Origin of the sequence: Flavobacterium sp. MFBS3-15, from assembly GCF_026107645.2 — a bacterium.
Lineage (GTDB): Bacteria > Bacteroidota > Bacteroidia > Flavobacteriales > Flavobacteriaceae > Flavobacterium.
Map to the genome: position 1 here is coordinate 284,129 of NZ_JAPCHV010000001.1, position 56,906 is coordinate 341,034.

Consider the following 56,906-nt stretch of genomic DNA (forward strand, 5'->3'; position numbering starts at 1 on the left):
CAAAGCCTGTGACCTTACAGTGCCTGAATGCATCATTGATGAATTCCCTGACATTGGCATTCTTTTCGAGTGCAGCTATGTCAGTTGCAGAAGGCACATATACTGCATCGAACAATACTGAAGACGAAGAGAAAAAGGCAAAGTCTACTTTAATGCTGTTACCCATATCACCCTTAATTTCCCCGGCATGAGGACCGATTATTTTGGCTGCCGCGCCTTTGGCTTCCAGTGCTTTCTTGAGTGCGTTGACCGATTTTTCACTTACTCCCTCACCACATATAAAGGCTACCTGCCGGGTTTCAATGCTGTCGGTCACCGTAGGGTTATTGACCATACTAAGAGCTTCGCTAGGTTTGTAGCTTTTATCCAGAGGTTTTGGTTCGTGTTTTTGAGGATCTGCATCTGCACCTACCCCTTTATTCATGGGCCTTTCCGGTTGTTGCGGTACTGATATCCCCAGGCCTTCTGCCACCTTTTCTGCAAGCATTTTGTCAACCTGTCCCAGCAGCCCCAGCATCCGTTGGCGTATCTCTACCGTCTCTACCTTGCTGAGTTCGAAACGCAGGGCGCTTATGATATGATTTTTTTCCACATCGGTCTGGCTGTTAAAAAAAAGTGCTGCCTGGCTGAAATGGTCGGAAAAGCTTTCGCTGCGTGTGCGTACTTTATGCGCATCAATACGTTCATTATAGCTGACAAATCCGCCCTCAGCCTCTTTTGCCTGCTCGGGATAACCTCCTCCAAGAGAATTTGGGCTGTAACTGACGCGGCCAACATTGATTTCCTGGCGCATATGGCCGTCGCGCTGGTTATTGTGCATAGGCACTATCGGACGGTTGATAGGAATCTCGTGAAAGTTAGGGCTCCCAAGCCTTGAAAGCTGGGTGTCGGTATAAGAGAAGAGCCTGCCCTGAAGCAACGGATCGTTGGTAAAGTCAATGCCGGGCACTACATGGCCGGGGTGGAATGCTACCTGCTCGGTCTCTGCAAAAAAGTTGTCAGGGTTCCTGTTCAATACCAGCCTGCCGATAGGGGTTACCGGTACTACTTCTTCCGGTATGATCTTCGTTGGGTCCAAAAGGTCAAAGTTAAACTTATGCTCATCTTCTTCCGGCACCAGCTGTACGCCGAATTCCCATTCGGGAAAATTGCCCATGTCGATGTTTTCCCACAGGTCGCGGCGGTGGAAGTCAGGGTCATTTCCCGATATCTTCAGCGCCTCGTCCCATACTACGGCATGCGTGCCCAGTTTAGGCTTGAGGTGGAATTTGACAAAAGTGGATTTGCCTTCAGCATTGATGAAACGGAAGGTATGGATGCCGAAGCCTTCCATCATGCGGTAGCTGCGCGGTATGGCACGGTCGCTCATGGCCCACATGACCATGTGCATGGATTCCGGCATAAGGGAAATGAAATCCCAAAAAGTATCGTGTGCCGACGCAGCCTGGGGCATCTCATTGTGAGGTTCAGGCTTTACAGCGTGGATCAGGTCAGGAAACTTCATGGCATCCTGGATAAAGAATACCGGGATGTTATTGCCCACCATATCGAAGTTACCTTCCTGTGTGTAGAATTTGATGGCAAAGCCGCGAACGTCGCGGGCAAGGTCTGTCGAACCCCTAAAACCGGCCACTGTTGAAAATCGTACAAACACCGGCGTCCGCTGGGTAGTATCGTTCAGAAAGGCTGCTTTGGTATATTCGTTGACATTTCCAAAGGCTTCAAAGTACCCATGCGCACCCGAACCCCTTGCATGCACTATCCGTTCCGGTATGCGCTCGTGGTCAAAGTGGGTAATCTTTTCGCGCATTATAAAGTCCTCAAGCAGCGATGGCCCGCGTTCACCGGCTTTTAAAGAGTTATGGTCGTTATTGATCCTGACGCCCTGGTCAGTGGTAATGAATTCACCCTGACCGTTTTCACGGTTTCGATCCAGGTCACGGAGCTTGGCATCCTGGTTGGGAGGTGTGTTGTTTTTTTTCATTGTAAGTTGGATTTTGAAAAGTTAGGTAAGGTAGCTATTGGTCGTTTCGACTGATAATTCTGTATGTATTCTGCCGCAGGCATGTTATTTTGTTGGAGGGCCAGGTCAAGGGCGGTAAAGCCCCGCGCGTCTTTAATATCTGTTGCGGCGCCATGGGCTAATAAAAGCTCCACAAGCTCGTTACGCCCAAACATCGAAGCAAACATCAGCGCAGTGCCTCCATTGCCATGCTGGGCATCGAGACTGGCGCCGTGGCCGATTAATATGCGTGCAACATCTGCATGGCCTTTAAAGCTCGCTCCCATCAGTGCTGTATTCGCACCCTTATCGGCAAGGTCAGGATGAGCACCCGCCTTAAGCAATGCTGCCACGGCTTCAGGCTGGTTATTGTATGCTGCGATGATGAGTGGCGTAAATCCCCTATCATCACGTCTATCGACATTGTCTATTAAAGGAAATATTTCCTCAAGTACAGGCACGTTGCCCTGCCGTGCTGCCAAAAATAATGCCTGGGTAATTTCATCCATAGTAAATAATTTTTAATCAGGAACAAGGTACAAAATGCTGTCATTGAGCCTCCTTAATGTTTTCCCAAATCTTCCCCCTTATCTGAAATCAATAATTATTCTATATCATACAAAACCCGCATTGCTTTCACTATATAAACTTACCCAGTGCCATATTGGCGTTGCACGTCCAGGATTGATCTCTGATTAATCCCTTCAAGGCAGGGCAGCAACTTTGAAATCTTGTTGAGATGATGCTGTGTGGATTGGAAATTCATCAGCACATAAAAAAGGCCGGAATTATACCCAATCATTGTGACGAATAAAAATAGCAAGCCAAAAAACCTGAGATTTAAAGGTTTACAGATTTCCAGGGAATTGTTTTAGGTTTAGAGTTTTAAACTTTTTAAGTTGTATAGTAAAAAAAGGAATCGAACCTAAAAACCTCAGTAAGCAATAACGTTTTTAGGTTCGATTTCCAAACGGCACCTGCACGGACAATTTTCGAACATTTTTATTAAAGATTTGTCAGTAATGGCGCGGCTTCCAGCGTAAAGTATTTTGAATTAAAAGACGATTTTATGGTGTGCTAAGTAATGGCCTCATATTGAAGATCATTATGTTCGGAGTAGATAATTCTAATGTAAATAAAATAAATAGCTGATATCGGTCTTTTATCTAGTATGAAGTAGCATACCTCCGTCTATGACAAAATCGGAGCGGGTTATAAAGGATGCTGTATCACCTGAAAGGTACATAACCATTTGTGCAACATCCTCAGGGGTACCGATTTTTTTAAGTGGTATCCTTTCGGCAACGCTATCCCAGATTCCCTAGGCTGTCACAGTATCGTACGATTTGTCAAATACATTAGTCCTGTGGGGCTCGGGCTGACAATGTTTACCCTTATTCGTCGTGGTGCCAGCTCGGCAGCTGCGGTACGGGCAAAGGAATTAACCGCCGATTTACTGGCCTGATAAATGGAGCTCTGCTGATAGTTGGTTGTTGCTACATTAGAAGATAGCAAAACTATTGAAGCCACGTAGTTTATAAGAGGGGGTTAATCTGCTGAGCGTAAAATATGCACCTTTAAGGTTCACATTCATTACATTGTCAAAATTTATCTCTGTGGCTTCTTCAATTAGCGTATTATCTCCGGTGATACCAGCGTTAATGAACAGTATATCTATTTTGCCGGCAGTTTCACCAATATGATGTGCCAGCTCCTCGATATACAAAACACTGGACTGGTCGGCAAGACAGGGCCTCGCCCCTATTGCCACCGGTTACCACTGCGATTTTATCTTTAAATCGTTTCATTTTACTCTTTTTAAATTAATACAGTAAAGGTATAATTGATTTGATATACTTTTGCAACCAGTATCACAGAGTATACCAGACAGAACAATGGAAAGAGATCAAAAAGAAGAACTACTGGCCTTACAGGATACTCTTTATTTCATAGGGTAGTGGCGGATACCTGTTATTAATTCATTATGTAATGGCATCGCCGCTTTAGGGAAATTGAACGCAGTATATTTGGAATTACAAGCCGTATGCTATTCCGCGAACTGAAGGAGATGGAGATGAATAAGCTTGTTGCGAAAGGTTTATCCCGAAATCCCGGTGCTTATCGAATATGAACCCACCGAATATTGCCGCACTTTCGGTAAGATTATTATGGAGATGATCAATTGGGGCCGCCAACATAGGGCGAAAATTAAAGAAGAATAAAGATAGGAATACATTGTGACTAGTCCTAAAATAGCGATACAGGATTAATAACAGTAAAAATACATTTTTTAGACAGAAGTAGCTTTCGGGTTGCTTCTGTTTTTTGTTTTATATGTTCTCATTTCAATCTGCGCCTGCTGATGCATTTGTACAGGAGTGAGCATATAGTTCGACCAATGTGGTCTCAATGTATTATATATGTTTATTGATTCTTTTACCACTGATTTGATAATATTAATATCATAATCCTTATACCGATCGACCATGAATTCCTGTTTTAATATCCCATTCACTCTTTCTGCAACAGCATTTTGATAAGGGTCATACGATTCGGTCATACTACAGAACAGTTTTTTAGTTTTATTTATAACCGTCTGATATTCATCACAACAGTATTGGATACCCCTGTCATAATGATGTATTAGGCCCAAGTCTTTATCTTTCCTTTTCTTTAAAGCCATTTTTAAGGCCTTTAGGCTGCTTTCGGCATTCAGGCTCGGTGCTACATTATATCCCATTATTTGTTTAGAGTAGGCATCTGTGATAAGGCTTAAATAGCAAGGCTTGCTCCTTTTTCCTATATAGGTTATATCTGACACCCATACTTGTTCAGGACGTGTGATGTTCATATTTTCAATCAGGTTCTTGTGCTTTTTAAAACGATGGTAAGAATCAGTTGTGACATGATAATTCCTTTTAGGTATTATCAATAGGTAATTTGCTTTTAAGATGGCAAAGAACTTATCTCTACCTATTTTTAATGTTCTAAGGTCTTTATATAGCAGATAGTATAGCTTCTTGCCTCCAAGACGAGGCATTGTTAACCTGATTTTATTTACCATAGCAACAACCTGTTCCGATAAGCAACGTCTTAAACTTTTCCTTTTTATTCTTCGATAATAAACCTGTCGATCCATCCCGAACAAACTACAGGTAAAACTTAGTGTTTGTTTCTCTTGTTCTTTAAATTGGCTAATTGTTCGGGTGACGAGTTTTTTCGGATATCGATATTATACTCTTTCTCAGCAATATCGATAAGCATATCAAAGATAATTGCCTTCTTGTCGGTAAAATTGACCTGTTGCTCTAATAAAGCTTTCTGCTTTTCGAGAAGCTTTACCTGGGCCTGAAGTTCCATTATCTGTTGTTCCGGGGTTTAAGATACTAAAATAAACATTTAATAAATCACCGCTATCAATTCAGAATTGTGTAGTTCTCTGATACCCATGCCCTGTAAACGTAGTTTACAGGGCATGGGTAATCTGTAACTAACTCTTCAGCGCCGCCGTCGCTGAAGCAAAGGTACGTAATTTTGTAGACATAGCCTTATGTTGGAAAATATTTTAGCGTTTACAATCTATAATGGAAAATATTTTATTTAACTAGCAAAATTGGCGTTTATAATTGAAAATATTTTAAAACTCAAACTATAATGGAAAACATTTTACGAAAACGAGTTTATAATGGAAAATATTTTATAAATTTACATGATAATGCTTTTATAATGGAAAATATTTCACAAAGCCGCTTACCCGAACTGTTGTATTCATCAAGTGACTCCGCCAGGAGCCAACAGATATCAAAATTAGAAAAGTCCGGAATTATCCGGAAAATAGCGCCAAGAATTTATACCTCGAATCTGGACGAGGAACCGGAAATGATTATCAGGCGTAACATTTTCGCTATACTTGGTAACCAATATCCAGGTGCTGTTCTAAGTCATCGTTCGGCATTTGATTTTAAGCCCACTTCTGCAGGGCACTTATTTATAACCTATACATATACAAGGAAGATAGAATTGCCGGGCGTAATTCTGCGGTTTATGGAAGGCTCCGGGCCAATCGCTAATGACAACAAATTTAACGGTGAATTATACGTTTCCCAAAAGGAAAGGGCGTTCCTGGAAAACCTGCAGGTGTCCCGACAGCCGGGTCCGGAATCCAAAACCCTGACATTACCTGAAATTGAGGAAAAGCTGGAAAATATCATTAAGGTTAACGGAGAAGAGGAGTTGAATAAAGTTCGTGACCGTGCCAGAGCTATATCAGAAGAACTGGGCATGCAAGCGGAATACGAAAAGCTTAACAAAATGATTGGCGCTTTGCTAACCACAAAGCCGTCAAAAATATTAAGCTCACCTGTCGCCATAGCCAGGGCCTATGGAAATCCTTTTGATAAGCATCGCATCGAATTGTTTGAAAAGTTATTTATGGCGCTCAAGCAAAGTGAGTTCCCCAACCGGCCTGACCAAAATACAGCGACAGTCAAATTCCGGAATTTTGCATTCTTTGAGGCTTATTTTTCCAACTACATTGAGGGAACGAAATTTGAAATAGATGAAGCAAAACAAATTGTGGAATCACAAACTCCCATGCCGGACCGCGATGAAGATTCCCATGATATTCTTGGTACCTACAATATAGTGAGGGATAAAAAGGAAATGAGCATAATTCCTGCTGATGCGGATGATTTACTGAAAATCATCCAGTACCGCCATGCGACCCTGTTGTCGGCCAGAACTTCCAAAAAGCCAGGACAATTCAAGGATTTAAATAACCGTGCCGGTGAGACGCATTTTGTAGATTTCAAGCTGGTCCGCGGTACCCTGATGGAGGCATTCAATTTTTACCAGGCCCTGGACAATCCCTTTTCAAGGGCAGCCTATATTATGTTTATCATTAGTGAGATACACCCGTTCCTTGATGGAAACGGCAGGATTGCACGGGTCATGATGAATGCCGAACTTGTTGCAGCAGGACAAACCCGTATCATCATCCCTACAGTTTACCGTGATGATTATTTGGGCGCACTCAGGAGATTGACCCGGAACAATGACCCGGAAGTATATATAAGAATGCTTCAACGCGCACAGGAATTTTGCGCAACATTAGATGCAGCTGATATGGATAAACTTGAAGCGAAACTTGAAGCCAGCAACGCCTTTAAAGAACATGACGAATCAAGATTAAAGTTCTAGCCCTGGAGGCTTACTGGTTCAATAGTGGAAATAAAGCATGGCTGCACCTATGCACTTATAGTTTTCTGACGATTGCAATAACGGAAGGGAAACGATATAATCCGCACCTCATTGACCTTTCCTTCGGCTACAAGCGTCCTGTTTTGGCGCTCTACGGTTTTGCGGAATAGTGAAAGACCAAAGCCGATGCCATCATAGGCAATCTTGGAGTGAAGTCTTTCAAAGAGATGGAGACCTTGTCCGTGTATTATTTCTTCAAATCCGATGCCATTATAGGACACGGGTCATTACAACATTTTTTTTCTTTAATTTAGAATCCGTGACCTGATGCTTAGTTTTGGAGGCTGATTGGCCTTCGAGAACTTTAGGGAGTTGTCTACATGCTGTCAGCCGTATTATTAGCTTTAATATTGTCGCAAATTTAGTAAACATTTGCGACAATAATTTAGGGTGCAGCGCTTGAGGTTTCTCGTTTATTGGTTGCAACTATAAGCTGTTTGGTAAGAAATAAAAGGTAAACTATAATTATTTTCCAAAGAAATCTGGGAAGCTTATCCATGATTTTTGCTTAGAGTAGAAGGTATGGGGGCTTTTGGGAATATCAGCCGGTATTATTCCCATTGAGCACAGTTCCCTGTAATGTTTTACCGAAGTGATCTTTAGGAGTCTTAAAAATGCCATTGCTTCCTCATAACTCCTGAATTTCTTATTCTGGTTGGCAACACTGTTAGTTCCTAAAAATGTGCCCCAACCTTCAAATTCAAAATAAACTTCTCCGGGTCGGGAGATATCGTTTCTGGGCGCCGGATCCGTTTTTCTCCAAGCAAGAAAATCAGCCAAAACACCCTTTGATGTAGCCAAAACGGGATAAGATTGTTGATCGTGAATTTTCTGTTGGGTTGAAATTTTAGTAGTCTGCGTAAACCGTTTTCTATAGAAGCTGATGCGTTTGGTATAGTATCCGAAAAGGCAGTAATCTTAAAGTATAGCTTAGCTGTAAAATTGTTAATGTTTTTAAGTCCTTATCACATGAACAACCTATTCCGGTGTTTTATACTAATCTCCCTAATAACGATATACTCGGTTTATTCGCTGGAGAAGACTGTCTTTTCAAGAGATATTGTACAGCATTACCTGATGTACATGAAGAGGCTCAGTTGAATCCAGTATCCTGAAAAAGGGGTACGGACCTCTGTATTGGATATGGTATCAGTAAGCTGTATTGCTGGCTGCTAAAAATATAATCCTACATCCTGCTCATAGCTGTGGATTTAACGATAGCCAGCGATTTCTGTACCCATTTTTCTTAACACCATAATTTTTTCAGGGCTTGGATCAACCCAGAATTCCACTATTAAGCAGCGATAATTTACATAATATGAAGTTTAGAATTAAAGTATTAAAGGTTTGACAATAGCGCTACCTATATTGGCCTGTTTCTGTGTCAATGCTCAGGAAAGCGCTGCGTATACAAGATTTACCGGCAGCAACAAAGGCAAATTTTTCATATCCTGGGGAGGGAATCGCGAACATTATACAAGGTCGGATATCCGGTTTACCGGCAGCAATTATGATTTTACATTACATAACACCAAAGCGCATGATGTGCCCAAGGGTATGCATGTGGATTATATCAATCCGGCGAGGATGACCATCCCGCAAACTAATTTTAAAATAGGGTATTATTTCAGTGACCATTATTCGGTTGCGATAGGGGTAGATCATATGAAGTATGTGGTATCCCAGCAGCAGTGTGTGCCTATAAGCGGCACTATCAGCATACCGGGCTCGCAATTTTATGGCAGCTATCACGGGGAGTCCATTACCATTATCCCGGAATTTTTAGCATTTGAGCATACTGATGGGCTCAATTACGTTAATGTTGAGCTGGCCCGGACTGATGATGTGGGGCAGTACCTGTTTTCCGTAAATGGGGATATTGTTCAGATCAACTTTATGTCCGGCGTTTCAGGAGGCTTTCTCTATCCCCGGACAGATGCTACACTGCTGGGCAAGCAGCGTAACAATGAATTCCATGTTGCGGGTTATGGTGCTGCGGCAAAAGGAGGCGCTAATCTAACATTCTTCAAATACTTCTTTATCCAGGCAGAGCTGAAAGCAGGGTATATCAACCTTACGGATATACGTACTACCAATAGCAGGGCCGATAAAGCAATACAGCAATTCGGGTTCCTGCAGACAAATATTTCGGTTGGCGCACTATTCAGGCTTTATTGAGTAGAAGTACATACGTTTTTATTGCCATCCTTTGCCCCAAATGGGCAACAAAAAAGCCCGGGCAGTAATGCCCAGGCCTTAACAAAAATAACCAGTGCTTTTATAAAGACGACAAGGTAGCTTTCAAATTCCTGACGGCTTCATCGGTAGTCGCCTCCGTCTCAAATATGGTTTGCGGAGTGATGCCCTTGACATAAAAATTAGCATTTGACGATTTGTCTATACCCAGGTTGGACCCGCTGATACTGATGCCGGCGAATGCGCCCCTGCTGCGTGAATAGGAATAGATTTCTGCTTCCAGATTATGGTCAGTGCTCGCGCTAGAATTGCGCCCTACCGGTCCAGCGGTGACCGAAGCATCGCCACCAATGGTAAAGTCCCCATTATTTACTTTGGCAAGTACCCCTTTGTTTTTGAATACCAAGACCAGGTCAACAGACTGTACACCGGCCTGGAAACCAATGCTTCCCCCTGTCATCGTGATAAAAACAGGATTGCTCCATTTCCCGTCTGCAAGCTTCACCATAGCGACGCCCTTGCCCCGTTTACCACCGATACCCAGGCCGGCATTAAGCAATTTTGGTATGATGACCACACCTTCACATTTGTCTAATAATTCTCGTGGGATGCTTTCCTTCATTTTGCTGAAATCTACAAGCACCTCTGCAGATTCGTTGATGCGTTCGGTTTCCTTGTCCGGGCCAACTGCGGCTGTAAGTAAGAAAACGGCGCTCATTACAAGGGGCAATTTCCAGAATTTCATTGTTCTCATAGTTTTTTATTTAGTTATTATCAGATTATTGGCATCGCTGCAAACCGTGTTGCCGATGAACAATATAAAGGTCTGCTTAAATAAGGGCAGGATGAAATTTTTGAGATGAAGTGCGTTGGTATTGCGAAGAAAGGAATGTAAAATGTTAATGATTCCGCCAACGATCAATAATCGGGATTGCTACAAGGAGTAGCGGCCAAAGAAGTCCTCCACGAATGTTTTTCCAAGGGGGAATTTTCGCCCACAACCAAAGATAACAGTTCCCTTTACTGCCTCAATCCTCTTAAAAGGCAGGATAAAACTCCGATGCACACGGATGAATTCATCCGGGTCCAGCTTTTCCATCATTTCTTTCATTGCCATCCTGGCCACGATCGTCCTGCGGTTTTCGATGTAAATTTTGAGGTAATCGGCTAAGCCTTCAATGTAGAGGATATCAGCGAGAGGAACCTGCATAAGGCTAAAGTCGGCACGTATAAAGATGCTTTTGCCCGAACTTTGGTCTCTTCTCCCGATATGATTAAAATGCTCCAGTGCTTTGTGGAGGGCCTGTGAGAACCGTCTCTCATCAATGGGTTTCAACAGGTAATCGATCGTTCCCAATTCATAACTGAGGGCTGCATAGTCGCTGAACGCGGTTGTGAAGATCACCATTGCCGGGTAGGGCAGGGACCTCACCAGGCTGATCCCGTCCATTACCGGCATCTGTATGTCGCAAAATATGAGGTCAGCAGGGTATTTCCGCAAATATTTCAATGCTTTTACGGGGCTGGTGAATGTCTTTTGCAGATTGATGGTTTCGGTGGCACTGCATAACGTTGCAATGGCGTTAAGTGCCAGGGGCTCATCATCTATGGCAATCGCATTAATCATTTTTTTTACCCGGGTTTAGGCATTTTTTCCAAAAACAAATGAACGATGCGATCTTATTTGCAAAGGGCTGCCTGTCCGGTTTTTCCAGCCAAGCTTCCCCAAGGTCTTTTTCAAGGTCTTCTGTATCCATAACCTAAATGGTTTTTTTTTGTTTTGCAAAGCTGATGAGGTTGTCAACGATCATATAAACGCACGGGACGACAAACAAAGTCAGGAGCATTGAACTGGTGAGCCCACCGATAATGACCCATGCCATGCCGTTTTTCATCTCTGAGGCGGCTCCCCCTGCCAGTGCGATGGGAAGCATCCCGAAGATCATGGAAAGCGTAGTCATCAAAATTGGGCGAAGCCTTTCCCTGCAGGCCTCAAGCAGCGCTTTCTCCGCTGAGTTGCCCTCGGCCTTCAGCTTATTGGCAAAGTCGACGATCAGTATCGCATTTTTTGACACAAGGCCCAGTAGCATGATCATGCCGATAATGGTAAAAATGTTGATGGATTCCATCGTAAGGGCAAGTGCGAGCAAGGCGCCCACAAGGGCTACTGGTATCGAAAATAGCACCACAAACGGGTATACCGCATTTTCATACAGCGCTACCATGATCAGGTAGACCAGTACAAAAGCCGTTATCAGGGCAAGGATGAGGTTGCCGAAGGCATCTCCCTGGTTTTTGGTCTCTCCAAGGTATTCGACACTGATCCCCGGTGGTAATTTAATAGCCTTTGCCTGTGCCTTTATCTCATCGCTGACCGTGCCGGTGGGGCGGCCCGTAACGCCAGCCTGCACCGTAATGGCTGAGAGGCGGTCAATACGCTGTAAGGTGGTTTCCCCGAGTGTTTCGCTTACTTGTGCAAACTGGCTCAGGAGGATGGTGTTTCCGTCTGAATTTACAAAAGGGAGGTTACGGACATCTTTAATGTCCGCGCGATTATAGCCCGACTGGCGGACCATGATATCGAATTCATTACCTTCTTCTTTAAAAAGGCTTTCATCATTCCCGCTGAACGAATTTTGGAGGATAGCACCTACCTGGGTAGCATCAAGCCCTAACAGGCTCATCTTACCGCGATCGAGCTTTACCTCGATCTCAGGGGCCTGGTCCTTGACGGAAAGCTTTACGAATTGCGTACCGGGCACCCGGGTAACCCCTTTAAGATAATCTTGCGCCACCGCCCGCACCTTTTTCATATCAACGCCTTTAATTGCGATCTCTATAGGTGCGCTGTCAGCCTCCCCGGTAGGCGATATCGACCCTGTGCTGAATTTCACCCCGGGTATGGCCGTGCTGAGCTGTTGCTGGATGGCATTGCCTAATTCTTCGGCAGACCGTTCCCGTTCCTCCTTATCCACAAGGGTTACGGTCAGTTCCGCAATATTGGCATTGCTATCGCTTCCCGAGACGTTGCCGGAGGCAAACCCGACGCTGGAGAATACCTTTTGCACCTCCGGCTGCTGCAGGATTATTTTCTCTGCTTCCTGTACGCTCATATTTGTCCTGTAGAGGGTCGAGGTGGCTTCCAGTTCCATGGTAAGGATAAAATCGCCCTGGTCGGTCTCCGGCATAAAATCTGCCCCGATGAACCCGGCAGGGACCAGCGCGACAGAACCCCCGATGAGCAACGTGGTGAGAAGCAGCAGCCATCTCTTCTTGTGCAGCACCTTTTCCAAAAGCCTTCCGTACTCGTTCTTCAGGCTTTCGAGGAATCGTTCGAAGCGCAGCCTGGCGCTGCCCCAAAGGGTATTGCTGCGCAGGTGTTCAAGCCTCCCGAAGCGGCTGGCCAGCAACGGCGTGATCGTAAAGGAAACAAAGAGGCTCATTAGGGTCGAGAACACGACCACAAGCGAAAATTCCTGTAGCAGCCCGCCGATCATCCCGCCACTCAAGGCAAGGGGGAGGAACACCACTACATCAACCAATGTGATGGAGAGAGCGGTAAAGCCGATCTCATCACGCCCCACCAGGGAGGCAGTACGCTTATCGATTCCCTTTTCCATATGGCGGTATATATTCTCAAGCACCACGATGGAATCGTCGACAAGTATGCCTACCACCAGCGAGAGGGCCATGAGCGTCATAAGGTTCAGCGAAAATCCCAATAGGTATATTGCAATAAATGTAGGTATGATAGAGGCGGGGAGAGCCACCAGTACGAAAAGGGAACTCCTGAGGCTGTGCAGGAATGCCAGCATTACGATGCCTACAATAATAACGGCAAGCATCAGGTCGTACATAACGGCATCCGCCGCACTGAGGGTGTACACACTGACATCCGAAGATAAGTCAAACTTCACGCCATTTTCCCGGTACTGGCTTTCCATATCGGAAAATACCTCCTTAACCATTTTACTTACACTGACCGCATTGGCATCGCTTTGCTTGATGACCTGCAGGCCGACTGACGGGATCCCGTTGCTGTGGTTGATGGTCAGTATGTCGGAGGACAGGTCCGCCACTTCAGCCACGTCCATTAGGTATACCGCGCCCTGTGCCGGATGCTGGAATACCACCAGTTCCCGCAACTGGTCGAGCGAGCGGATATTGGCATCAAACCGGATGGAGAGCTGTTGGTCACGCGTTTCGATGCTCCCCGCAGGGAACGAAAGGTTGGCATTGGCTATGGCGCTGGTCACCTGCCCGATGCTCAGGCCATAGGCCATAAGCCTGTCCTGGTTGACATTTATCCGGATCTCCCGTTCTTCCCCGCCGATGATATCCACCTGCCCCACGCCGGTAACATTTCGCAGGATGGGCCTTAGCTGCTTATCCATCAGATTGTACAGGTCCCTGGGCGCCATATCCGCGGTTACAGCAGCCTTTATGACAGGGGCTTCCTGCATATTAATCTTGTTTACCTGAGGCCTTCCGGCAGCTTCCGGCAAATCATCCATTACCTGGTCCGCTTTCCGCTGTACATCCCTTTCGGCCTTGTCGATATCCGTGCCGCTCTTGAAGATGAGCTTTATACCGGCATCACCTTCCCGGGAAGTCGAGTGGAGCGATTCGAGCCCTTCGATGGATGAGAAAGCATCTTCGAGTTTCTTTGTGACACTTGTCTCCACTTCTGCCGCCGAGGCGCCGGGGTACAGGATGCTTACGGAAACCTCCGGTATAGAAAAACCGGGTAGCAGGTTGTAGTTCAGGCTCAGGTAGGACGTTACACCAAAGTAAATGAGTATGGTAAAGAGCACGATCAGCAGCAGGGGCCTTTTTATGGCTATAGCGGTTATTGACATGGTTACTGTTTTTTTGAATGCTTGATTACTGTACCGTCTTTCAGGTTGATCTGCCCTGATGTGATAACCTGTTCCCCTGCCAGGAGCCCGGCTGTCACTTCCACCTTGCTGCCGTATTGCAGTCCAACGGTTATCGCGCGCAGGACGGCCTTATCGTCTTTTGCTACATAGACAGCAGCCTCCTGTGTCCCCTGATTTAGCGCAGCTCTTGGGATTAGCAGGACTTTCCGCTGCGTCTTCGTTGAGAAATCCGCAGAAACGAACGTGCCGGAGCGCAGGGGATATTGCCCATCATTGGCGGCAGTTACCTCTACCTGGTAGTTATTGGCCTGGTTGGCCCTTGGGCTTATGAAACTAATGGTGCCGGCAAAGGCCTTCCCGGGATAAATCGACGTGGTAAGCGTAATCGCCTGACCCTGCCGTACCTGGTAAACCTCGGACTCGGTAAGGTTGACCTGGACTTTTAATCCGGAGAGGTCTACAATCGTAGCGATCTCCGTGCCGATACCTGCAAAAGTCCCTTCCTCTATCGGCCTGGAGGCGATGATGCCGCCCACCGGTGCCCTTACCGTAGCATCAGCAATCTGCCTGCGCAGCTGCATGGCCTGATTCAGTGCGTCGCTGTAGCCCTGCCTGACCTCGTCCACCTTTTGTTCTGTTGCGGCCTGGCCCTGGTAGAGTTCGGTATAGGTCTGTAGATCCCTCTTTAATTTTATAGCGTTGGACTCGGCTTTTTGGAGTTCGAGCTCCAGCACCCGGGTGTCAATCACAGCAAGGGGCTGTCCCTCGGTAACCCGGTCACCGAGCTGGAACATCAGCCGTAGGACCGTCCCATTGCTTGCCGACAGGGCAGTGCCTTCCCTGGCCGCTGCCAGTTTGCCCGTCTTGACCAGCCTTATCTCCTGCATTTCTTCCGAGGCGGTGGCAATGGTGACGGGAATACGGATATCATATGCAGCTGCGGCCGTAGCGCTTTCGCTGATCTTATTGCGGTTGGACACCAGCCTGTAGGCAATGGCGCTGACAATGCCTGCGCCAATCAGGATCAAGAGGAGTTTTTTCTTCATCGGTCGAGGGAGTTATAGAAGTTTTTGAGTGTGCCGGCGGCCTTTTCGAAATCGGCACGCGCCTGGTAATGCAGGTAAAGGGAGCCCAGGTAATTGTTTTGGGCTTCCTTAAGGGCATATTGGGTATTGAGCCAGTCCGTAAGGTCGGTAGTGCCCTTGCGGAATTGCAGGTCGGTTATGCTAAGTACTGATTCGGCAAGGATGACGTTCCTTTTATCATTTTCAATGCTTATCTCCGCCTGCAGGAGCCTGGTCCGCGCGTTTTCATATTCCATGATGTATTTGCGCCCGGCCAGCGTAAGGCTTTCCCCGGCATTGGCCGTATTGATGCTCGCCTGCCGATACTGTGCGCCGCGCCTGAAGAAATCAAATACGGGGATGCTGAGTTTCAGGCCCACGGTAGAATAGGGCAGCATATCATCATAGGAATCTTTGAAATGGTCCGAAAAGCTCACGGCCCCATAGCGGAAGTAGGCGGAAAGCTTCGGCAGGGCTTCTGCCCTGATGCGCGACTGCTCTGTTTCGAGTACTTTGATATTGAGTTCCGAGATCCTGTAATCCGTCCTGGCGGACGGGGAAAATGTATCTTCCGCGCCCTGCGGCAAAGGCGGTAGCGCTATTTCATCGGCAATATGCAGCAAGATGGGCTCGTTAATAGGATATCCCATCTCGTACTTGAGCTGGTTCTCTGCGAGCCGGAGATTGCTTTGTGCTACCCTTATCTGCGAGGCGGTGTTGTTGAAGTCGACCGTAACCTTATCCAGGTCCTTCTGCAATGCGACCCCTTTCTCCACCTGCAGCCGGTAAATGTCCTGCTGCCTGGCGTAGGTTTCATTGTTGTACCCCAGCAGCCTGAGCTGCTGCGTATAGACCAGTATCTGGAAATAGGCGATGCTGATATTATAAATAATCGCCTCCTGGGCCTGCTCGAGGGTAAGGTCAGCCTGCTGGCCGAGATACCTGTTGGCTTTCAGTCCGGTAAGGATGGACTGATCGTAAAGGACCTGGTTCACTTCTATGACCGCATCCGTCCCATAGCGCTGTCCAAGTGACCCCCTGATCGCCTCGGGGCCGAAGACATTTGCGGGGATTACCGTCTGCTGCAGGCGAATGTTGTTATCGAACGAAGCGGTGATGCCGATATTGGGGAGGTAGGCCGCCAGCGCCTCCCTCGCCATGGCATCGGCAGCCAGTTTCTCGTTGGCATATATCGTATTGTTGCGGTGGTGCTGCAAGCCGTATGCTATGCATTGCTTTAATGACCAGGCCTCCTGTGCGCCCATCTTAAGGCAAAGGAGCAGGACGGCCAGCATAATTTTATTGCCCATATACTATCGGTTAGCATCTCCTTACAAAAAAGGGATGTGTTATATGGGGCCAAAGTAGGGGAAAGGGCAGCCGGTATTTTTTTAACTATACCAAACCGTGTCATTTCTATACGAAATGAAAAGAATGATGCTTTTAGGCACACACCAAAACGTCCGGAGGTGGGAAATATTGCGGAATAGCCGGATCATGCGACCAAACCATCCCCTTAGGTCATCAACAAAGCAATGGAGGGCTGGGATTTATTTGCTCAGGATCTTCCGGGTAACGAACTCATTAAAGAAGAAATCCCTGTAGATGTTGCCGATGGGGATTTCGCTCTTGCGGATGTACACGGTGTTGTTGTCCACCGAATCAATCTGCTTAATGTTGATGATATAGGATTTGCTCACGCGCACAAACATACTTTTTGGCAGGCGGTCGTGTATGGTCTTTATATTCATCAGGGTCATCACCTTCTGGTTTTCCGTATGTATCACCACATAGTCTTTCAGGCCTTCGATGAAAAGGATGTTATTGAAGTACACCTTGAACATCTTGCGGTCCGCCTTAACAAAGATGTAGTCGTCGGCAATGGTCTCGATGTTAGTGTTGGCATAATCGGCCTGCAGCAGCTTCAGGTAGGCCTGTGCCTTTTCCACACCTTTCTGGAAGCGTTCCAGCTTTACGGGCTTGATCAGGTAATCTATCGCCTCGACTTCATAGCTGTCAGTGGCGAATTCATGGAACGCGGTGGTAAAGATCACAAAGGTTTCCTTAGGGATTGTCCTGGCAAACTCAATCCCGTTCACCCCCGGCATCTGTATGTCAAGAAAGACCAGGTCGACCTCATTTTTAGACATAAATTCCGTGGCAGCCTCGGCCCCGTTGAAAGCGCCTATGGATTCCAGGTTATCTGTCTGGTCAATCAGGTGCTGGATCGCTTTTCGCGCCAGGGGCTCGTCATCGACTATGATGCAATTCATACCTATAATTTTAAAGTTAATGAAACGCTGTAGGTTTCAGGATTATCCTCTATGTGCAGCAAGTGCGCTGAGGGAAAGAGCAATTCAAGCCTGCGCCTGATATTCGCCAGCCCCAGCCCCCCGGATTTACTAACGGCCTTCAGGACGGGCTTTGAGTTGACGCATTTAAAGAAAACCTCGTTGTCCCTGACCTTGAAAAACAGGTTGACATAGGATGATTTCGCGGAATCGTTATTGTGCTTGACGGCATTTTCCACAAAAGAGATGAACAATAGCGGGGGTACCTGGACACCGCTGAGATTTCCTTCTTTGGATATCATAAAATCAAAATTATCGCGCCTAACCTTTTCCAAATTTAGAAAATCTTCCAGGAAGTGGATGTCGGAAGTCAATAAAACTTTATCCCTTGCGCTGTCATACAACTGGTAGCGCAGCAAATCACTTAGCTTTACCAGGACCTGCGAGGCTTTTTCCGGGTCTTCCTTGGTAAGGACATTGGCGTTATTGAGCATATTGAATAAAAAATGCGGGTTGATCTGGTTCTTAAGCTGTTCCAGCTCCGCCGAGGATTTTGATTTTTCCAGCTCATGGATCAACTGCTTGTCCACTATCCATTTCTGGAATACCTGCATCGATGACGAGGCAGCAATAATTACAAGGATAAGCGTGTAGAACAAAGGTATGTTCAATCCGTCAATGTTGGAGTCCAGGCCAAAAAGATAACAGCCGAACAGGTAGATCTTGACCGACAGGAGCAGCACAGCTAAAACCGACAGGCAGTACAGGGTGTACTTGTTCTTGAACAGGAGTCGGGGCACCAGCAAATAGATATTGGTGTAAAACAGCAGCAGGAACAGCACCAGGGTCAGGGTAGGCTCCTTAACCTCCGGCCCGCTGTTATACAGTACCAGGCTGATGACGGCAACCAGCAATAGCTGGCGGTACACCCTGTATCTGGAGGCCGTTAGGAACTGGAATACCCAATTCTCGTTGATATATGGCGAATTTTGTTTCATAGTTAAAGTTATATCAGGCAAATTTAGGCGATACGCCTATAGGCAAATATATATTATACGAAAGCATATTTTTAATATACGAAAATATATTTAGCACTCCTGCTCCCCTGATCAGTAAACGCTGCAAACCTGCGCAACAATGTTCCTGCACTGCGGAATAGAGGGCAGGGAAACTACCCCCTAGAAACCCTGCAGGCAACACAACCTATCCAAACCTAAGAAAATGCGCTGTGTGCTGCAATGAGGCCCTAAATGGAGATGCCGTATTAATTTGGTCGTGCAGGCACCTGTTTTTCTATAGCAGGGGACCTGTTTGGTATATATAAAAAATAGTGGGTTTCATAAAAATATACTTTAGTCCAAGATTTCACTAATTAATTCAAATTTTCAAAAATGGAGAACAAAATCTTTTATGCATTGCTCCTGCTGCTCACAACGGCGCTCAATGCCTTTTCACAAGAGAAAGTCACCCTGAGCGGAACCATCGCTGACAAGGCGAACAACGAGACACTGATCGGCGTTGGCATCTATATCCCGGAGGCTAATGCGTCGTTTACGACGAACTCCTATGGATTTTATTCCATTACCCTGCCCAAGGGAGACTACACGATCATCATCAGCTATATCGGCTTTGATGACGTGCAGGAGCGCATTTCCCTGACCGAGAACACGAAAAGGGATTTTGTTATGCTTGAAAACAGCACGGAACTGCAGGAAGTCGTTGTCTCATCCAATGCAACCAAAACAAACATACGTAAACCGGAGATGAGCGTGAACAAACTTTCGATAGCCACCATAAAAAAGATGCCAGCGGTCCTGGGTGAGGTGGACGTGCTGAAATCAATACTGACCCTGCCAGGGGTGACCAATGCACAGGAAGGCGCATCGGGATTCAATGTGAGGGGTGGCTCGGTGGATGGCAACCTTGTCCTGCTGGATGAGGCCGTGGTATACAATACCTCGCATCTCTTCGGGTTTTTCTCCGTCTTCAACTCCGATGTCATAAAAGACCTGAAACTATATAAAGGGGGTATCCCCGCCAATTTCGGGGGCCGCATCTCCTCGGTCCTGGATATCTACCAGAAAGAAGGAAACAATAAGGAATACCATGTGACTGGCGGCCTGGGCCTTATTTCCAGCAGGCTATTGGTCGAGGGGCCTATCGTAAAGGAAAAAAGCTCGTTCGTGGTAGCAGGAAGGGGCTCTTACATACACCTGTTCCTGAAGCTGGCAGATGAGCCGAATTCGGTCTACTTCTATGACCTGAATGCCAAGCTCAATTATAAGATCAACGAGAACAATAACATTTTCCTGTCCGGCTATTATGGGTATGACTATATGAATTTCGGCGATGCGCTGATCAATGGTTATGGCAATTCCCTTCTCAATGTCAGGTGGAACCATATCTTCTCGGATAAGCTCTTTTCCAACGCCTCGGCCATCCTCAGTGATTACGATTATGAGCTGAAAATAAAGTTTGCGGGCCTGAACTGGAAATCCGAGCCTTTGCTTATTATCCAGACGAGAGCCAGCTGAGAAGGCGTTATATTTTTTTCTGATGCTAAATTTTCAATTGCATTAACCAGTTCAATATTCTTATAGAAGTGCTCCGGCTGGAAGCGTGGGATGTTCCTGCGGAAATCATTTTCCGGCAGGTCATCAATAGTTTTAATATGGCCCGATAAAAAGCCCCGGCCAAGGGGTGAGTAGGCAACGAAGCCAATTTGCAGTTCATTTAATGTATCTAATATTCCCCGTTGCTCCACACTTCGTTCAAATAACGAGTATTCACTTTGCACAGCGGTAATAGGGTGAACCTCGTACGCCCTCTTTACGGTTTCCGATGAGACCTCCGACAGCCCCAGATAGCCCACTTTGCCTTCCTTCACTAACTGCGCCATTGCCTCAACAGTTTCTTCTACGGGTGTCGTCTTATCAAGCCTGTGGAGATAGTAAAGGTCAATGTAATCTGTGCCCAGGTTTTTAAGCGATCGTTCCACGGCTTTCCTTACATATTCTTTTTTTCCATTAATAGCCCACGTAACTTTGTTGTTATCATCAATTTCCCAACCAAACTTTGTAGCAATAATGTATTGGTCCCTTTTGCCTTTAATAGCTTTTGCAATAAGCTGCTCATTTTTAAAAGGCCCGTAAAGGTCTGCCGTGTCCAGAAAATTACCGCCCATTTCAAGGGAGCGATGTATGGTGGCTATGGCTTCCTTTTCATCTGCAGGGCCATACATGTTTCCTTCTTCAAAACCGGTCATGCCCATACAGCCTAGTCCGATAACGGGGACGGTAAGTCCCTGATTTCCTAAAGATCTTGTTTTCATTATATTATTATTTATAATTTCCTGATACAAAGTTCTGCAAAGCCAACATTACTGCCGTATGTAAAACCCTGAAGCTTGTATGCAAATCCATGAAATCTGCTTTTTATGCTCACGCGTCATTAAAAAGCATTACTTTAGTAACAGTCATACATATATAGGCTATGAAAAACATTGAAATATTAGAAAAGGCAAATACAGCAGTTGCAGCAGGCGATTACGAAAGTTTCCTTTCTTTCTGCACCGAAAATACAAAGTGGGTTTTTGTTGGTGAGCAGACCTTATACGGGAAGGATGCTGTCAGGAAATACATCAAACAGACGTATCTTGAGCCTCCCCGGTTTAATGTAGAAAAGATGATTGAAGGAGGGGATCATGTTACGGCAATAGGTGAAATTACCCTCAAAGACAAAGATGGTAATGAGTCACACTATCATTATTGTGATGTGTGGAGGTTTGAGAGCAGCAAAATGGCCGAATTGAATGCTTTTGTAATACCTATAAATAAATAGGCATACATCCCCAATGATAAACAGCCACTTGCTTATTAATAAATTTGAATTACTCTATTCCAAAGATGTTACCATTAGATCTCTAAAAGTTTTTGTCTTCCTCCCTAATAAGCGCTCTAAATCACCTGACTGATATTCGAACTCACCACCTTCAATAGCCAGTACCCAATTTGTAATAAATTCGGCTACGTTACGGGAGACCCCCTGGGCAACTATCCCGTCGATATATTCTTCGGGGGTAATTGTGGTAAAAGATACGGGTTGTCCTTTTATTTCCGCAAGAATCTTTGCTATTTCGGAAAACGAGATGGGATGTGAGCCGCCTAATGAATATGTTTTATTTTCATGTCCCGGGGTAGAAAGTATCTCAGCGTGGGCTTCTGCCAGTTCATCTCTGGTTGCAGGTAACATTTTTCCATTTTTTGCAGGGACTTTTATACCATGTTCATAAGGATTAGGGCCATAATAGAAGGATAACAGATCGGCAAAAGGAGGGTGGTAAACTATAGTATAATTCAGTCCTGATGATTTTAGCAATTGTTCCGTAAAAATATCTGATTCGGTAACCTCAGGCATAACACGTCCTGAACCTTCCCTGCGCATAATTGACATATAAACCACATGTTTCACACCAGCCTCCCGGGCAGCAGTAATTACATTATAATGATGAGCAGACCGGTCTGTAAAGGCAACAGCGCTTGTAAGCATTATTTTATCTATATCTTTAAATGCAGCAACTAATGAATTATAGTCAGAGTAATCACCGATGCGAATTTCAATTCCTTTCGCTGCTAATTCTTCTATATTTTCCCTTTTCCGTGAAAGGCCGATAATTTGACTAGCCGGAACACCCTTTTTTAAGAGATGCTCAACTGTGCTTTTTCCAACTACTCCTGTAACTCCTGTAACCAATATTTTTTTCATGATAAAATAATTTATTTTTAAATGATTAAATTTGCTTTTAATTTGCAAGCGGAATAAAATATTTTTGCTTGCAAAATGCAAGTGTAAAATTAAATAATTACTTTTAATATACAAGTAGAAATATAAAATTTATGAAGGTGCCTGAAATGCGTTCCAATTGCCCATTAAGCTTGTCACTCGATATTTTCGGGGACAGATGGTCCTTATTAATAGTTAGGGATTTAATGCTGCATACAACCCGTACTTATGGAGATTTTACAAAATCTGCGGAAAAGATCGCAACGAATATATTAGCGAACAGGTTACAGTTATTGGAGGATAATGGAATAATCACCAAATTACCCTATCCGGGTAATAAGGTAAAAGGGCTCTACAGGCTTAGCCCAAAAGGTGCTGATTTAATACCCGCTTTAATTGAGATAGCGCTATGGGGGGAAAAGCATATCTCCGGCACTGATGATTGTTCGCCATTTCTCATGGAAGTCAAAAAGAACAAAACAAAGTTTCTAAAAAAGATTAATGAGACCCTTATATAAGAAAACAGGACTCTTTACTTGTAATTTATCGAAATAATCGGCCTGCGGATTAGGATTCTCTTTACAAAGATTTATTTGTGAAATTTTTGTGTGACACTTACGGAGAATTTATGTGATTATTACAAAAACTCCACAAATGAATCTGCAAAAAGGCCTGAAAAATGTATGTATTCCTGACTGTTAATTAATTGTATAGGATGTAGTATCAAATTCGCCCAGTCTGAAATACCCCAATACCTCTTCGTTTGGATTATTGACATTAATACAGTTTCCCTTTAACTGTACAGGGGTTGTAGGAAAAGGCCCGTTTTCATCACTACCTGATTGTTGGATCAATATATATAAATAGTTATAATATCGTCGCGAGATACCATACACATTAATGCCTACATTGACTCCGGCTACATAGTTATCATTATCGTTCTCAATAAAATTTTCATTGCCATCCGTAAATTCATCGCTAATAACTGCAAGGGCCGGCAGCGGTAAATTAGAAGGGACAAATTCGCCTAAATAATAATTTTCAATACCTGCGAAATCATCAAAAAACACCTGAAGCTGAATTTCTGTGTCCTCGCCTGAACCTTCAATAGTTTGCTCAACCCGATTAATAAATGGTGCTGGAATTAAGGTTTCGGTCGCCCTGTAGACGTTGCCGTTATAGAGAATTTCCAAAGTATACGATGCGTTTAATTCAGGAACAAAATCACTGGTAGTGTAGCTGCCATTATTTTGGTCTGTAAATACAAATACTGATCCGTCATTTTCTTTGGTTACTGTTACTGAAGCACCCGTAACAGGGGCGTCCGGATTGCTATCAAAAAAAGGTGTTGATTGCCTTAAATTAATAGTTTGTGTTTCTCCTGTAGTACCTTTTTGCCATTTAATGGATGCATCAACCACTAATCTTGCCCCACCGTTGGGTACGTTAACATCTATTACATCTGTACACGAGTAAAAAAATCCGATTATAACCAGGAGTGCCGCTAATTTGCTGTATAAATTTATGTTTTTCATTGTCTTAAAAATTAAAATTGTAAGTTACTGAAGGTACTATGCCAAATATGGAAGTGCGGGTGGCTTCCGTTACGCCCGTCTGTTGGTTTTGACCAAAAGAAATAGAAGCTGCATTTCTTCGATTATAAGCGTTATAGATGCCAAACACCCATTCTCCCTGCCATTTTCTGTTCTTATTATTATGAGGTGTTAAGGTTGCAGAAAGATCCAGCCTGTGGTAGGCCGGCAATCGGTCCGCATTCCTTTCGGAGTAGGTGGCCACAGATAAACCGTTATATAGAAACTGACCGTTAGGATAGGTAACAGGTCGTCCTGTCTGGAACACCATATTAGCGCCGAATCGCCATTTTTCGCTGAGCCTGTAAGTTCCGGTAAACGAAAAGTCGTGGGTCCTGTCCCAGTTGGAATTATACCATTTCCCGTTGTTAATGCCTAATCCGCCAGCTGCTCCCCCGGGTGTACGCTGCTGGGATTTTGATAACGTATACGCCACCCAGCCTGTAAAATCGCCTTGGTTTTTGCGCAGCAGGAACTCTAATCCATAAGCCCGGGCTTCACCAGTCAAAATTTCGGTTTCAATAGTGTTTTGTGCTATAAGTTCTGCGCCGTTAATATAATCTACCCTGTTGTCAATAGTTTTATAATACGCTTCGGCTTCAATCGAAAACATGTTTTCCCTGAAATTCCTGAAATAGCCTACAGCATATTGGTTTGCAATTTGTGGCTCAATAAATTCTCCGCTCGGCGCCCAGACATCTAATGGAGTGGCTGATGTCGTATTTGAAATCAGGTGCAAGTACTGCGCTATCCGGTTATAACTTGCTTTAACAGAAGACTTTTCGTTAAGCTGGTAGGAGAGTGCGAACCGGGGTTCTAAATTATTGAATGTAGCGATGCTCTTGCCCTTACCGTAATGCGTAGTTGAAATGGGTTCGGCACGCTCATAAATGCCTAATTCCTCGTTGTAAACTACCGGTAAATTATTGGCATAGTTGTTTAAGGTTTGCTTTCCAAGCCGGTTAAAGTAGCTAAAACGCAAGCCGTATTGAGCGGTCAGCCTGTCGGAAATTTTGTGTTCCAAACCTGCATATACTCCGGCCTCTACAGCAAATTTGTCATCTAATTTCTCCGGATTTACACCCGAATTTGCGTTTAAAGGGTTGAGCTTGCCAGGATTAAAGTTGTAATAAATGCCGCTTACCCCAAAGTCAAATTTTAATTTATCGCTTGCATAGTACCCAAAGTCATAGCGCATATTATAATTGCTTATATCAGAAGTCCAGTCAATTCCTTCAATGGGAATTTCCAGGTTGTAATTATACCGGCTGTATATCAGGGAAACGTTGGAGAATAACTTATCATTAAAAATATGGTTCCATCGCAGGTTTCCTGATAAGTTTCCGTATGAATTGGTAAAAAATCCTGCCAGGTTAAAATTATCATTTCCTAAATAACCAGATAGGTACAGTTTGTTCTTTTCATCAATTTCATAATTTGTTTTCAGATTGAAATCATAAAATCCGGCCCTGCTGCTTTCGTTAGCTAAGGCTAAGAATATATTTGCATAAGAAGCCCTGCCCGCTATCAGGAACGAACCTTTATCTTTAAGCATTGGCCCCTCCGCGGCCAAACGGCTTGAAATCAAACCTATTCCGCCAGTGAGCTCATACTCTTTACTGTTCCCGTCTTTTTGGCGAATGTCCAAAACGGAAGATGCCCGCCCTCCAAAACGTGCAGGAATACCTCCTTTATAAAGCTTAATATCCTTAATAGCATCAGCGTTAAATACAGAGAAGAAACCAAACAAGTGGGAAGCGTTATAAATAATTGCTTCGTCTAGGAGAATCAGGTTCTGGTCTTCTGCGCCACCCCGCACATTAAAGCCCGATGCGCCTTCGCCGGCATTGGCAACACCCGGCAGCAATTGTATGGACTTGATCAGGTCAACTTCACCCAAAACTACTGGTATCTTTTTGATGTCGTTAGCAGAGAGTTTTGTCATACTCATTTGTGGTGTCCTAAGGTCTACTTTCTTTGATTGCTCAGCAGTGATGACAACTTCATCTAATTCGGCTGCATCTTCTGTGAGCTCAATGTCGATTTTTTGATCAGCGTTAAGGGATATAACCCTTTCAAAAGTGCTAAATCCTAAATAAGAAATAGTTAAGGTGTAATCACCTTCAGGCGCTGTGATCGAATAAAAACCATATTCGTTGGTTGTGCTTCCAATGGAAGTGCCTTTTAAGAGAACAGTCGCCCCTAAGACTGTTTCACCGTTGGCAACATCCTTTACTACACCACTAATTGTGTATTTTGTCTGTGCAAAAAAGAATACCGGATACAACATTGCCATTACAAATAATGCCTGCCCTTTTCCTGATTTAAAAGGTTTAAATCGCTTTTTTCTTGTCATACTTAACAGAAGTTTAGATTAATGTTCTCATTTAACAACGGTAAAAGTAGACACGTATCCACGGGGGTTAAAATGAAGTAGGTGTTACATCCGCCTTACGTACCTTTTTGTCATGTAGTTGGATTTAATGTTTTGATTAATAGATAATTAAATTTTATTGTTCGTGTGGGGCCAGAGGTTCTAAATGCGCTTTCAACACCGGTAATAAAGTCAAAACTAAAATATGTGCTTCTTTTTTGCCCGTTTAAGTTTTAGATTAGATGCTGTTGTAATGAAAAAACAAGAGTGTTAGATCAGCCATCACAATCGGAGATTAGCCATTCCAAAATTTCCCCTATAGATTCCTTTACAATATTATTGTTGGGAACATGCATTCACTGAAATATTCCAGATACTTACCAGCGGGGTAATGCAGGATCGATTTTTGAGATTTTGGTTGATTGGGCCATAAAGGCACTGCAATATAAATAATTAGTAGTTGCGCTTATGGAAATAATCTGGTAGGCAACGGGAACAGGAGACTTATTTATGTGACAACGGGCTATCTTAAAATGGATTAAGAAGATAATTCTTAGGTGAAGAATTAGGATAGAAGATTATATTTACACCATTGAAGGTGAAGATAGTGTCTTTTTAAACTCGCTGGGGGTAACCCCGTAGATTTTTTTAAAGGTCGTGTTGAATGAGGATTTGGATTTGAAGCCAACTTCATTGGCAATGCCCATAATTGAATAATTCGTAAATTTATCATCTTTAAGACATTCAACAAATTCTTCAGCCCTGCATTTGTTCATGTAATCCTGAAAATTGGATTTTAAGTACACATTCAGTACTTCAGATAAGTATTGTCTCGGAATGCCCATCTTTTGCGCAACCTGGTCAACTGTTATATTGCTATTTGTAAAAAGCTTCTGTTCATCCATTAGCTTTAAAAACTCGCTTTTATATACCTCCGCTTTGGATTTGCTTAGGCTTGACGTTTTATAAGGCATGGTATCAGATTTGGGCAGTAGAGATTTTGGTGATACCACAAGCCTGAATAAAATTATGTAGAGAAGAATTGCTGATAAGCTGGTAACTCCATAGCTTTCGAGGAATGAGAAATGATCATAGTTTTCTGTTATAATGAATGAAGCTTCTTCTATTAAATGAATTAAAGCATAAGGCAATATAAAGAAGAGCATCCAACTTTTCTTTTTGTTTTTGATGATACTATAAATGGTATAACCCAGATAAACCAGTAGAGTTACACCTGCAAGCACTTCACCTGTCATTAGCCATATATTCTGGCCTAAGCCAAAAACGTCTTCTATGATTTGAAGCGTAATAAAAAACAAGTATGGGGTAAAGTAAAGAAGATCCCTAAGTTGAAATATTTCATGTTTGGAATTGTGATACTTTATAAGTAAAAAGAAGAGCGTAATGATTAATGGGGACTGAAAAAGATACCAATCAGCGTCAGTAAAAAAGAGGTTAAAATCATCATCTCCTACAACGTTCAATAGCAATGCGATGATTGAAACCAGAAGCAGTAAAAAATTTACCCGCTTGTAATTCTCCTGTTTAACAAGCAGGACACTTAAAAGAAAAAGACCTTGGGTAAGGGCGATTATTTGGATTATTTGTAACATATATAACGGAACGCTTTTCTCGGAACTGGCTAAAATTGGTAAAAGAAAATATAATCTATTTTAATTTACTATGAATATCGACTATACTAACAGTTTCCCTCAAGCCCAATTACCAATCAATCTCCTAAACTGCTATATATATTTCAGAGTCATTTCAGGATCAAATAACGAAAATTTTGACAAAAGATTATTCGTGGCCTGCAATTTTTTTGATAGTTATTTTGTATTGGTGGGGCAAAACCTTTATCTTCTATATTATCTCAGCTAACATTATTCCCGCTCCTTCGAGATATTCATCTTGCAGACTTCGATATGTTTTTTCATGGCTTGCAATTCCTTAACCTTCTCATTAATTTGTATGATCTTAAGGTCAAGTACTTTCAATTTAGCAGCACGGCTCATTTCCTTCCGGTACCATGCATCAATTACTTCTTTGATTTCCGCAAGGGTAAAGCCAACTGATTTTGCCATCTGTATAAACTGAAGCTTTTCAAGGGCGTCATTTCCGTAATAAACATAATTATTAGTTGTGACTCCATCCTTTTTGCTGCCACTTATCAGGCCTGTTTTTTCATAAAAGCGTATTGTGCCAATCGGGATTCCTGACTCTTTGGCTAACTGATGAATTAATTTCATAAAAATATAAACTGTATAGTATACTGTATAGTTGTAGGTTACAAAATTAGTATATAATTTTACATTCAAATACAAATTCTATGACATATTCTGATGAAGATTTAGTGAAGCAATTACCTGGTTTTAAGAACAGCTATATGGCCGTAAATGGCACTGAACTGCATTACGTGGAAGGTGGCGAGGGTGAACCCCTTATTTTGCTTCCGGGATGGCCGCAAACCTGGTGGGCTTATCACAAGGTTATGCCGGCACTCGCCGCGAAATTTAAAGTACTTGCCATTGATATACGGGGGATGGGAAGTTCCCATAAACCGATGGAGGGATATGATAAGAAAAATATGGCGCTTGATGTGTACTCGCTTGTAAATAAGCTCGGTTATCGTTCAGTAGCAATTGCAGGGCATGATATTGGTGCTCATGTTGCTTACAGCTTTGCCGCACAGTTTCAGGAGTTGACCTCAGCTCTTGTAATGCTTGACACTCCCCATCCGGATCCCAGCATGTACAGCCTTCCTATGCTTCCCATACCCGGCCTCAACTATACTTATCCCTGGTGGGTAGCTTTTAACCAGGTGAGGCATTTACCAGAGCAATTGCTGGCCGGAAAGATGGATATTGTAATGGAATGGATTTTTTCACAGATGCTACAAGATAAACAGTGCGTATCTGAATTTGACAAAGAAGTGTATGTGGGTGCCTACAATAGTGCTGATGCTATCCGTGCATCCAGTGCATGGTATCAGGCATTCGGGCAGGATATTAAGGACAGCGAGAGTTATCCTAAAATATCTATGCCGGTTTGCGCAATAGGTAGTACAGGATATGATATGCTGAAGGTAGCACTACAGCATCAAGCGGAGGATTTACAACTGTTTAAGCTTGATGGGTGCGGCCATTTCATCCTTGATGAACAGCCTGATATAATTGCTCACGATATAATTGACTTTTTACAGAGGCTACGCACACCATAATATGGGGGTGAGCGCGATCCGGAAATCTTGACAGAAGCGGAAACTTACATTTTGAATGCTGGATTTGACCTAGTGACTAAAACCCTTGTCATTGCGGCAAAAGCAAAATCGTGGCAATTTAATTGCCACGATTTTAATATGGATTAATTCGGAACACAATCTAACAATTTCATAGTTAAGAACGCAATCCTATTTACAAGGTTACTAGATAACATTACCTATCTACTATTACCCCATATAAAATCCTTCATGTCTTCTATTGCCTCCACTGATTTATTAGAGTCAATATGGGAAAATAGCCAAACATGTTTTTGCCCATCATATTCCTTCAGCTTTGAATTCTTCTGGATTCGCTTAATAAATGCATAGAAATTTTTGGAATCATCATTTAATACTTCATCTGTACCAACCAACAAGAGAACAGGAGGGAATTTTTTGAATTTCAATTCACTCGGATCGGCTTCTTTAATGTTATTTGAAGAATACATCAAGGCATGATTGTACAGAAAATCCTTGCTTAGAATCGGATCCAATGCCTGTTTTGTTTCATAGGAACCATTAGCACATTTTAAATCTATCCATGGAGAGATTAATGCTAAAGATACGGGCAGAGATAGACCGGCTTTTTGTGCATCATGTATTAATGATACGGCCAGGCCACCGCCTGCACTGTCTCCCATTACCGTTATTTTATAATCGTTATACTTTTGTTGCAACTCTGTGTACACTTTAAGTATTTCATTATTGGCCGTCGGATAGGGATGTTCCGGAGACAACGAATATTCTATATATAAAATAGGCGAATTGAATGACTTGGCAAAATGAGATAACATCGCCTGGTACGCATTAAAATTACCATAGGTATACACACCACCATGCAAATAAACAATTATTCTTTTTTGATTTAACAATTCTTCATTTAACCAGTAACATTTTACTCCCGAAATGGTTGTTTCATTTATAGCGACAGTCGGATCGGGAGGGTATACTTTGCCCAAAGTTTCGTAGAATGCCCGAAAATTATTGATTTTTTGCATAGTGCTGTCGGCAATGGTTTGTGCCTCTACTTTTAAGCTAGTGAGTTGGAACACCGCCAACATCACTACCATTTTGAATATGTTTTTCATTTTATTATTTTTATTCGTTTAAAAATGGGTAGTCGATATAACCATGCGCGGCACCACCAAACATAGTAGCCCTGTCCGGCTCATTAAGCGCCGCATCTTTTTCAAATCGCTCCGGCAGGTCAGGATTGGCTATAAACAATGTCCCAAAAGAGATTAGTTTTGCTATGCCCTTTTCAAGTTCCGCTTCGGCAGAAGCTTTGTCATAGCCCGAGTTTGCTATTACCTTTTGTTGTATCATCCTTCCGAACAATTCTATTTCATCATCTGCCGGATAGTGTGAGGGGGAAGGGAAGTACGGGCTGCGCCTCATCAGTTCCACATAAGCAAAATCTGACTTGTTAAGCTCTTCGATCAGGTAGGCGTAGGTTCCGGCAGGATCATCAAGTATCATGTTACCATAGGGATGAAAAGGAGAAATTTTAATACCCACTTTTTCACCTCCTACTGCATGGATTAATTCCTGCATCACCTCCAACACAAAACGGGTTTTATTAGGAATGCTTCCGCCGTATTCATCGGTTCTCTGGTTGGCGCTTTCAGCCAGGAACTGGCTTGGCAGGTATCCGTTTGCAGCATGAAGTTCTACGCCATCAAATCCGGCTTCCATTGCATTTTTAGCAGCCTGACCGTAATCCTTTATAGTCTGCCTGATTTCTGCAATGCTAATTTCCTGGGGAATTTCGTAATCTTTCATGCCCTGTGAAGTAAAATGCTGCATACCCTGTATGGGTAGGGGAGATGGTGCGAGCGGTAACTTACCGTTTCTGTCAATCGAATGCCCTACACGGCCCGTATGCCAGAGTTGTGCGATGATTAGGCCTCCCTGATCGTGTACAGATTTGGTAACTCTTTTCCAGGCCTTTATCTGTCCGGGAGTGAATATACCCGGGGTCAACGGACTACCTGTAGCTTCCTCGCTTATCCTGATGGCTTCTGTGAACAACAAACCTGCACTTGCTCTCTGGGTGTAATATTCTACTGTCATTTCACCAACTATACCGTTTATATCTGCCCGGCTTCTGGTCATGGCAGACATTGCCATTCTGTTGTTTACTGTTAGATTTCCTAACTGTGTTTTCTCTAGTAATTTCATGATGTTCTTTTTTAAGTTATAGTTTATTTGATATTATAAAGTGGCACGTAAACCTCACTTACAAAATCTTCCGCTGTAGTAGGCGTAGTAGCCGAATCGTTTCTTTTTTGGTAATTCATAAAGCCGGTTTGGATTGCCGTCCCCATCTCTATCAGATTATCTGTAAAATCTTCTGAAAAGCCATTATCTAAGAATACCTGCCTGGCCTGCTCTTCGGAAATTTGCACATAGGGTAGTTTGGGGTTACCGATAGCTTTACCAATAATGGTAGTAAATTCGCGATAGGTATAGTCCCTCGGCCCCATTACAGCATGGATACTCTTCCCTTTAAAATCAAGATTTGATAAATATGCCGCAGCTACTTTGGCTACATCCCGGGTTGCTACCATGGGTATGGCATGGTCTCCATCTGCAACTGTACCATTAATTCCTTTGGATTTAACCAATCCGATGGTTCTTAAAAAGTTATCCATAAAATAGGCGGAACGAATATGCACTACATTGACATTTTGCAACTGGTTTAGCCTGACTTCCTGCTCACCTGTGCCACCCATGATGCCATTGCCTTCATGCATATGAGATCCCAGGCTACTCATGTTCACTATATGCTTAATGCCGGATTTTTCTATAGCTTGTATATAGTTGCTGGTAACCTGCCTTTGGTATGCCCTTGTATTTTCCGCTTTTACATTATCCGGCAAAATAAGGAAAGCACTATCTGCATTTGTAAAAGCATCAACAATAGTGTTTACGTCATTAACATCACCCGTAATTACTTCTGCACCCATACTTTCAAATTGTTTTAACCTATCAGTATGCCGTGCCATTACAGTAACCTGATTTTCTCTTTCCTCTAAGAGGATTTTGACAATTTTACTTCCTACTGTCCCGGTGGCCCCGAGTACTACTATTTTTTTCATTTGTTACTATTTTTATTGTTACTAATTATTTACACTACAAAGGTGCTAAGAACCTTTTCTGAAAAATTGTATCATATCACTGTTATGGTGGTTATTGCAGGTTCCCGCTATACATCCCTTCGTCAAAACGAACTGCATCCGTTTTGGTAATGAATAGTATGATATCACTTACTTCAAGTGCGCGGAATGTGGGGTTTTCATGCTCAATTAAAGCACTTTCTCCGGTTCTGATCTCCATATCGTCTCCGACATTTATTCTTCCTTCAAAAACATAAAACAGGAAGGCGCAATTTTTAAATGGTGCTTCGGGTAGGACAATATCTTTACCCTTTTCCAGTCTCAGGTCCATCAGCCATGTATTGCTCCTTATTTGTAATGGATAATCACTCCCGTTGCCAGCTATCTTTCGCCAGAGGTTAATACTGAAAATTGCTGACAGGTCGTAAAACTGAACTTGCGGCGGGAGACCACCGGTTTCCGGCCTGATAAAAATCTGCAGCCCTTCTAAAACACCACCTTCTTCCAGTACCCTCTCCTCATGAAAGTAGCTTGACCCGGCATTCATCATCATTAATTTCAGGTTTGAGATAATATCAGTATAACCTTCAGAGTCAAGATGCTTTACTTTACCGCTTCGCAGATAGGTGAGAATTTCATCATCTCTATGTGGATGCATGGGGATAATTGTGCCTGGCGTGATACGCGCATGGTCAATCCTTCCTATAGTGGAAAAGCCGGTATCGTTTAATTGGGGCCTTATAAGCCCGGGATATAAAATTTGTATCCCAAACCCCCCATGCTGCTTTCCATATTTTATGGTGTTATCTATCTTAGTAACCATTGTTCTTCTTATTAAGTTAGTATTTGTGCAATCTCAGGCATTTACTTATAAAAGTTTAGTTATATTTCTACCACCACTTTTCCTATATATCCGCCTTTTTCAGCATATTGATAGGCATCTTTGTACTGGCTAAATGGAAACACTTTATTAACCTCAATATCAAGCCCGTCCTTTAATGCACTTAGTAAAACATCGGTGTGTTGGGTTGAGGGACTGGAAAGTAGTATAATGTGCTTTTTGGACGTAAAGAGGTTTTTGAAAAGTGATACCGGAATTTCTATTGGCCTTGGTGTAGGGTTTAGGAAAAGGGCGTTGGATTTCATTATCTGCCTGGCATTTTCGTATCCCATTTTGCCGGATAAGTCAATTACTATATCGTAAGTGGCATCTCTGGAAAGGACATCTTCTTTTTTATAATCTATCACGGAAATTGCTCCCCATTTTTTGGCAAATTCTGCTCCCTTTGTGCCGGTTACGGCCGTTACATTCACCCCTCTTTGTTTTAATAATTGAAGCAGGAACATGCCGAAACCGCCTGTAGCTCCATTGACTAAAATGTTGGTTTGTGAATTGATGTTACCCATTTTTTGTAATGCCGTAACTGCTGCTGTACCCACTACAGGAATAGAGGCGGCCTGGGCAAAGCTGATATTGGAAGGCTTTTTCCACACTAAAGAAGCGGGCACAGTTATGTATTCGGCTGATACGCCTTCTTTCATCATGTTTTTAACCACACCAAAGACTTCATCACCTAATTTTAAACCGTGTACAGAAGACCCAATATCTTCAATAATCCCCGCGAAATCAGCACCTGTGTATTTTGGGAACTTTGAGCCCGACATTAATTTCATTTCACCCTTCCTGATTTTCCAGTCCATCGGATTGATTGAAAATGCTTTGACTTTGACTACTACTTCATCTGATTTAACAGAAGGTTTTGACTGTTCTATAATTTGTAAAACATCCGTGGTTCCGAATTTCTTGTACGCTATTGCTTTCATGATATTATTTTTAATCGTTTAAAATGATATCACAAAGTTGCGAACAAGCCCATCATCAAACTTGTATCAAATCACTATTGTGCTTTTACACAATAAAAAAGGCACCTTCTTTACGGGTGCCTTTAATCGATAGGATTATAATGAAAAGTAAAAGTCAGGACTAATAAACCTGTATCAGGTCGCTGCTATATTTCAGCGCTTTGGGTGGCATTCCAAACATTTCGTACATATACTTATTGAGCTGCGGGAGGTCATAAAAGCCGGTATCATAAGCAATATCAGTAAGGCTTCTGTCTTTATCGGTAAGCGTAATATAGATTGCCTGTCGTAAACGTGTCCATAACAAATATTTGGACAAGCTGCTGCCGGTTTGTTCCTTGAAAAGTGATGCTAAACGGGAAGGGGAGAGAAAAACCAGATTGGCAAATGTTTGCGGTGTGATATCCGATTTAAAATAATTGGCCTTAATGTACTCAACAATCTTGGTAACTCTTTCATCATATGCCACATCGGGTAGCTTAGAAAGCAAAGTGTCAATTATAGTATTTACATCCAGGCTTTCTTTGGGTGTCTCAAAAAAAATATTGGTTTCGGTTGGCGATTCAAAAACAACAGCATCCATATTTCCTTTAAACTTGCCTGCCAGCTGTAAGCCAAGGGTTGAGTAGGGCTCAATGTTTAAAACATTTAAAGTCCCCTTTTCCGCAACGCAAAAATGGGGTACATGGGGCTTTATCAGGAAGCCATGAATGCTGTCGTGTTTTGTACCGCTAAATGTTGAAGTAAAAGGCACATCATTGGACAACACAATCTGGTAGGCTGCATGGTGATGAATTTCCACGGTAAGGTTACGGGCCTGCAGGGCTAAAATAAAGGGATTCATATATACTGCATTATTGTTACGTATTGTTGTAAAACTACTTAAAAATCTTTTAGACAGATAATTTTTAATCTTACGTTACAGGCTGCATCAATTAAAAGAGCTTCTAAATGCTAATGGAGATACACTGGTTTTACTTTTAAATAATTTTGAAAAGCTCTGGCTGTGTTCAAATCCCAGGTCAAAAGCAATTTGGGAAACTGTTAATTCAGTCGTAGACAGTTTTTCTTTTGCTTTTTCGATCAGTTTCTCGTGGATATGCTGTTGTGTCGTCAGCCCTGTCAGCGATTTTAGCATGCTGCTCAGGTACATAGGCGATATATTGAGTGACTGGGCAACGTACTGCACTGTAGGCAGCCCGGTAGTGTTTCCATTATCGAAATAAGCATCAATCACCTGTTCTACATTCGCAAGGATTTGATGATTGGCAGCTTTCCGGGTCAGGAACTGCCTTTGGTAAAAGCGGTCGGAATAATTGAGCAAGGTCTCCAGCTGGGAAATAATAATGCCCTGGCTGAATTTATCCATATTGGCATTATATTCCTGTTCAATATTTTGAACGATAGCATTAAGCTTTGCTTCTTCCTTTTCAGAAAGAAACAACGCTTCATTTACGGCGTAATCAAAAAAATCATATTGTCTTATAGTTGCAGCCAGAGGCTTATTCCATAAGAAATCAGGATGAATCATCAAAACCCAGCCGCTTTTTGCCGTAGCAATTTCTTCAATCTTTTCAATGCCGAAAACCTGGTTGGGTGCTATAAAGAACATTACCCCATCATCAAAGTCATAATGACTTTGCCCATACTTAAATTTGGCGCCGATGCTGCGCTTAATGGAAATATGGTAGAAGTCAAATACGAAATTCTTATGATTAATTTCCCTGGAGCATTCAAATGTCCCATAATCAAATAAACTAATTAAGGGATGCTGCGGTGAAGGTAGGCCCTTCATCTTATGAAATTCAGCAATTGATTTTACCCTATGTACCCGATGTTGGCTCATGTATCAAAGTTACAAATTATTAGATCATCATTCCCCCTGAAAGCTCAATTCGCTGGCCGTTGATCCACCCCGCTTCAGGCGTGCAAAGAAAAGCTACCACCCCGCCAATATCTTCAGGTTCACCCACACGTCCTAATGCTGTAACGGACGCTATAGCGCTTCTTTTATTTTCATCGGATTTATTTGAACCTCCGCCGAAATCGGTTGCAATCGCACCCGGCGCAACGGTGTTGGCGGTAATTTGCCTTGAGCCCAGTTCTTTGGCAAGGCATCTGGTGTAGGTTTCTATGGCCCCTTTCATACTGGCATAGGCAGATACATTTGGAAAAGACACCCTTGTTAATCCCGAAGAGATGTTTATTATCCTGCCGCCATCATTCAATAACGGCAATAGCTTTTGGGTTAAAAAGTACACCCCTTTAAGGTGGATATTCATCATACTGTCAAAGGCTTCTTCGGTAGTTTCTGTCACAGAACCGTAAACACCGGCCCCGGCATTGTTGATCAGAAAATCGAAGTTAGGAGAGCCTTCATGCTCGTTTAAATGCAGGCGTACCTGATCTGCAAAAATATCGAACGTCTTTACATTACTTACGTCCAGTTGGTACGCAATAGCTTTTTGCCCGAGGGATAGTACCTCTGTGACAACTTTATCTGCTTCCGCCTTATTACTGTGATAGGTGAAGATAATATTGTTTCCGTTTTTGGCCAGGTTAATGACCATATCCCTGCCAAGGCCCCGGCTACCGCCTGTAACGATAGCGATTTTACTTTTAGATGACATACATTTAGTATTTAATATTATACTACAAAGTTCACTATCTCCTACCTTAGTTATGTAGCCAGATTATTGATTATTGTAGCCAATTTTAATATTGCATTTGCGTTGGTATCCGGTTTTTTCTTTACTTAGGTCCATCTACAGCAACAAGGGTGGGCAGGTGTATCGTGGTGGTTAAGAACAGCAAATTATGTAATTAAAAAGCTGTTCTGAATTGTACAGGGGTTATTCCGGTTTTCATTTTGAATAACCTGCTGAAGCTTTGTGAATGTTCAAAGCCTAATTCATAGGCTATTTCACTGATTGACAAATTTGTGGTCGAAAGTTTTTCTTTTGCTTTCTCAACCAGTTTCAGATGGATGTACTGCTGCGCACTTTGCCCGATAAGGGATCGGAGCAAATCGCTGAGATAGCCGGGAGAAACATTCAATTTATCAGATAGATACTGCACCGTGGGTACTCCTTCATACACCGATTGCCGGTTATTGAAATACGCATCTATTAAAGCCTCTGTTTTTTGAAGAATATCATTGTTTACGGCCCTGCGGGTGATGAACTGGCGCTTGTAAAACCTATTGACGTAACTTAGCAGCAGCTCGATGTGGGCAACCATTACTTCCTGGCTAAATTCATCTACACGGCTGTTGAGTTCCTGATCCATACTGGTGTAAACAGAAAGGATGATCTCCTTTTCCTGATCGGACAGGTGCAGTGCCTCGTTGACCGCATAGGAAAAGTAGTCATATTGCTTAATCTTTTGTGCCAGTGGGTAGCCCAGGAAGAAATCGGGGTGTATAAGTAGTATGTAGGCGTGGGTATTTCTGTTATATTCCGTTGTCCCTGCCAATTGGTTGGGCGCTAAAAACAGCATACTGCCTTCATCAAAGTCATAATACTCCTGGCCATATTTTAATTTTCCGGCATTCTTTGTAATGAAAGTTATTTTATAGAAATCCAGGACATTATAGATAGGGGCCATGTCGGTATTGAAAGGGTTACTTTCATTAAAGTGTACCAGGCTTATTAACGGATGTTGCGGCTTGGGCAAACCAAAAGCCGCGTGGCTCTCCGCTATAGATATAAATCGTATGAGATCGTCCTCTTTTTTTTTCATAGGATTTTTTTCCGGATTGATAAAGGCCCGTACCCAAGTGACATTCCGTCTCTTTAGGGTTGGTGAAAATACTGTCTAATTTAAATAAAACCCATGACTATAAATAGTGTCACAGGTTTTATTTCAAATATTGGAAATACTACCATGGAAGGATATTGTCCGCCCCGGTAAAATTATCCGGTCCTGTAAAGCTTCCTGAAGGGATGTCTTCTGCCAGGGCAACGCGTATCGGTTCAAGGGAACCTTCTTCTACCGTATCAGTTCCCTGAAAATTATTAAGTGCAGTAGCGGTAAAACCAGGGCTTACTAAATGGACTTTGATTCCGGAACCCTCTAATTCTATCGCCAGTGACAGGAAAATGCCATTGAGCGCGGTCTTGGACGCACCGTAAACAGCGTCAAATGACTTTCGGTAAGGATTTTCAGGGTTAGCGCTTATAGTAAGAGACCCTAGTGCGCTGGAAACCGTCACTATTCGCGCGGCGGCTGCCTTTCGCAATAACGGTAAAAAGGCCTGCGTTAGGGCAAGGGTACCAAATACGTTAGTGTCCCAAACAGTACGCATTTCGCTTATGGATGCAACGCTGGGAAACTGCGCCCCAAGGATTTCCTCCATCGTGCGTCCAGGTTCTCCGGCGTGTGAAATGGCGGCGTTATTAACTAACAATGTAAGGTACCCGAATTCCCTTTCTATTAGCTTTACTGCTGCATGGATCGAATTGGTATCCGTTATATCCAATTGGATAGCTTTTGCGTTACCACCAATTTTGGCAGCAGCAGTTTCGCCTTTTTTTAGATTGCGGGAACCTACATATACGGTGTAACCGTTATCAGCAAGGGCTTTTGCTATTTGGTAGCCTACACCTGTATTTGCCCCAGAAACAAGTGCTGATTTCTTTTTGTTTGTTTGCATAAGTATTGAATTTTATACTGCAAAGTTCTGCCACAGTTAAATGATGCCCGTAACTGAATCGTGGATTATTGTAACCAAATCAGCGATGGCATTCTTTCAGTGATGGGGAGAACGGTAAACGTTGTAATGAGGATCCGGATGCCGTACTATCGCTAATAAACAAGTATAATTTGTGAGGCGGATACAGTACTGAAGGTTTTTTGCAATTAACGGCACGTTTTTTACAAGGCCATAGCTACCGAAACCACTTACGTTTACCAATTAAATAGGTTTTTTCTTTCATGAACTTGCCCGGACCCTTTCGACGACCTTTATAAAAGATTTGATAGTATTGGCGCAGCTTTCCGCGTGGTGAAATTCTAAATTGAAGATAGTTTATGGTGCGTTAAAGAAACAATGTTGTCAGCGGCTTTTAAAAGGAACTGTCAAAATTTCATTTTCTGTAGTGCCAATTTTTCATTTTTTCATGGTGTAAAATGTCATTTTAGGCAATGGTATATCGTTTGTATAGGTTCGTTCGCAGCGGTTAGCAGCCGCGCGGTTCTGAAAATTATTGTACAACTATTAAAAAGTAAGTATTATGTCACTAATGAAAAGAAATGGGAGTATGCTCCCTGCATTTCCGGGATTTGATGATTTGTTCACCCGCGAGCTTTTTAACTGGGGAAACACTAATTTCTCGTCCACCAGCACGACCATTCCGTCCGTAAACATTAAAGAAAACAACGAATCTTTTGAAGTGGAAGTGGCCGCTCCGGGGATGGAAAAACAAGATTTTAACATCACTCTTGACGGCACCTTGTTAACTATCTCTTCGGCAAGGCAAAACAGTACCGAAGGCAAGCAAGATAATTACACCCGCCGCGAGTTTAGCTACCAGGCATTTCAGCGTAGCTTTGAGTTGCCTAAACAGGTAGTGGATGAGGATAACATCAATGCCCATTATGATAACGGCTTGCTTCATATCACAATTCCGAAAAGGGAGGAAGCTAAACGAAAAGCTCCAAGAATGATTGAAATAGCTTAAAGGCTAAATCTGTTGTTTCAATTATTTCATGTTTAAATGGCGAAGGCTATCCCGCAAAAGCGGGAAAGCCTTTTTTATAATGATGGTATGACTTCAAAAATATTTACAGGTATTGTTGCGCTATCCTTTGTAATACTGATACTCGTTATTCTCCTGCGAAGGCTAAGGCAGCCCTATTTCGTAGCGTATATCTTGTCAGGAATATTGCTTGGACCAGAGGTATTCGGTATCATAGCAAAAGGCGATTACATCGGGGAATTAGGTGAACTCGGAATCATATTATTAATGTTCTTTATTGGAGCTGAGATCAACCTGCCCAGCCTTGCCAGGAATTTCGAGAAGCCTTTACTGGCCGCGCTTACGCAGCTATTACTTAGCCTCGCGCTTATGTGGGGTGTTGGCTATTACCTGAACTGGTCATATACTACCATCATACTAACGGGATTTATTATCAGCCTTAGCAGTTCTGCCATCATACTCCAGTACCTTTCCCGAAACGGAGAAATTAATTCGTCGTTAGGGCTTATCACCTGTGGCGTACTACTGGTACAGGATATTCTTATCGTTCCCATGATGCTGATGCTAAATTTTATGGCGCATGGCTCTGTAGAACCTTTTGAGCTTGTTAAGGTTACATTAGGAGCTACACTGACCGTTGCCTTTCTAAGAGCTGCCTTTATAAAAAAACTCGTTAAGATTCCGTTTAAGAGAGATATCCTCGGGGATCATGACCTTCAGGTCTTCATAGGTTTTGCACTTTGCTTCGGTATGGCGTGGGTAACGCATTGGTTTGGGCTCTCAGCAGCCCTTGGAGCATTTGCTGCCGGCATCGTAATCGGACAGGATAAAGCTACCCGTTGGCTTGACAGGTCGCTTGTACCTTTTAGAGTGTTCTTTCTAACTTTTTTCTTTATTTCCATAGGGTTGCAGATACAGTTGACCTTTATCAGAGAAAATATCGGAACACTGCTTTTTGTGGCTTTTTCTGTGCTTCTAATCAACAGCCTAATCAACGCTCTAGTTTTCAGGGTTACGGGGCACAGTTGGCGAGACAGTATGTATGCCGGCGCGCTTCTTTCTCAGATTGGCGAGTTTAGCTTTCTGCTTATGACTATTGCGGCCGAACTGAAACTCGTGGGAAGTTATACCTATCAGATTACACTTGCCGTTATTGCGATGACCATGATCTTTACAACGATATGGATTGCCATTATACAAAAGTTCATTTATAAAATGGATAGTACTGTCTAAATCAAGTTAGGTATGGCAAATCTTTGGCGCGAATAGAGTTATAGCTATCAATTTGCCGTTATGCGCTCAAGAAGAACCCGGGTATGCCGCTCACAATGCCCTGCTTTAACAGGGTGATCAACCGTTCGTAATCATATATATGATAATAGTTTAACGTAACCTTACCACTTATTAACAAACCGCTATAATTTGCTTGTTTTGTGGATGTTTAACTTTATGCTAACTCAATTTAGTAATAATCAAAAACATTCCAGCTATGTCAATTATCCAAGAAGACCATTCAGAAGGCCCGGTAGCCAAAGCCATCGAAAACCAAACTTCAAAACTTCCTTCAGATCTATTTTTGTGGGCTGCGGTAGGCTCTATGGCCGCTTCGGCCACCTTAAAATGCCTGGGCAGGAAACACAGTGCATTGTTCGTAGGGCAATGGGCTGCCCCTTTCTTGCTGCTCGGGATTTATAATAAGATCGTCAAGGTGGAAGGCAGCGACAAAAAGTCCAGACATTTTCCCTCATCCCAAACTTCGGCACCTGCAGACCAGCACCCGATAAGTGATTACGCAGAGCCCGAAAAAGATATAACAGTCTAACGTTTCAGGATGAGAAGCGTCAGATTATTTATAGCCTTTGCCTGCGTGTCAGGTTTTGGTGTAGCGTATGGGCAAAAGGGAATCCCACGGCCGGAAGATACCAAGCAGGCTGTGGTGACCAACTTTCCCACCCATGTGGAATTTAGTCCCGATAAAGTCAAATCACTTAAGGCGGCAAGCGGATGGCAGGTAGAAGCCGTTGCCACAGGGCTGGGTAAGCCTAGAATGCTCCATTTTGGCGCCAACGGGCAGCTTTATGTAACCAGGAGGGATGCCGGCGATGTACTGATGCTGACTGACACAGACAGCGACGGCAAATTCGACGACATGTCCCGCGTAGCTGACTTTCCGGGCGTGCACGGCATTACTATTAAAGACGGCCAAATGTACCTGTGCAATAACAATCAGGTGCTTCGATACAAGCTTAACGCGGACGGTACACTTGGCAAGATTGCCGATACCCTGATCAGCGACCTGCCAAGCGGAGGGCAGCATCCCAACCGGACCATGGACTGGGGGCCTGACGGCATGCTGTACATATCCGTGGGCAGCGTATGCAATGATTGCAAGGAAAGCGACAAGGAGACGGCAGCACTATTGCAAGTTGATCCCGCAACCTGGAAGCGCAAGGTGTATGCGTCAGGCCTGAGGAACATGATTGGCTTTGACTGGCATCCTGTCACTAAGCAGTTGTGGGGCGTCGACAATGGCGGCGATTTCCGTGGCGATGAATGGCCGCCCGAAGAGCTTAACCGTATCGTCATGGGCGGAAACTATGGCTTCCCATTAGTATATGGCAAACGGGAAGTGGATATGACAAGGGAAGACCCCATTGGAAACACCAAGGAAAATTTTGCGAAAGGCACTGAGCCTTCCGTCATGGAATTTCCGGCGCACAGCGCTCCCATTGCCTTTGCCTTTTTCGACGATGGCGATGCTTTGGTCTGCTGGCACGGGTCATGGAACCGGCAGACTCCTTCCGGTTATAAAGTGCAGCGCATAAAGTTCGACAAAAGTGGTAATCCTACCGGAGCTGAGGATTTCCTGACTGGGTTCCTCAACGGCAACGAACGCTTCGGCAGGCCTGCCGGCGTAGCCATTGCACAGAACGGCACGGTCTATATATCCGATGACGCTAACGGCGTGATTTACGCCCTAAAACCAGCAAAAAAATGAAAAGTTTATACCTGTTCCTTATAACCACCATTTTCGTATATGGGCAGCAGCCCACACAGCGTATCGAATTCAATGCACCCGGTTCATATCCGGAAGGCGTTGCCTACAATAAGGCGACCAATCTTTACTATGTCTCCTCGGCCAGGCTCGGTACCGTAGGAAGCGTCAATCCGGACGGAAAATACTCGGAGGTTCTTTCCGATAAGAGCCTGAAATCGACCTATGGGCTAAAGGTACATCCCGACGGAAAACGATTGTTTGTATGTGCCGGCGATGCTAACTACAGCATATACAGTACGCCCACCAGCAAAAAAAAGGAAGCCCGGCTGATCACGATTGATCTTAAATCAGGGAAGAAACTGACAGATGTTGACCTTTCCGGATTAATTCCCGGAGAACACTTTCCTAATGACCTTGCCTTCGACGATAAGGGCAATGCGTACGTTACTGACAGCTACGCTGGAGCGGTTTATAAAGTTGATGCTTCAGGCAAGGCCTCAGTATTTGCAAAAGGTAAAGTGCTCGAATCTGCAGGCGTTGGGCCAAACGGCATCGTTTACCATCCGTCAGGTTCGCTTATCGTGGCTAATAACGGTAAAGGATGCCTGGTGAGAATACCGCTGTCGAATCCATCACAAGCCACCAAGGTCAACATTCACCAATTTTTTCCGGGAGCAGATGGGATGCTCCTCAATGACAACAATACCCTCACGCTGGTGCAGAACGGCGGTGTCAACAAGATTTTCAGGATACAATCCGCCGATGGCTGGATAACAGCAAAGGTCATCGCGTCGACCCTGACAGAAGACAGGTTTGCCTTTCCGTCAACAGCCACATTTTCGGGCGACGATACCTGGGTAATGAACGCTAATTTCGGAGAGCTTGCAGAAGGCAATAACGTCCCGTCTAAGACATTCACGATCCAAAAGGCTATATTCAGGCCGGTAAAATAAAACAAAAAAATAAAAACACCTAACATGAAAAATAAGCATGCATTGATTACAGGCGCTACCAGCGGTATCGGCTATGAGTTGGCAAAACTTTTTGCAAAAGACGGCTACAACCTCGTACTGGTGGCGCGTAATGAGGATAACCTGAAAGCCACGGCCCAGGAGATGGAACAACTGAACAGCGCTATCCATGTGCACGTCATTCCTGCCGACCTCTTTGAACCGGGAGCTGCCGAAAAGATATATGACAAGACCACCGCCCTTGGCATCACGGTAAATGTCCTGGTCAATGACGCAGGGCAGGGTGAGTGGGGGAGGTTCATCAAGACCGACCTGAAGCGCGAAATGGATATCATCCAGCTAAACATCGTCGCGCTGATCAGCCTTACAAAGCACTACCTGAAGGAAATGGTGGACCGCAATGAGGGCAGGATATTGCAATTGGCCTCGTCGGTATCCAAAGCGCCATCGCCCTACCTGTCGGTTTATGCGGCGACCAAGGCTTTTGTGCTTTCCTTTACCGAAGCGTTGGTCGAAGAGCTGGAAGATACAGACGTTTCCGTGACCGCATTACTGCCGGGGGCAACCGATACGGATTTCTTCCATAAGGCGAAGGCAGAAAATACAGTGACCTATAGGGAAACCGACCTGTACACCCCTGAGGAAATGGCCAAAGGAGGTTACGATGCGCTGATGTCTGGTGACCGAACTGTAACGCCGGGCTTTATGAATAAGACCCAGAAAGCCATGAATACGCTGATGCCTGACGGTGCCATAGCAGCCAACATGCACAAGCAGATGGAGTCAAGCATGAAAGAAGACGGGCGAACCGAAGCGACGCATGCCGCCTCAAAGCGAGAGCGTGAAAGCATCAATTCGCAGAAAGAAGGCGTTAACGGGGATTTCTAAACAAAGTAACCATGCAAGATCCTATCGACGACAAGATTACCAGCGGCAGCCACCATTCCTACTGGAATGATTCTGCCGAGCCACTGCGTTATGAACCACTCAGGACCGACCTCACTACCGACGTTTTGGTTATAGGGGGCGGAATAGCAGGCCTCACGGCAGCGTATTGTATAGCCAAATCGGGACTACAGGTTGTGCTGGTAGAAGACGGCTGCCTGGGCAGTGGCGAATCAGGAAGGACGACGGCGCAGATTACGTACGCGCTGGATGACAGGTACTACGACCTTGAGAAATTCTTCGGGAAGGAAAATGCCGCACTGGCCGCCGAAAGCCATAAGAAAGCGCTGGAATGGATCAGGGAGACCGTCAACAGCGAAAACATAGACTGCCATTTCATGGATGTGGACGGCTACCTGTTTTGCCACCCAACTGATGCCGAATCGAACCTTGATAAGGAATTGGAGGCAACGCAACGGGTGGGGCTTCCTACCGAAATGACCGATAAGGTTCCCGGCCTGCCTTCCGGTCTTAAAAGGCGCGCCCTTCGTTTTCCGGATCAGGGGCAGTTCCACATCATGAAGTACCTAAGGGGCCTTGCTGAGGCTATTGTAAGAATGGGAGGGGAGATTTATACCGACACCCATGCTGATGCCATCAGCGGGAAAGGCGCTAAGGCGAACGGCCACACAATAACGGCCAGCCACATTGTGGTGGCAACCAACACGCCTGTAAATGACCTGGTAACGATGCATACCAAGCAGCACGCGTACCGCTCCTACGTGATAGCAGCCAAAGTTCCGAAAGGTGTCCTTCCGTACGCTATGTGGTGGGATACCGGTAATATGGAGTCTAAATGGGTGGCCAAGCCGTACCATTACGTGAGGCTTGAGCCACTGGACGACAACCATGACCTGCTTATCTCGGGAGGGGAAGACCACAAGACGGGACAGGCGGATGAAGAGCACATCAGCGAAGCGCAGCGCTATGAAAACCTTACCCGCTGGTCACGGGAGCATTTCCCGTACTTTTCAGAAGTAAGCTACCGATGGTCGGGACAGGTTATGGAGCCTGTCGACTCGTTGGCCTATATCGGCAAAAACCCGGGAGACAATAACATCTTTATCATAACGGGCGATTCCGGTAACGGCATGACCCATGGCACCCTCGGGGGACTCATTATAAATGACCTGATTACAGGCAAGGCCAATCCATACTCGGAGCTGTACGATCCGGCGAGGATAACCCTCAGAACAGGTGTTGATTACCTGAAGGAAGTCGGCAACATGGGCTATAAGATGATAAAGGATTGGGTAACTTCAGGCGATGTTGATGCTATCAGCCAACTGCCTGCAGGCAAGGGCGCCATACTTTCAAAAGGGCTAGAGAAAATTGCCGTTTACAGGGACGGCGAGGGGACAGTACACAGCTGCTCTGCCGTTTGCCCGCACCTCGGTGGCGTGCTGCAATGGAATGACGATGAAAAATCGTTCGACTGCCCCTTGCACGGTTCACGGTTCACCGCCTATGGTTCGGTAATCAATGGCCCCGCCAATTGCGATTTAAATAAGATAGTTTAATTATAATAAGACAGCCATGAAAAAATTTCTGACACCCCTTATGGCCATAACATTTATGGCATTGGCCTCCTGCAAGCAGGAGCCTAAAGGAAATAACCCGATGGACAATACCTCCTTGGAGACAGAAGACAGTAAGTCGGCCACTCACACGCAACCTGAAACGCCGCATGCTCAGGACAGCACCGGGATGTATTCGCCGGACAGCACGCAGGCATCGCCACCAACGGTAACCAAGCCCTAACCAAACGCATAATTATGGAAGCACTGAAAGACTACCTTCCCCATTCGGTGGAGGGTAAAAACATATTGATTACGGGCGGCACCACGGGAATCGGGCGTGCTACCGCATTGCTGCTCGCCAGGCTGGGGGCAAATGTTATGATCACCGGGCTTGATGAGCAGCATCTTAAGGATGCCCTTAAAGACCTTTACAAGGAGGCCAAGGGCGAAGTGTATGATGTCATCGCAGACCTGAGTACCGAGGAAGGCGTCAATGCGACATTTCGCACGGCCGACAGCCATTTTGATAAGCTTGATATCCTCATTAATAATGCGGCTTTACCGGCAGGCAAGGTCGAGAACGGCTCCTATTCTGAATGGCAGCGTGTGATTAATACCAACCTGCTTGCCTATACAGCGTGCACTGCCCAAGCCCTTGAACGCATGAAAGGCGATGGCCATATCGTAAATATCGGCTCCATGAGCGCTGACGTACGTGAAGAGACCGGGTCGATCTATGTGGCCACCAAATCCGGCATACAGGGATTTTCCGAAGCACTGCGTAAGGAAGTCAACAAAAGCGGCATTAAGGTCACGCTAATTGAGCCCGGCGCGGTGGATACCGATATGCAGGACCAGCCAACGCAGGAGAAGAAGGAAAAAGTTGAAAATCTGGAAATGCTGACTGCGGATGATATTGCCATAAGCGTGCTGTATTGCCTGTCACAGCCCAAACGATGCGACGTTGTAGAACTTAAGGTCAGGCCGCACCTGCAAATAATTTAAGGATTAAATAAAACCAAATACCATGAAGCCAGTTTCCGCATGGACAGCTGCCGCGCAGGCAAATTTGGAAAGCGGCACCCTTATAATTGAAAAAGAACTTGAGGGATATCTTCTAAAAGTTGTCCTCGACCGCTTTAATCTTTGGATTGTTGCAGAGTGGAAAGGAGGCGGCAGGGTCGCCTTCCGGGCCGCACATGCCGCAGGTGCCGAACTTTCAAAGGCAAATATGAATCAGGAACGCGATACGATCATTTTTGAACTTGAAAGCAGTACCATGCGCATCCGGGTTGTCCTTTTGTTTCCGGAAAGCGAAAGCCCGATCTTCCGGTACACCACCACCATTACCCCTGCATTCGATATGGTGATGCCGTATTGGCCCAGGGATATTTTGCCATTGTTCAGCAAGAGTGGGAAAGCGCAAAACACCACAGGGACTGTCCATGCCTCCCAAATAGGCAACAGGTCTGGCCTGCTTTTCTTCAGCCTTGAGAACCCGGACTGCGGGTCGGTATTCTACTTCCAGGATCTTGGTGCTTTATCCAAGTACTGTGAGCACACCCAAACCCCCGCGGGCGGGCTCGTGGGCGGGCAATGGCCGGAAATCGGCATGACGCTTCCCAAAGCGGAAGAAAATCCGCTGCTGAAGGGCGAAGCATATACCATTTCCGATGCACATATCATTCTGTCCAATGCAATTATGAAAGACAATTACCAAATGTCGAGGGAATTCCTGAATAATCTTGCAGAAGTCTATCTCCACTTGCCAAAACCGGAAACGAAATATCGTGACTGGCCGGACATCCTGCACGCAGGGCTAAAGGGCCTGACCGAACACAAGGGATGCTGGAAGTATGCTGATGGGAGGAGTTATCTCAACGCCTATGTAAGCGACTATAAGACGCCGCCGGAGAGCATGGTGCAGCTGGCAGTGCTGCTGCCGCTGAAGGATTTTGACGCCTGGAGCGGCGAAGACCATAAGGAGATCATCGAAACGCTGCACAATGGGCTGGAGAATTTTTACGACAAGGAAATCGGTACAGTGATGCGCTGGCTGCCCGCGATGGAAAAAAACCTCGACTGGAGTGAAGAGCAGAAAAGGCCGGAAGTGATGGACTCGTGGTACCTGCACCATCCCCTGATGAACCTGTCGCGGCTGGCGCTTGATGGCGACGGGATGGCAAGGAAGCTTTTGCTGGATTCTATTGATTATGTCATAAAGGTAGCCCGCCATTTTGACTACCAATGGCCGGTATTCTACAAAATGGCCACACTGGAAGTGCTGAAAGGGGAGACCGAACCGGGCAAAGGCGGTGAAAAGGATGTGCCGGGCGCGTATGCGCACCTCATGATCCAGGTGTGGCAGCTGACAGGGGAAGAAAAATATTTCAAGGAAGCGGTGAAAGCTGCCAAAAAGCTCGAAGGCCTTAGCTTCGATATCTTCTACCAGGCCAATAACACCGCCTTTACCGCGGGAGCCATGCTGAGGCTGTACCGCGAAACCAACGACAAGCTGTTTCTCGATATCAGCTACATGTGCATTGCAGCCTTGCTAAAAAATGTCCAGCTCTGGGAATGCGATTATGGCTATGCGAAACACTATCCCACTTTTTTCTCCATATACCCGCTCAAGGACGCGCCGTATTCGGCGGCGTACGAAGAGCAGGAGGTGTTCGCCGCAATACATTCCTTGCTCAATGAAGCGGACCAGATTGACGACTTACTGCCATCGGTAAAGCTGCTGTTGGCGGAATGCGTGCGCTACACCATCAACCGCGTAGTGTATTATTACCCGCCCATGCTGCCGACGGAGATGCTTGCGGAGAAGAAGGACGTGAAAACCGGAGAGATCGATGCCAACCTTTGGGTTGCGGTAGAGGACCTTCAGGATGGATGGGAAAAGTCCGGCCAGGTTGGACAGGAGGTTTACGGAGCAGGGATAGCCTTCGGTATTGTTCCCCGGCAATACTACAAAGTCGAAAAGGCCGGTTTCATGATATTTACCGAATATCCGTGTACAGGCCACCGTATGCAAAAAGATACTGTCAGCTTCAGGGTGAGGGGAAGCGCCCGTCTGACATTCAGGATGGTACTGCTACCCATTGAAAAGGGCGCCCGGCTACCGTCGATGACCGTTAGTTTTGGAGAAGGGCGTAAATTCAAGGAAATACAGCCGGTGCACACCTTGAAAGATAGCGTAGAATACAGGCTTCCAGGCGACTGCAAGGCTAAGGTGAAGTGGCGGTAGTTTTAACGTAACGTTTACAGTCTGAATGTCTCACTCTGGCTTCCCGCAATATCGAGATTCAGGATGCCTTTCACAATACGTCCCGATGCCTCTTCTGCAAAGTCAAGCCCGGAATAGTCAGGATTGAATCCGCCCATATAAGGGACGGCCATCATGTAGACACGCTCATTATAGGCCCCAAACCGGTCCAAAACCTGAAAATAGTCATTAATCCCTATTCCTGGCACCTTCAGGTAGTAATTTCCGGAAGAATCCTGCTCAATATTTTCAATGCCATCTTTCAGCATAAGCCCAGCCGCAGCGTTATCCTTGAAAGATAGCCGGGCGGGATTGATGGTACCCGCATCGGCAAGGCCGGGGAAAGGAAATTTTTCGATTGAAATCTGGGGTTGGCCGGTACAATCTATAAATACGGGATAGTCGATACATTCAGGGTCAGCAGAAGGACCGTAATGGTAACGAACCCCGCCGTCCGGCATCGGCTCTTCATAAGTGTCACTTTCTACACTGAACAATTCCAGGCAGCCTGCTTGGTGCAGCGCGAGTATTTCCCGGCATGAGGACTGTGGCAGGAATGCTATGACGAGCGATATTAGCGGCTTAAGGTTTTTATTAAGCCTCAGCATGTCTTCAGCGGAAAAGTATTTGGCTGGATAATTCATTGCGAAGCTCAGCATTGCCAATAGCTCTTTCCAGTGAACGGATTCGTGCCGGCGTATTGATTTTTCGGCTTCTGCGTACTCGCCCCGCATCAGGTCAAACGGGTCCACAGTTTCCCTGAGCGACATTGCATCGGCAATAAAAGCTTCCATATCCATGTTCCTTATCCATTCATAATGTTCAGGATCTTTTTCGAGCAACAGCCTTTTGAAATCCCTTTCAAAAATATAGTCCAGTGAAACAAACCCGCCATTTTGCTCGCGGTGAGCCATCAGTTCGTCCCAGGTAAGCAGCGATGTATTTTTAAGCCTCGAATCATCCAGGTGGAAGCGTACCGATGGCAAATGGCCACCCCGGGAATGCAGGACGAGCTTAAACTTTGCACTTTCTTTTAGGGGGTTATAAGTTAAAAATCCATCGCTTCGTTCAGTAAAGGTGCCGTTGACCCGCGCCAAAGTGCGTATGGCATCAACTGCGGTAAGCGAAGCGCCTTTGATGGCGACACTGCAATTAACCCGTAATTTCAGCTTAGACGGGGGATATGGCGACTGGAAGTATCCTGCCTGGGCATTTTCTTTATCACTTGGCCAATTGTGCCCTGTGCATATCACAACATGATCGAAATTGAAATTTCCCAAATTTCCTGTTACGATCCGTACTGACGCCTTCTCGTCTGTAATGTCCGTTACAGTGGTGTTATAATGCACTTTAACCGAAACATTATTCTTTTCTGCTTTTTTGAGCAATAAATTGAAACTGTTTTCAAGATATTCCCCAAATATCAGGCGGGGCAGTACCCTGTAAGCTGAAAATCCTCTGCGCTCAATGCCGTAAGCTTTGAGGTGGCCGTCCGGTTGCAGTGCAATCCAGTTTTCAAGCGATATGCCTAACGCCGGGATTTCATTGGCCGAAACATTGGTTACATGTTCGGCTTCAGCGCCAAACTTGCCATAAGGCATACCTACACCAAGCCGGTCATGCTGTTCAAATATATCTATATCAAATTTGGCATCGGTCTCCAACAACCGCTTGAGCATAAACAGTGCTGAAGGGCCGCCGCCAATAATGGCGATAGTTTTATGTTTTTTATCCATTATGTAAAAGGGAGAACTATTTCGTATTTAAAAGATGGTTTATAAGATTCCTGATCTTTCAGGCAAGGCGAATGGATCTTCTGTTTTTTAGTTGTAAGTTGCTGGCCATGGAATAAGCCCCCGCAGCAGCCAGGGTGAAAATGATATGTGCAATAAAGAGTTGGCGATAATAGCCATAGCGGTAATTGTGCGGCGGGTTGTCGTGGTTGGCAAACATCATTTTCCAGATAAGTATCCCTACAATACCGCTGGCGGCACCGGTTATAATAATACCTAACGGGGAGGGATTTTTTAGTGCCCTGCGCCAAATGAGCCAGTACGCCGCAACGAACGCAACTCCGGCCACGTAATGCAATCCCCAGCCCGCGGGGTGGCTTTCCTCGTCTTCAATTGCAGGAAGCGCGTCGGACCTTTGTATCAGCTTGTTGAGCATCACCGGCTCAAGGTACTGCTCATTCTCCTTTTTTGACCGCCAATAGCTGTACAGCGTCATAAAAGTCGTTCCGATTATTCCGGCCACAATTATTTTCTCAGCAGTTTTCATAATATTCAATAATAAAGCCCGCAGCAGGATTCCTGCTGCGGGTTGGTTTTATCTTATGCCCACGGGTCTAAAACGACCTTTACGCAACCATCTTCCTTGTTCTTGAAGATATCATAGGCGTGCGCAATGTCGGTCAGCGGCAGCCTGTGGGTAATGATGTCATCGAGCGTCACTTTTCCTTCCTTGACATATCCCAGCAGCTTATCGATGTGCTTATGGGCGGGCGCCTGGCCGCCCTTGAGGATGATGCCCTTGTCGAAGAACTGCCCGATAGGGAAGTTGTCGTACGTGGTGGGGTAGACACCCAACACCGATACGATGCCGCCCCTTCGCACCGCACTCATGCAGGCTTCCAGGACCTTTACAGAGCCTTTCTCAAAATTGACGACAGCTTTAGCCCTGTCCAAAAAGCTCCTGTCCGGCTCGAAGCCTACTGCCTCCACGCATACATCGGCACCACGGCCCTGCGTTATCGCCCGTATCTGCTCCACCACGCCTTTAGGGCCATCTTCCCACAAAACAGTCTCGCAGCCCGCTGTGGCTTTTGCCTTATCCAGCCTGTACTGCAGGGTATCGACTATTACCACGCGCGCTGCACCCCTGAGCCAGGCGCTCTTGGCAGCCATGATGCCTACCGGCCCGGCACCGAATATGGCGACTGTCTCGCCGCCCTTCACCTCACCCCAATCAATGCCGGTATAGCCTGTCGGGAAGATGTCGGTAAGGAACAGCACCTGCTCGTCGGTAAGGTTTTCGGGCACATGGCGCGGCCCGTAATTGGCGTAGGGGACCCTTACATATTGGGCCTGGCCGCCGTCATAGCCGCCGTACAGGTCGGTATACCCAAACAGTGCTCCTCCTTTTTCTGTCAACAGCCCGCCCTCAGGGCCGTAATGCTCAGGGTTGCTGTTTTCGCAATGCCCCGGAAGGTCGTGGTTGCAGAAAAAACAGCCTCCGCACGCAATAGGGAAGGGCACCACCACCCGGTCGCCTTTCTTCACATGGGTTACGCCTTTGCCGACCTCTTCGACAATACCCATGAACTCGTGGCCGAGCACCATTGGCCTCGGCTGGGGAATCCCCCCGGAGAAAATGTGCAGGTCGGACCCGCAGATGGCTGTTGCGGTGACCTTGAGTATGATGTCATCCTGGTTTTCGAGTTTTGGGTCATCAATGTTATCGCAGGTGATTTTGCCCGGCGCATGGATTACTGCTGCTTTCATAGTTATAGCTTTTAGATGTTCTTAGTTAACAAATTGCCGGCCTCTCATAAAATTACTTCCTATTGGACAACACATGGGCAGCGCCGGACAATATGGGAATTCAGTAAAGACCACGTCCCTCTATCTTGCTGCCGGCATCTCCCTTTATTGCCCCGGCTTGCGGTAGGGTCTCCTATGCCGTCCCCGGGGTTTCGCTCCGGTGGGGAGTTTGGCATCCTCGTCAGAAGGTGTTTTTTATAATAAGTTAGGATTCGAAGTCTCGGATAAGTTGCCTGTTGGCCGTTTGGCAGGAGGCTGCCGCAATAATTCCGCGGCAGCGGCATTGCCCTGCTGGAGGGCAAGGTCCAGGGCCGTCAGCCCACGTGCGTCAGTGATGTCTGCGCGAGCGCCATGCTCGAGCAACAGCTCTACGACATTATTGCGCCCGAACATCGCTGCAAACATCAGCGCCGTGCCGCCATTGCCGTGCTGGATATCCAGTCCTGCCCCGCGGCTGACCAGGATACAGGCGACTCCAGCATGCCCCTTGAAGCTCGCACCCATCAGGGCTGTATTTCCCCCGTTGTCTGCGAGGTCGGGATCGGCGCCCGCGTCAAGCAGTGCTGCCACGGCACCGGGCTGGTTGTTATAGGCTGCAATGATCAGTGGCGTAAAGCCCTTTTCATCGCGTACATTGACGTCGTCCAGCACGGAAAATATTTCCTCCAGCACCGGCACATTGCCCTGCCGTGCTGCCGCGAATAATGCCTGGGTAATTTCATCCATGGTAAGTTATTTTTAAAGCCATTACAAGGTACAAAATGCTGCTGTTGAGCCTCCTTAATGTTTTCCTAAATCTTCAATTCATCATCGGGAGCATCAAAGCTGATAGGGTAAGGCCTGTTAAAGCCAAGATGCTTTTCCGACATCAGCTTGCCCAGCACCACGATGCCGCTGCACGTCCAGGCCGCCCGGTAATCCATCCCGTCAAGAAACGGCAGCAGCTTTTGGAAGGTATCGTGCGATATCTTCTTAGCCAGGGCGATGTGCGGGGATTTCGCATTCGACCTCAGCAGCCCGGCCATTTCGGTGATGGGTTCCGGATCAGCAACCGTAAGGTAGACTGTCACGCTATGCCCGTGGTCAAAATGTCCCCATCCGTCAATAGTGACCGGGAACGGATGGCATTTCCCCAAAAGGTGACTTACTGCCTGCGGAAATGCCTCATCATCGGTAAGCTTTTCAGTGAGGGTGATGTGCGCAATGGAGTGCAGGTTGCGCTCACCGATACCCGCAACCTGGTCAAGTTCTTTTTTCAGCCGGGCAACATCCGCCTTTACCTCGTCGGGAGGCGAGATCACCACCAGGTACGCATACAGCGGTCCGAATAGCGATTCCTGGTTATATATCCTTTTCTTTGCGCACATGTGGCAGGGTTTAATAAAAAAAAGGTAAGCATCCCATGACGCCTACCTTTTGATCATGCCGGGATCCCGGCTATTGTTTTTCCTCAAAGAATTGGCGCGCCCGCTTCAGCCCCGTGGCTATTGCCTCCCCTTCCTCAATCCCTTCTTTGAGCAGGGCGTTGGCGATCTCAACCGCCTTTTCCCGGATATCCTCGGGCTGGTTCTTATAAGAAGGGGGGTAATCCCCATTATACCACGGCATGGCTAAAGCGTTTCGGGCTGATCTTCGTCAGCAGCTTCCAGGTTAATGCTGTTGTAAGCGGCTTCGGTAAGGGCCTCATCCGCCTGCTTTTCCTCGGCCAGGGTTTCCTCCAGGAGCGCAGCGATATCGTCATGCCCCAATATTTTTGCAAACGCGGCAAGGGTGCCGTATGACGCGATTTCGTAATGCTCGATCTTCTGCGAGGCCGAAATGATCCCGGCATCCCTCACAGGCCCGGCTTCTGTTTCCTCCAGTATCCCTTCGCCTTCCTTGATAAGGCCTTCCATAGCATCACATTTTTTGCCCCGGTCGGATTCGCCGAGAATTTCGAAGACCTGCTGCAGGCGTGAAACCTGGCCCTCGGTGACCGCGATGTGGTCTTCGATAGCCATCTTCAGGCTGGCATCGGTCGCATTGTTTGCCATCTTGGGAAGCGCTTTGAGCAAGGCGCGCTCGGCGTAGATGATATCTTTCAGCTCATCCACAAAAAGTTCCCTGAGCCCTTCCGCAGCCGAAGGCTTCGCTGCAACTTTTCTCCCGCTGTCGTTCTGGTTGGTAGAATCTGCCATGATATAGGTGTTTTAAGATTATGCCTTAAAATTACGGCACAGGATGTACCGGCTATGGTAAGCTTTTCTTAATTTGCTAATTTTTAACATCTTACTCTTTTTCAAGTTCCCTGATAATCAGTTCCGCCGTCCGGTCGATCGCCTGCATTATAATCGCTTCGGCACTGCCCCTGTACACTTCGGCATGCGCTACGAAACCCTTGGGGTACAGGATATGGATGAACATCGTACCGACAGGCTTGTCAGGTGTTTCGCTGCCTCCGGGGGACACCAGGCCGGTGACGGCGACAGTGATGTCGGACCTGAACAGCTTTGATGAATGCTCCGCCAGCGACTGGGTCACCTGTGCTGATTCGGGTGTGTGTTCCGCGATAAGCTGCGGTGGCACCTTTATCAGCTTTTCCTTGACAAAAACCTTGTAGCAGGATATACCGCCAAGCAGTATCTCTCCCGATTTAGGGGTAAGTGAAAATTCGGAGCACATCCTTCCGGCGGTGGCGCTCTCGATGAATGCGATGCTATAGCCTTTTGCGGCTATGGCCTTGCTGCAGTCCGATACTAATTTAGATGGCATAATTGGCAGGTTTTATTCACCGGTTTCATTATTAGGGGCGTCGACGGGTTTCGATTGGGGCGAACCGATTTGGCGAAGATAGACCGACAGGATGACTATGGCAAAGACCGACAGGAACTCGCTCTGCCAGTTCTGGAAAGATTCGAACCAGAACCGCGGCTCCAAGAGGTATCCCGAAGCATCAAGTGCGGGTTTGCCTTTGCTTACGCGCTGGACGTTCTCATCGCGCAGGCTCCCGCTGAAATGAAGGCAGCAGCTCACGGCGAATAAGCCAAGGAGGGCTATGGTAAGGGAATGCTTGTAGAGAACCAGCACCCATCCCCCGCGGCGGACCGGCCACGGGGCGCCGGTGCGTTTTGGGTCGGGCTTCCGGTCAACTTCCTCCTTCTTATCCGGGTCCTTGCTTTCCGAGGAGCCCTTCTGGATAAGGAAGATCGTAAGCACAACGAACAGTGCCATCTGGAGAAACTCGGACTCCCAGTTTTCGAAGGTCGCCTGCAGGAAATGGCCCGAGGAAAGGTAGTTTCCCAG

General features: G+C 45.3%; 57 protein-coding genes and 1 pseudogene (2 of these 58 running past the window's edge). 17 read left to right on the plus strand and 41 right to left on the minus strand.

Annotated features, from left to right (window positions below; translation table 11 throughout):
* From OGH69_RS01360 to OGH69_RS01380, 5 genes are all read right to left on the minus strand, one after another.
* Positions 1–1,984: the 5' portion of a catalase gene (locus OGH69_RS01360; RefSeq protein ID WP_265172639.1), read on the minus strand. The gene continues 179 nt to the left of window position 1, outside the view; the window shows 1,984 of its 2,163 coding nt (coding positions 1–1,984); the start codon lies at positions 1,982–1,984; the stop codon falls past the left edge of the window.
* Positions 1,981–2,511, minus strand: coding sequence for an ankyrin repeat domain-containing protein (locus OGH69_RS01365; protein ID WP_265172640.1), 531 nt, complete (start codon positions 2,509–2,511; stop codon positions 1,981–1,983). Before OGH69_RS01365 ends, OGH69_RS01360 begins: the two co-directional genes overlap by 4 nt.
* Positions 2,512–3,164: 653 nt before the next feature.
* Entirely contained in the window at positions 3,165–3,254 is a 90-nt protein-coding gene (locus OGH69_RS01370; protein ID WP_265172641.1) for a hypothetical protein, read from the minus strand.
* 77 nt (positions 3,255–3,331) lie between these two features.
* Complete coding sequence (locus OGH69_RS01375) at positions 3,332–3,532, minus strand: SDR family oxidoreductase (protein ID WP_265172642.1); 201 nt, start codon at positions 3,530–3,532, stop codon at positions 3,332–3,334.
* Positions 3,504–3,773 carry an SDR family NAD(P)-dependent oxidoreductase gene (locus tag OGH69_RS01380; RefSeq protein ID WP_265172643.1) on the minus strand — a complete coding sequence of 90 codons (270 nt, stop codon included), beginning with the start codon at positions 3,771–3,773 and terminating at the stop codon, positions 3,504–3,506. The genes OGH69_RS01375 and OGH69_RS01380 overlap by 29 nt, the downstream gene beginning before the upstream one ends.
* 273 nt (positions 3,774–4,046) lie before the next feature.
* Between OGH69_RS01380 and OGH69_RS01385 the strand changes: the two are divergent.
* Positions 4,047–4,224: pseudogene (locus tag OGH69_RS01385) on the plus strand (winged helix-turn-helix transcriptional regulator).
* 68 nt (positions 4,225–4,292) lie between these two features.
* On the opposite strand, the gene OGH69_RS01390 reads toward OGH69_RS01385, so the two are convergent.
* Complete coding sequence (locus OGH69_RS01390) at positions 4,293–5,141, minus strand: IS3 family transposase (protein ID WP_265172644.1); 849 nt, start codon at positions 5,139–5,141, stop codon at positions 4,293–4,295.
* Between the two features lie 23 nt (positions 5,142–5,164).
* Positions 5,165–5,362, minus strand: a complete 198-nt coding sequence (locus OGH69_RS01395) for a hypothetical protein (RefSeq protein WP_265172645.1) — start codon at positions 5,360–5,362, stop codon at positions 5,165–5,167.
* A gap of 366 nt (positions 5,363–5,728) precedes the next feature.
* On the opposite strand from OGH69_RS01395, the gene OGH69_RS01400 reads away from it, so the two are divergent.
* Entirely contained in the window at positions 5,729–7,201 is a 1,473-nt protein-coding gene (locus OGH69_RS01400; RefSeq protein ID WP_265172646.1) for a Fic family protein, read from the plus strand.
* Between the two features lie 525 nt (positions 7,202–7,726).
* On the opposite strand, the gene OGH69_RS01405 is transcribed toward OGH69_RS01400, so the two are convergent.
* Positions 7,727–8,062, minus strand: coding sequence for a hypothetical protein (locus tag OGH69_RS01405; protein ID WP_265172647.1), 336 nt, complete (start codon positions 8,060–8,062; stop codon positions 7,727–7,729).
* A gap of 546 nt (positions 8,063–8,608) precedes the next feature.
* Here OGH69_RS01405 and OGH69_RS01410 point away from each other — a divergent pair.
* A complete protein-coding gene (locus tag OGH69_RS01410; protein ID WP_265172648.1) occupies positions 8,609–9,439 on the plus strand; it encodes a hypothetical protein in 831 nt (276 codons plus the stop codon).
* A gap of 100 nt (positions 9,440–9,539) precedes the next feature.
* Here OGH69_RS01410 and OGH69_RS01415 read toward each other — a convergent pair whose 3' ends face one another.
* From OGH69_RS01415 to OGH69_RS01450, 8 genes are all read right to left on the minus strand, one after another.
* Positions 9,540–10,211 carry a lipid-binding SYLF domain-containing protein gene (locus OGH69_RS01415; protein WP_265172649.1) on the minus strand — a complete coding sequence of 224 codons (672 nt, stop codon included), beginning with the start codon at positions 10,209–10,211 and terminating at the stop codon, positions 9,540–9,542.
* 180 nt (positions 10,212–10,391) lie between these two features.
* Positions 10,392–11,084 carry a LytR/AlgR family response regulator transcription factor gene (locus tag OGH69_RS01420; protein ID WP_265172650.1) on the minus strand — a complete coding sequence of 231 codons (693 nt, stop codon included), beginning with the start codon at positions 11,082–11,084 and terminating at the stop codon, positions 10,392–10,394.
* Positions 11,077–11,214 (minus strand): hypothetical protein, encoded by a 138-nt coding sequence (locus OGH69_RS01425; protein WP_265172651.1) that lies wholly within the window; start codon positions 11,212–11,214, stop codon positions 11,077–11,079. Before OGH69_RS01425 ends, OGH69_RS01420 begins: the two co-directional genes overlap by 8 nt.
* A gap of 3 nt (positions 11,215–11,217) precedes the next feature.
* Positions 11,218–14,316, minus strand: a complete 3,099-nt coding sequence (locus OGH69_RS01430; RefSeq protein WP_265172652.1) for an efflux RND transporter permease subunit — start codon at positions 14,314–14,316, stop codon at positions 11,218–11,220.
* Between the two features lie 2 nt (positions 14,317–14,318).
* Complete coding sequence (locus OGH69_RS01435) at positions 14,319–15,383, minus strand: efflux RND transporter periplasmic adaptor subunit (RefSeq protein WP_265172653.1); 1,065 nt, start codon at positions 15,381–15,383, stop codon at positions 14,319–14,321.
* The gene (locus OGH69_RS01440; RefSeq protein ID WP_265172654.1) at positions 15,380–16,711 is read right to left on the minus strand and encodes a TolC family protein; all 1,332 of its coding nucleotides are present in this window, start codon (positions 16,709–16,711) and stop codon (positions 15,380–15,382) included. The genes OGH69_RS01435 and OGH69_RS01440 overlap by 4 nt, the downstream gene beginning before the upstream one ends.
* A 240-nt stretch (positions 16,712–16,951) precedes the next feature.
* Positions 16,952–17,674 (minus strand): LytR/AlgR family response regulator transcription factor, encoded by a 723-nt coding sequence (locus OGH69_RS01445; RefSeq protein ID WP_265172655.1) that lies wholly within the window; start codon positions 17,672–17,674, stop codon positions 16,952–16,954.
* Between the two features lie 2 nt (positions 17,675–17,676).
* Positions 17,677–18,690, minus strand: a complete 1,014-nt coding sequence (locus OGH69_RS01450; RefSeq protein WP_265172656.1) for a sensor histidine kinase — start codon at positions 18,688–18,690, stop codon at positions 17,677–17,679.
* Between the two features lie 393 nt (positions 18,691–19,083).
* Between OGH69_RS01450 and OGH69_RS01455 the strand changes: the two genes are divergently transcribed.
* Entirely contained in the window at positions 19,084–20,226 is a 1,143-nt protein-coding gene (locus tag OGH69_RS01455) for a TonB-dependent receptor (RefSeq protein WP_306354338.1), read from the plus strand.
* On the opposite strand, the gene OGH69_RS01460 is transcribed toward OGH69_RS01455, so the two are convergent.
* Positions 20,148–21,023 (minus strand): aldo/keto reductase, encoded by an 876-nt coding sequence (locus tag OGH69_RS01460; RefSeq protein ID WP_265172657.1) that lies wholly within the window; start codon positions 21,021–21,023, stop codon positions 20,148–20,150. The genes OGH69_RS01455 and OGH69_RS01460 overlap by 79 nt on opposite strands.
* 161 nt (positions 21,024–21,184) lie before the next feature.
* Here OGH69_RS01460 and OGH69_RS01465 point away from each other — a divergent pair, with 161 nt between their 5' ends.
* Positions 21,185–21,532, plus strand: a complete 348-nt coding sequence (locus tag OGH69_RS01465) for a nuclear transport factor 2 family protein (RefSeq protein WP_265172658.1) — start codon at positions 21,185–21,187, stop codon at positions 21,530–21,532.
* 54 nt (positions 21,533–21,586) lie between these two features.
* Here the strand turns inward: OGH69_RS01465 and OGH69_RS01470 are convergent, their stop codons facing one another.
* On the minus strand, positions 21,587–22,456 hold the full coding sequence (locus OGH69_RS01470) for an SDR family oxidoreductase (RefSeq protein WP_265172659.1): 870 nt from the start codon (positions 22,454–22,456) through the stop codon (positions 21,587–21,589).
* A gap of 131 nt (positions 22,457–22,587) precedes the next feature.
* On the opposite strand from OGH69_RS01470, the gene OGH69_RS01475 reads away from it, so the two are divergent.
* Positions 22,588–22,992: a winged helix-turn-helix transcriptional regulator gene (locus tag OGH69_RS01475; RefSeq protein ID WP_265172660.1), complete on the plus strand. Its 405-nt coding sequence runs from the start codon at positions 22,588–22,590 to the stop codon at positions 22,990–22,992.
* Positions 22,993–23,172: 180 nt separating this feature from the next.
* On the opposite strand, the gene OGH69_RS01480 is transcribed toward OGH69_RS01475, so the two are convergent.
* The 4 genes from OGH69_RS01480 to OGH69_RS01495 all read right to left on the minus strand — a co-directional run bounded on the left by OGH69_RS01480 (position 23,173) and on the right by OGH69_RS01495 (position 28,689).
* Positions 23,173–24,009 (minus strand): DUF4249 domain-containing protein, encoded by an 837-nt coding sequence (locus tag OGH69_RS01480; protein WP_265172661.1) that lies wholly within the window; start codon positions 24,007–24,009, stop codon positions 23,173–23,175.
* Between the two features lie 4 nt (positions 24,010–24,013).
* Positions 24,014–26,422 (minus strand): TonB-dependent receptor, encoded by a 2,409-nt coding sequence (locus tag OGH69_RS01485; protein ID WP_306354339.1) that lies wholly within the window; start codon positions 26,420–26,422, stop codon positions 24,014–24,016.
* 602 nt (positions 26,423–27,024) lie between these two features.
* Positions 27,025–28,053: a helix-turn-helix domain-containing protein gene (locus tag OGH69_RS01490; RefSeq protein ID WP_265172662.1), complete on the minus strand. Its 1,029-nt coding sequence runs from the start codon at positions 28,051–28,053 to the stop codon at positions 27,025–27,027.
* Between the two features lie 270 nt (positions 28,054–28,323).
* A complete protein-coding gene (locus OGH69_RS01495) occupies positions 28,324–28,689 on the minus strand; it encodes a MerR family transcriptional regulator (protein ID WP_265172663.1) in 366 nt (121 codons plus the stop codon).
* Positions 28,690–28,769: 80 nt separating this feature from the next.
* On the opposite strand from OGH69_RS01495, the gene OGH69_RS01500 reads away from it, so the two are divergent.
* Complete coding sequence (locus tag OGH69_RS01500; RefSeq protein ID WP_265172664.1) at positions 28,770–29,660, plus strand: alpha/beta fold hydrolase; 891 nt, start codon at positions 28,770–28,772, stop codon at positions 29,658–29,660.
* Between the two features lie 218 nt (positions 29,661–29,878).
* Here the strand turns inward: OGH69_RS01500 and OGH69_RS01505 are convergent, their stop codons facing one another.
* The 10 genes from OGH69_RS01505 to OGH69_RS01550 all read right to left on the minus strand — a co-directional run bounded on the left by OGH69_RS01505 (position 29,879) and on the right by OGH69_RS01550 (position 39,335).
* Entirely contained in the window at positions 29,879–30,787 is a 909-nt protein-coding gene (locus tag OGH69_RS01505; RefSeq protein WP_265172665.1) for an alpha/beta hydrolase fold domain-containing protein, read from the minus strand.
* 10 nt (positions 30,788–30,797) lie between these two features.
* Positions 30,798–31,880, minus strand: coding sequence for an alkene reductase (locus OGH69_RS01510; RefSeq protein WP_265172666.1), 1,083 nt, complete (start codon positions 31,878–31,880; stop codon positions 30,798–30,800).
* Positions 31,881–31,903: 23 nt separating this feature from the next.
* Entirely contained in the window at positions 31,904–32,800 is an 897-nt protein-coding gene (locus OGH69_RS01515) for an NAD(P)H-binding protein (RefSeq protein ID WP_265172667.1), read from the minus strand.
* Positions 32,801–32,891: 91 nt separating this feature from the next.
* The gene (locus OGH69_RS01520; protein ID WP_265172668.1) at positions 32,892–33,641 is read right to left on the minus strand and encodes a pirin family protein; all 750 of its coding nucleotides are present in this window, start codon (positions 33,639–33,641) and stop codon (positions 32,892–32,894) included.
* A gap of 59 nt (positions 33,642–33,700) precedes the next feature.
* Positions 33,701–34,642 carry an NAD(P)-dependent alcohol dehydrogenase gene (locus OGH69_RS01525; protein WP_265172669.1) on the minus strand — a complete coding sequence of 314 codons (942 nt, stop codon included), beginning with the start codon at positions 34,640–34,642 and terminating at the stop codon, positions 33,701–33,703.
* A 160-nt stretch (positions 34,643–34,802) separates the two neighbouring features.
* Positions 34,803–35,525, minus strand: coding sequence for a helix-turn-helix domain-containing protein (locus OGH69_RS01530; protein ID WP_265172670.1), 723 nt, complete (start codon positions 35,523–35,525; stop codon positions 34,803–34,805).
* 87 nt (positions 35,526–35,612) lie between these two features.
* Positions 35,613–36,527: a helix-turn-helix domain-containing protein gene (locus tag OGH69_RS01535; RefSeq protein WP_265172671.1), complete on the minus strand. Its 915-nt coding sequence runs from the start codon at positions 36,525–36,527 to the stop codon at positions 35,613–35,615.
* A gap of 19 nt (positions 36,528–36,546) precedes the next feature.
* Positions 36,547–37,311, minus strand: a complete 765-nt coding sequence (locus tag OGH69_RS01540; protein ID WP_265172672.1) for an SDR family oxidoreductase — start codon at positions 37,309–37,311, stop codon at positions 36,547–36,549.
* Between the two features lie 193 nt (positions 37,312–37,504).
* Positions 37,505–38,422: an AraC family transcriptional regulator gene (locus OGH69_RS01545; protein WP_265172673.1), complete on the minus strand. Its 918-nt coding sequence runs from the start codon at positions 38,420–38,422 to the stop codon at positions 37,505–37,507.
* A gap of 139 nt (positions 38,423–38,561) precedes the next feature.
* Positions 38,562–39,335, minus strand: a complete 774-nt coding sequence (locus OGH69_RS01550; RefSeq protein ID WP_265172674.1) for an SDR family NAD(P)-dependent oxidoreductase — start codon at positions 39,333–39,335, stop codon at positions 38,562–38,564.
* Positions 39,336–39,915: 580 nt separating this feature from the next.
* On the opposite strand from OGH69_RS01550, the gene OGH69_RS01555 reads away from it, so the two are divergent.
* From OGH69_RS01555 to OGH69_RS01600, 10 genes are all read left to right on the plus strand, one after another.
* Positions 39,916–40,362 (plus strand): Hsp20/alpha crystallin family protein, encoded by a 447-nt coding sequence (locus OGH69_RS01555; RefSeq protein ID WP_265172675.1) that lies wholly within the window; start codon positions 39,916–39,918, stop codon positions 40,360–40,362.
* A gap of 36 nt (positions 40,363–40,398) precedes the next feature.
* Positions 40,399–41,613, plus strand: coding sequence for a cation:proton antiporter (locus OGH69_RS01560; RefSeq protein ID WP_265172676.1), 1,215 nt, complete (start codon positions 40,399–40,401; stop codon positions 41,611–41,613).
* A 256-nt stretch (positions 41,614–41,869) separates the two neighbouring features.
* A complete protein-coding gene (locus tag OGH69_RS01565; protein ID WP_265172677.1) occupies positions 41,870–42,202 on the plus strand; it encodes a hypothetical protein in 333 nt (110 codons plus the stop codon).
* Positions 42,203–42,211: 9 nt separating this feature from the next.
* Positions 42,212–43,378, plus strand: a complete 1,167-nt coding sequence (locus tag OGH69_RS01570; protein WP_265172678.1) for a PQQ-dependent sugar dehydrogenase — start codon at positions 42,212–42,214, stop codon at positions 43,376–43,378.
* Positions 43,375–44,331, plus strand: coding sequence for a beta-propeller domain-containing protein (locus OGH69_RS01575; protein ID WP_265172679.1), 957 nt, complete (start codon positions 43,375–43,377; stop codon positions 44,329–44,331). Before OGH69_RS01570 ends, OGH69_RS01575 begins: the two co-directional genes overlap by 4 nt.
* A 24-nt stretch (positions 44,332–44,355) precedes the next feature.
* Positions 44,356–45,237, plus strand: a complete 882-nt coding sequence (locus tag OGH69_RS01580; RefSeq protein ID WP_265172680.1) for an SDR family NAD(P)-dependent oxidoreductase — start codon at positions 44,356–44,358, stop codon at positions 45,235–45,237.
* Between the two features lie 11 nt (positions 45,238–45,248).
* Entirely contained in the window at positions 45,249–46,814 is a 1,566-nt protein-coding gene (locus OGH69_RS01585) for an FAD-dependent oxidoreductase (RefSeq protein ID WP_265172681.1), read from the plus strand.
* Positions 46,815–46,830: 16 nt separating this feature from the next.
* Positions 46,831–47,055, plus strand: a complete 225-nt coding sequence (locus tag OGH69_RS01590) for a hypothetical protein (protein WP_265172682.1) — start codon at positions 46,831–46,833, stop codon at positions 47,053–47,055.
* A gap of 14 nt (positions 47,056–47,069) precedes the next feature.
* Positions 47,070–47,819: an SDR family oxidoreductase gene (locus tag OGH69_RS01595; RefSeq protein WP_265172683.1), complete on the plus strand. Its 750-nt coding sequence runs from the start codon at positions 47,070–47,072 to the stop codon at positions 47,817–47,819.
* Between the two features lie 22 nt (positions 47,820–47,841).
* A complete protein-coding gene (locus OGH69_RS01600; RefSeq protein ID WP_265172684.1) occupies positions 47,842–50,064 on the plus strand; it encodes a glycoside hydrolase family 88 protein in 2,223 nt (740 codons plus the stop codon).
* Positions 50,065–50,078: 14 nt separating this feature from the next.
* Here the strand turns inward: OGH69_RS01600 and OGH69_RS01605 are convergent, their stop codons facing one another.
* The 9 genes from OGH69_RS01605 to OGH69_RS01645 form a co-directional block, all read right to left on the minus strand.
* Positions 50,079–51,818: an FAD/NAD(P)-binding protein gene (locus tag OGH69_RS01605; RefSeq protein ID WP_265172685.1), complete on the minus strand. Its 1,740-nt coding sequence runs from the start codon at positions 51,816–51,818 to the stop codon at positions 50,079–50,081.
* Positions 51,819–51,876: 58 nt separating this feature from the next.
* Complete coding sequence (locus OGH69_RS01610; RefSeq protein ID WP_265172686.1) at positions 51,877–52,362, minus strand: hypothetical protein; 486 nt, start codon at positions 52,360–52,362, stop codon at positions 51,877–51,879.
* A gap of 53 nt (positions 52,363–52,415) precedes the next feature.
* Positions 52,416–53,585 (minus strand): zinc-dependent alcohol dehydrogenase, encoded by a 1,170-nt coding sequence (locus tag OGH69_RS01615; RefSeq protein WP_265172687.1) that lies wholly within the window; start codon positions 53,583–53,585, stop codon positions 52,416–52,418.
* Between the two features lie 234 nt (positions 53,586–53,819).
* A complete protein-coding gene (locus tag OGH69_RS01620) occupies positions 53,820–54,350 on the minus strand; it encodes an ankyrin repeat domain-containing protein (protein WP_265172688.1) in 531 nt (176 codons plus the stop codon).
* Between the two features lie 65 nt (positions 54,351–54,415).
* Positions 54,416–54,991 (minus strand): 2'-5' RNA ligase family protein, encoded by a 576-nt coding sequence (locus OGH69_RS01625; protein ID WP_265172689.1) that lies wholly within the window; start codon positions 54,989–54,991, stop codon positions 54,416–54,418.
* A 70-nt stretch (positions 54,992–55,061) separates the two neighbouring features.
* Complete coding sequence (locus OGH69_RS01630) at positions 55,062–55,232, minus strand: DUF2188 domain-containing protein (protein WP_265172690.1); 171 nt, start codon at positions 55,230–55,232, stop codon at positions 55,062–55,064.
* Between the two features lie 2 nt (positions 55,233–55,234).
* The gene (locus OGH69_RS01635) at positions 55,235–55,801 is read right to left on the minus strand and encodes a YciE/YciF ferroxidase family protein (protein WP_265172691.1); all 567 of its coding nucleotides are present in this window, start codon (positions 55,799–55,801) and stop codon (positions 55,235–55,237) included.
* A 91-nt stretch (positions 55,802–55,892) separates the two neighbouring features.
* The gene (locus OGH69_RS01640; RefSeq protein WP_265172692.1) at positions 55,893–56,375 is read right to left on the minus strand and encodes a CinA family protein; all 483 of its coding nucleotides are present in this window, start codon (positions 56,373–56,375) and stop codon (positions 55,893–55,895) included.
* 12 nt (positions 56,376–56,387) lie between these two features.
* Positions 56,388–56,906, minus strand: the 3' portion of a protein-coding gene (locus OGH69_RS01645; protein ID WP_265172693.1) for a DUF6766 family protein. The gene runs 138 nt beyond the window's last position; only the last 519 of its 657 coding nucleotides appear in the window; its start codon lies off the right edge, out of view — the gene reads right to left on this strand; the stop codon is at positions 56,388–56,390.

Excerpts from the sequence above, each read along its gene's own strand:
- OGH69_RS01365 (WP_265172640.1), bottom strand. The coding sequence starts at position 2,511 with ATGGATGAAATTACCCAGGCATTATTTTTGGCAGCACGGCAGGGCAAC.
- OGH69_RS01370 (WP_265172641.1), bottom strand. The coding sequence starts at position 3,254 with ATGGTTATGTACCTTTCAGGTGATACAGCATCCTTTATAACCCGCTCC.
- OGH69_RS01390 (WP_265172644.1), bottom strand. The coding sequence starts at position 5,141 with ATGGATCGACAGGTTTATTATCGAAGAATAAAAAGGAAAAGTTTAAGA.
- OGH69_RS01395 (WP_265172645.1), bottom strand. The coding sequence starts at position 5,362 with ATGGAACTTCAGGCCCAGGTAAAGCTTCTCGAAAAGCAGAAAGCTTTA.
- OGH69_RS01400 (WP_265172646.1), top strand. The coding sequence starts at position 5,729 with ATGGAAAATATTTCACAAAGCCGCTTACCCGAACTGTTGTATTCATCA.
- OGH69_RS01415 (WP_265172649.1), bottom strand. The coding sequence starts at position 10,211 with ATGAGAACAATGAAATTCTGGAAATTGCCCCTTGTAATGAGCGCCGTT.
- OGH69_RS01420 (WP_265172650.1), bottom strand. The coding sequence starts at position 11,084 with ATGATTAATGCGATTGCCATAGATGATGAGCCCCTGGCACTTAACGCC.
- OGH69_RS01425 (WP_265172651.1), bottom strand. The coding sequence starts at position 11,214 with ATGGATACAGAAGACCTTGAAAAAGACCTTGGGGAAGCTTGGCTGGAA.
- OGH69_RS01430 (WP_265172652.1), bottom strand. The coding sequence starts at position 14,316 with ATGTCAATAACCGCTATAGCCATAAAAAGGCCCCTGCTGCTGATCGTG.
- OGH69_RS01435 (WP_265172653.1), bottom strand. The coding sequence starts at position 15,383 with ATGAAGAAAAAACTCCTCTTGATCCTGATTGGCGCAGGCATTGTCAGC.
- OGH69_RS01440 (WP_265172654.1), bottom strand. The coding sequence starts at position 16,711 with ATGGGCAATAAAATTATGCTGGCCGTCCTGCTCCTTTGCCTTAAGATG.
- OGH69_RS01445 (WP_265172655.1), bottom strand. The coding sequence starts at position 17,674 with ATGAATTGCATCATAGTCGATGACGAGCCCCTGGCGCGAAAAGCGATC.
- OGH69_RS01450 (WP_265172656.1), bottom strand. The coding sequence starts at position 18,690 with ATGAAACAAAATTCGCCATATATCAACGAGAATTGGGTATTCCAGTTC.
- OGH69_RS01455 (WP_306354338.1), top strand. The coding sequence starts at position 19,084 with ATGGAGAACAAAATCTTTTATGCATTGCTCCTGCTGCTCACAACGGCG.
- OGH69_RS01460 (WP_265172657.1), bottom strand. The coding sequence starts at position 21,023 with ATGAAAACAAGATCTTTAGGAAATCAGGGACTTACCGTCCCCGTTATC.
- OGH69_RS01465 (WP_265172658.1), top strand. The coding sequence starts at position 21,185 with ATGAAAAACATTGAAATATTAGAAAAGGCAAATACAGCAGTTGCAGCA.
- OGH69_RS01470 (WP_265172659.1), bottom strand. The coding sequence starts at position 22,456 with ATGAAAAAAATATTGGTTACAGGAGTTACAGGAGTAGTTGGAAAAAGC.
- OGH69_RS01475 (WP_265172660.1), top strand. The coding sequence starts at position 22,588 with ATGAAGGTGCCTGAAATGCGTTCCAATTGCCCATTAAGCTTGTCACTC.
- OGH69_RS01480 (WP_265172661.1), bottom strand. The coding sequence starts at position 24,009 with ATGAAAAACATAAATTTATACAGCAAATTAGCGGCACTCCTGGTTATA.
- OGH69_RS01485 (WP_306354339.1), bottom strand. The coding sequence starts at position 26,422 with ATGACAAGAAAAAAGCGATTTAAACCTTTTAAATCAGGAAAAGGGCAG.
- OGH69_RS01490 (WP_265172662.1), bottom strand. The coding sequence starts at position 28,053 with ATGTTACAAATAATCCAAATAATCGCCCTTACCCAAGGTCTTTTTCTT.
- OGH69_RS01495 (WP_265172663.1), bottom strand. The coding sequence starts at position 28,689 with ATGAAATTAATTCATCAGTTAGCCAAAGAGTCAGGAATCCCGATTGGC.
- OGH69_RS01500 (WP_265172664.1), top strand. The coding sequence starts at position 28,770 with ATGACATATTCTGATGAAGATTTAGTGAAGCAATTACCTGGTTTTAAG.
- OGH69_RS01505 (WP_265172665.1), bottom strand. The coding sequence starts at position 30,787 with ATGAAAAACATATTCAAAATGGTAGTGATGTTGGCGGTGTTCCAACTC.
- OGH69_RS01510 (WP_265172666.1), bottom strand. The coding sequence starts at position 31,880 with ATGAAATTACTAGAGAAAACACAGTTAGGAAATCTAACAGTAAACAAC.
- OGH69_RS01515 (WP_265172667.1), bottom strand. The coding sequence starts at position 32,800 with ATGAAAAAAATAGTAGTACTCGGGGCCACCGGGACAGTAGGAAGTAAA.
- OGH69_RS01520 (WP_265172668.1), bottom strand. The coding sequence starts at position 33,641 with ATGGTTACTAAGATAGATAACACCATAAAATATGGAAAGCAGCATGGG.
- OGH69_RS01525 (WP_265172669.1), bottom strand. The coding sequence starts at position 34,642 with ATGAAAGCAATAGCGTACAAGAAATTCGGAACCACGGATGTTTTACAA.
- OGH69_RS01530 (WP_265172670.1), bottom strand. The coding sequence starts at position 35,525 with ATGAATCCCTTTATTTTAGCCCTGCAGGCCCGTAACCTTACCGTGGAA.
- OGH69_RS01535 (WP_265172671.1), bottom strand. The coding sequence starts at position 36,527 with ATGAGCCAACATCGGGTACATAGGGTAAAATCAATTGCTGAATTTCAT.
- OGH69_RS01540 (WP_265172672.1), bottom strand. The coding sequence starts at position 37,311 with ATGTCATCTAAAAGTAAAATCGCTATCGTTACAGGCGGTAGCCGGGGC.
- OGH69_RS01545 (WP_265172673.1), bottom strand. The coding sequence starts at position 38,422 with ATGAAAAAAAAAGAGGACGATCTCATACGATTTATATCTATAGCGGAG.
- OGH69_RS01550 (WP_265172674.1), bottom strand. The coding sequence starts at position 39,335 with ATGCAAACAAACAAAAAGAAATCAGCACTTGTTTCTGGGGCAAATACA.
- OGH69_RS01555 (WP_265172675.1), top strand. The coding sequence starts at position 39,916 with ATGTCACTAATGAAAAGAAATGGGAGTATGCTCCCTGCATTTCCGGGA.
- OGH69_RS01560 (WP_265172676.1), top strand. The coding sequence starts at position 40,399 with ATGGCGAAGGCTATCCCGCAAAAGCGGGAAAGCCTTTTTTATAATGAT.
- OGH69_RS01565 (WP_265172677.1), top strand. The coding sequence starts at position 41,870 with ATGTCAATTATCCAAGAAGACCATTCAGAAGGCCCGGTAGCCAAAGCC.
- OGH69_RS01570 (WP_265172678.1), top strand. The coding sequence starts at position 42,212 with ATGAGAAGCGTCAGATTATTTATAGCCTTTGCCTGCGTGTCAGGTTTT.
- OGH69_RS01575 (WP_265172679.1), top strand. The coding sequence starts at position 43,375 with ATGAAAAGTTTATACCTGTTCCTTATAACCACCATTTTCGTATATGGG.
- OGH69_RS01580 (WP_265172680.1), top strand. The coding sequence starts at position 44,356 with ATGAAAAATAAGCATGCATTGATTACAGGCGCTACCAGCGGTATCGGC.
- OGH69_RS01585 (WP_265172681.1), top strand. The coding sequence starts at position 45,249 with ATGCAAGATCCTATCGACGACAAGATTACCAGCGGCAGCCACCATTCC.
- OGH69_RS01590 (WP_265172682.1), top strand. The coding sequence starts at position 46,831 with ATGAAAAAATTTCTGACACCCCTTATGGCCATAACATTTATGGCATTG.
- OGH69_RS01595 (WP_265172683.1), top strand. The coding sequence starts at position 47,070 with ATGGAAGCACTGAAAGACTACCTTCCCCATTCGGTGGAGGGTAAAAAC.
- OGH69_RS01600 (WP_265172684.1), top strand. The coding sequence starts at position 47,842 with ATGAAGCCAGTTTCCGCATGGACAGCTGCCGCGCAGGCAAATTTGGAA.
- OGH69_RS01605 (WP_265172685.1), bottom strand. The coding sequence starts at position 51,818 with ATGGATAAAAAACATAAAACTATCGCCATTATTGGCGGCGGCCCTTCA.
- OGH69_RS01610 (WP_265172686.1), bottom strand. The coding sequence starts at position 52,362 with ATGAAAACTGCTGAGAAAATAATTGTGGCCGGAATAATCGGAACGACT.
- OGH69_RS01615 (WP_265172687.1), bottom strand. The coding sequence starts at position 53,585 with ATGAAAGCAGCAGTAATCCATGCGCCGGGCAAAATCACCTGCGATAAC.
- OGH69_RS01620 (WP_265172688.1), bottom strand. The coding sequence starts at position 54,350 with ATGGATGAAATTACCCAGGCATTATTCGCGGCAGCACGGCAGGGCAAT.
- OGH69_RS01625 (WP_265172689.1), bottom strand. The coding sequence starts at position 54,991 with ATGTGCGCAAAGAAAAGGATATATAACCAGGAATCGCTATTCGGACCG.
- OGH69_RS01630 (WP_265172690.1), bottom strand. The coding sequence starts at position 55,232 with ATGCCGTGGTATAATGGGGATTACCCCCCTTCTTATAAGAACCAGCCC.
- OGH69_RS01635 (WP_265172691.1), bottom strand. The coding sequence starts at position 55,801 with ATGGCAGATTCTACCAACCAGAACGACAGCGGGAGAAAAGTTGCAGCG.
- OGH69_RS01640 (WP_265172692.1), bottom strand. The coding sequence starts at position 56,375 with ATGCCATCTAAATTAGTATCGGACTGCAGCAAGGCCATAGCCGCAAAA.